Origin of the sequence: Bradyrhizobium sp. Arg816, assembly GCF_029989365.1 — a bacterium.
Lineage (GTDB): Bacteria > Pseudomonadota > Alphaproteobacteria > Rhizobiales > Xanthobacteraceae > Bradyrhizobium.
This window is the reverse complement of sequence record NZ_JAPRAQ010000010.1, coordinates 107,234-161,352: the sequence shown is the minus strand read 5'-3', so window position 1 is coordinate 161,352 and position 54,119 is coordinate 107,234. Positions and strand designations below refer to the sequence as shown.

General features: G+C 62.7%; 67 protein-coding genes and 1 pseudogene (2 of these 68 running past the window's edge). 23 read left to right on the top strand and 45 right to left on the bottom strand.

Annotated elements, in window-relative coordinates:
- From OWC48_RS24745 to OWC48_RS24730, 4 genes are all read left to right on the top strand, one after another.
- Positions 1–24 carry the 3' end of a hypothetical protein gene (locus OWC48_RS24745; protein WP_282522298.1) on the top strand. 120 nt of this gene lie to the left of the window's left edge, so 24 of the gene's 144 nt are visible here — the last part of the coding sequence; the start codon falls outside the window, past its left edge; the stop codon is at positions 22–24.
- Positions 25–111: 87 nt separating this feature from the next.
- A complete protein-coding gene (locus tag OWC48_RS24740; RefSeq protein ID WP_282522297.1) occupies positions 112–852 on the top strand; it encodes an SDR family NAD(P)-dependent oxidoreductase in 741 nt (246 codons plus the stop codon).
- Positions 853–930: 78 nt separating this feature from the next.
- Positions 931–2,109, top strand: coding sequence for a hypothetical protein (locus OWC48_RS24735; RefSeq protein ID WP_282522296.1), 1,179 nt, complete (start codon positions 931–933; stop codon positions 2,107–2,109).
- 167 nt (positions 2,110–2,276) lie between these two features.
- Entirely contained in the window at positions 2,277–3,503 is a 1,227-nt protein-coding gene (locus OWC48_RS24730; protein ID WP_282522295.1) for an ABC transporter substrate-binding protein, read from the top strand.
- A gap of 95 nt (positions 3,504–3,598) precedes the next feature.
- Here OWC48_RS24730 and OWC48_RS24725 read toward each other — a convergent pair whose 3' ends face one another.
- The 8 genes from OWC48_RS24725 to OWC48_RS24690 all read right to left on the bottom strand — a co-directional run bounded on the left by OWC48_RS24725 (position 3,599) and on the right by OWC48_RS24690 (position 12,532).
- Positions 3,599–4,855, bottom strand: coding sequence for a TCR/Tet family MFS transporter (locus OWC48_RS24725; protein WP_282522294.1), 1,257 nt, complete (start codon positions 4,853–4,855; stop codon positions 3,599–3,601).
- Positions 4,852–6,234 carry a ribosome biogenesis GTPase Der gene (der, locus tag OWC48_RS24720; RefSeq protein ID WP_282522293.1) on the bottom strand — a complete coding sequence of 461 codons (1,383 nt, stop codon included), beginning with the start codon at positions 6,232–6,234 and terminating at the stop codon, positions 4,852–4,854. The genes OWC48_RS24725 and der overlap by 4 nt, the downstream gene beginning before the upstream one ends.
- A 49-nt stretch (positions 6,235–6,283) precedes the next feature.
- Complete coding sequence (locus tag OWC48_RS24715; protein WP_282522292.1) at positions 6,284–6,838, bottom strand: hypothetical protein; 555 nt, start codon at positions 6,836–6,838, stop codon at positions 6,284–6,286.
- A gap of 44 nt (positions 6,839–6,882) precedes the next feature.
- Positions 6,883–7,536 (bottom strand): tetratricopeptide repeat protein, encoded by a 654-nt coding sequence (locus OWC48_RS24710; RefSeq protein ID WP_282522291.1) that lies wholly within the window; start codon positions 7,534–7,536, stop codon positions 6,883–6,885.
- Between the two features lie 166 nt (positions 7,537–7,702).
- The gene (locus OWC48_RS24705; RefSeq protein WP_282522419.1) at positions 7,703–9,295 is read right to left on the bottom strand and encodes a class I adenylate-forming enzyme family protein; all 1,593 of its coding nucleotides are present in this window, start codon (positions 9,293–9,295) and stop codon (positions 7,703–7,705) included.
- A 77-nt stretch (positions 9,296–9,372) separates the two neighbouring features.
- Positions 9,373–9,957, bottom strand: coding sequence for an NnrU family protein (locus OWC48_RS24700; protein WP_282522290.1), 585 nt, complete (start codon positions 9,955–9,957; stop codon positions 9,373–9,375).
- A 167-nt stretch (positions 9,958–10,124) separates the two neighbouring features.
- Positions 10,125–10,703 carry a hypothetical protein gene (locus tag OWC48_RS24695; RefSeq protein ID WP_282522289.1) on the bottom strand — a complete coding sequence of 193 codons (579 nt, stop codon included), beginning with the start codon at positions 10,701–10,703 and terminating at the stop codon, positions 10,125–10,127.
- Positions 10,704–10,912: 209 nt separating this feature from the next.
- The gene (locus OWC48_RS24690) at positions 10,913–12,532 is read right to left on the bottom strand and encodes a peptide chain release factor 3 (protein ID WP_282522288.1); all 1,620 of its coding nucleotides are present in this window, start codon (positions 12,530–12,532) and stop codon (positions 10,913–10,915) included.
- A gap of 158 nt (positions 12,533–12,690) precedes the next feature.
- Between OWC48_RS24690 and sugE the strand changes: the two genes are divergently transcribed.
- Positions 12,691–13,005, top strand: coding sequence for a quaternary ammonium compound efflux SMR transporter SugE (gene sugE / locus OWC48_RS24685; RefSeq protein ID WP_282522287.1), 315 nt, complete (start codon positions 12,691–12,693; stop codon positions 13,003–13,005).
- On the opposite strand, the gene OWC48_RS24680 is transcribed toward sugE, so the two are convergent.
- Both OWC48_RS24680 and OWC48_RS24675 read right to left on the bottom strand, forming a co-directional pair.
- Positions 12,998–14,005 (bottom strand): inorganic phosphate transporter, encoded by a 1,008-nt coding sequence (locus OWC48_RS24680; RefSeq protein ID WP_008143644.1) that lies wholly within the window; start codon positions 14,003–14,005, stop codon positions 12,998–13,000. The two genes, sugE and OWC48_RS24680, sit on opposite strands and share 8 nt — an antisense overlap.
- 15 nt (positions 14,006–14,020) lie before the next feature.
- The gene (locus tag OWC48_RS24675) at positions 14,021–14,665 is read right to left on the bottom strand and encodes a DUF47 domain-containing protein (RefSeq protein WP_282522286.1); all 645 of its coding nucleotides are present in this window, start codon (positions 14,663–14,665) and stop codon (positions 14,021–14,023) included.
- A gap of 32 nt (positions 14,666–14,697) precedes the next feature.
- Between OWC48_RS24675 and OWC48_RS24670 the strand changes: the two genes are divergently transcribed.
- From OWC48_RS24670 to OWC48_RS24635, 8 genes are all read left to right on the top strand, one after another.
- Positions 14,698–14,976 carry a hypothetical protein gene (locus OWC48_RS24670; protein WP_282522285.1) on the top strand — a complete coding sequence of 93 codons (279 nt, stop codon included), beginning with the start codon at positions 14,698–14,700 and terminating at the stop codon, positions 14,974–14,976.
- Positions 14,973–15,341, top strand: coding sequence for a hypothetical protein (locus OWC48_RS24665; RefSeq protein WP_282522284.1), 369 nt, complete (start codon positions 14,973–14,975; stop codon positions 15,339–15,341). The genes OWC48_RS24670 and OWC48_RS24665 overlap by 4 nt, the downstream gene beginning before the upstream one ends.
- Before the next feature lie 108 nt (positions 15,342–15,449).
- A complete protein-coding gene (locus tag OWC48_RS24660) occupies positions 15,450–15,701 on the top strand; it encodes a hypothetical protein (protein WP_282522283.1) in 252 nt (83 codons plus the stop codon).
- Between the two features lie 44 nt (positions 15,702–15,745).
- Positions 15,746–16,051 carry a hypothetical protein gene (locus tag OWC48_RS24655; protein ID WP_282522282.1) on the top strand — a complete coding sequence of 102 codons (306 nt, stop codon included), beginning with the start codon at positions 15,746–15,748 and terminating at the stop codon, positions 16,049–16,051.
- Positions 16,052–16,233: 182 nt separating this feature from the next.
- Complete coding sequence (locus OWC48_RS24650) at positions 16,234–16,554, top strand: hypothetical protein (RefSeq protein WP_282522281.1); 321 nt, start codon at positions 16,234–16,236, stop codon at positions 16,552–16,554.
- 27 nt (positions 16,555–16,581) lie between these two features.
- The gene (locus OWC48_RS24645) at positions 16,582–16,770 is read left to right on the top strand and encodes a hypothetical protein (RefSeq protein ID WP_282522280.1); all 189 of its coding nucleotides are present in this window, start codon (positions 16,582–16,584) and stop codon (positions 16,768–16,770) included.
- 249 nt (positions 16,771–17,019) lie between these two features.
- Complete coding sequence (locus tag OWC48_RS24640) at positions 17,020–17,220, top strand: hypothetical protein (RefSeq protein ID WP_282522279.1); 201 nt, start codon at positions 17,020–17,022, stop codon at positions 17,218–17,220.
- A gap of 767 nt (positions 17,221–17,987) precedes the next feature.
- Positions 17,988–18,182: a hypothetical protein gene (locus OWC48_RS24635; RefSeq protein ID WP_282522278.1), complete on the top strand. Its 195-nt coding sequence runs from the start codon at positions 17,988–17,990 to the stop codon at positions 18,180–18,182.
- Here OWC48_RS24635 and OWC48_RS24630 read toward each other — a convergent pair.
- From OWC48_RS24630 to OWC48_RS24580, 11 genes are all read right to left on the bottom strand, one after another.
- The gene (locus OWC48_RS24630; protein WP_282522277.1) at positions 18,163–19,641 is read right to left on the bottom strand and encodes an arabinofuranosidase catalytic domain-containing protein; all 1,479 of its coding nucleotides are present in this window, start codon (positions 19,639–19,641) and stop codon (positions 18,163–18,165) included. The two genes, OWC48_RS24635 and OWC48_RS24630, sit on opposite strands and share 20 nt — an antisense overlap.
- A gap of 1 nt (position 19,642) precedes the next feature.
- Complete coding sequence (locus OWC48_RS24625; protein ID WP_282522276.1) at positions 19,643–19,990, bottom strand: hypothetical protein; 348 nt, start codon at positions 19,988–19,990, stop codon at positions 19,643–19,645.
- Between the two features lie 73 nt (positions 19,991–20,063).
- Positions 20,064–20,405, bottom strand: coding sequence for a hypothetical protein (locus OWC48_RS24620; protein WP_282522275.1), 342 nt, complete (start codon positions 20,403–20,405; stop codon positions 20,064–20,066).
- Between the two features lie 116 nt (positions 20,406–20,521).
- Positions 20,522–20,923 carry a hypothetical protein gene (locus OWC48_RS24615; RefSeq protein ID WP_282522274.1) on the bottom strand — a complete coding sequence of 134 codons (402 nt, stop codon included), beginning with the start codon at positions 20,921–20,923 and terminating at the stop codon, positions 20,522–20,524.
- Positions 20,923–21,405, bottom strand: a complete 483-nt coding sequence (locus OWC48_RS24610) for a hypothetical protein (RefSeq protein ID WP_282522273.1) — start codon at positions 21,403–21,405, stop codon at positions 20,923–20,925. The genes OWC48_RS24615 and OWC48_RS24610 overlap by 1 nt, the downstream gene beginning before the upstream one ends.
- Positions 21,402–22,088 (bottom strand): hypothetical protein, encoded by a 687-nt coding sequence (locus OWC48_RS24605; protein ID WP_282522272.1) that lies wholly within the window; start codon positions 22,086–22,088, stop codon positions 21,402–21,404. The genes OWC48_RS24610 and OWC48_RS24605 overlap by 4 nt, the downstream gene beginning before the upstream one ends.
- A 55-nt stretch (positions 22,089–22,143) precedes the next feature.
- Positions 22,144–25,839: a hypothetical protein gene (locus OWC48_RS24600; RefSeq protein ID WP_282522271.1), complete on the bottom strand. Its 3,696-nt coding sequence runs from the start codon at positions 25,837–25,839 to the stop codon at positions 22,144–22,146.
- Positions 25,836–29,063 carry a hypothetical protein gene (locus tag OWC48_RS24595; RefSeq protein WP_282522270.1) on the bottom strand — a complete coding sequence of 1,076 codons (3,228 nt, stop codon included), beginning with the start codon at positions 29,061–29,063 and terminating at the stop codon, positions 25,836–25,838. Before OWC48_RS24595 ends, OWC48_RS24600 begins: the two co-directional genes overlap by 4 nt.
- Positions 29,064–29,447: a hypothetical protein gene (locus OWC48_RS24590; protein ID WP_282522269.1), complete on the bottom strand. Its 384-nt coding sequence runs from the start codon at positions 29,445–29,447 to the stop codon at positions 29,064–29,066. It abuts the gene before it with no gap.
- Between the two features lie 99 nt (positions 29,448–29,546).
- The gene (locus OWC48_RS24585) at positions 29,547–31,841 is read right to left on the bottom strand and encodes a hypothetical protein (RefSeq protein WP_282522268.1); all 2,295 of its coding nucleotides are present in this window, start codon (positions 31,839–31,841) and stop codon (positions 29,547–29,549) included.
- 3 nt (positions 31,842–31,844) lie between these two features.
- Positions 31,845–32,507, bottom strand: a complete 663-nt coding sequence (locus tag OWC48_RS24580; RefSeq protein ID WP_282522267.1) for a hypothetical protein — start codon at positions 32,505–32,507, stop codon at positions 31,845–31,847.
- A gap of 138 nt (positions 32,508–32,645) precedes the next feature.
- Between OWC48_RS24580 and OWC48_RS24575 the strand changes: the two genes are divergently transcribed.
- Positions 32,646–34,019, top strand: coding sequence for an MBOAT family protein (locus OWC48_RS24575; protein WP_282522266.1), 1,374 nt, complete (start codon positions 32,646–32,648; stop codon positions 34,017–34,019).
- Between the two features lie 215 nt (positions 34,020–34,234).
- Positions 34,235–34,921 carry a hypothetical protein gene (locus tag OWC48_RS24570; protein ID WP_282522265.1) on the top strand — a complete coding sequence of 229 codons (687 nt, stop codon included), beginning with the start codon at positions 34,235–34,237 and terminating at the stop codon, positions 34,919–34,921.
- Here the strand turns inward: OWC48_RS24570 and OWC48_RS24565 are convergent, their stop codons facing one another.
- From OWC48_RS24565 to OWC48_RS24510, 12 genes are all read right to left on the bottom strand, one after another.
- Positions 34,922–37,183, bottom strand: coding sequence for a hypothetical protein (locus OWC48_RS24565; protein ID WP_282522264.1), 2,262 nt, complete (start codon positions 37,181–37,183; stop codon positions 34,922–34,924).
- A 28-nt stretch (positions 37,184–37,211) separates the two neighbouring features.
- Entirely contained in the window at positions 37,212–38,333 is a 1,122-nt protein-coding gene (locus tag OWC48_RS24560; RefSeq protein WP_282522263.1) for a hypothetical protein, read from the bottom strand.
- Between the two features lie 5 nt (positions 38,334–38,338).
- Entirely contained in the window at positions 38,339–38,710 is a 372-nt protein-coding gene (locus tag OWC48_RS24555; protein ID WP_282522262.1) for a hypothetical protein, read from the bottom strand.
- Positions 38,711–38,830: 120 nt separating this feature from the next.
- Positions 38,831–39,349: a hypothetical protein gene (locus tag OWC48_RS24550; protein ID WP_282522261.1), complete on the bottom strand. Its 519-nt coding sequence runs from the start codon at positions 39,347–39,349 to the stop codon at positions 38,831–38,833.
- A 31-nt stretch (positions 39,350–39,380) separates the two neighbouring features.
- Complete coding sequence (locus OWC48_RS24545) at positions 39,381–39,908, bottom strand: hypothetical protein (protein WP_282522260.1); 528 nt, start codon at positions 39,906–39,908, stop codon at positions 39,381–39,383.
- Between the two features lie 30 nt (positions 39,909–39,938).
- A complete protein-coding gene (locus OWC48_RS24540; RefSeq protein ID WP_282522259.1) occupies positions 39,939–40,916 on the bottom strand; it encodes a major capsid protein in 978 nt (325 codons plus the stop codon).
- A gap of 14 nt (positions 40,917–40,930) precedes the next feature.
- Positions 40,931–41,677 carry a hypothetical protein gene (locus tag OWC48_RS24535; RefSeq protein WP_282522258.1) on the bottom strand — a complete coding sequence of 249 codons (747 nt, stop codon included), beginning with the start codon at positions 41,675–41,677 and terminating at the stop codon, positions 40,931–40,933.
- A complete protein-coding gene (locus tag OWC48_RS24530; protein ID WP_282522257.1) occupies positions 41,568–41,942 on the bottom strand; it encodes a hypothetical protein in 375 nt (124 codons plus the stop codon). The genes OWC48_RS24535 and OWC48_RS24530 overlap by 110 nt, the downstream gene beginning before the upstream one ends.
- The gene (locus tag OWC48_RS24525; protein WP_282522256.1) at positions 41,939–43,543 is read right to left on the bottom strand and encodes a portal protein; all 1,605 of its coding nucleotides are present in this window, start codon (positions 43,541–43,543) and stop codon (positions 41,939–41,941) included. Before OWC48_RS24525 ends, OWC48_RS24530 begins: the two co-directional genes overlap by 4 nt.
- A 137-nt stretch (positions 43,544–43,680) precedes the next feature.
- A complete protein-coding gene (locus OWC48_RS24520) occupies positions 43,681–44,172 on the bottom strand; it encodes a hypothetical protein (RefSeq protein WP_282522255.1) in 492 nt (163 codons plus the stop codon).
- Positions 44,172–45,740 (bottom strand): hypothetical protein, encoded by a 1,569-nt coding sequence (locus OWC48_RS24515; protein ID WP_282522254.1) that lies wholly within the window; start codon positions 45,738–45,740, stop codon positions 44,172–44,174. The genes OWC48_RS24520 and OWC48_RS24515 overlap by 1 nt, the downstream gene beginning before the upstream one ends.
- 273 nt (positions 45,741–46,013) lie before the next feature.
- Positions 46,014–46,508, bottom strand: a complete 495-nt coding sequence (locus tag OWC48_RS24510; protein WP_282522253.1) for a hypothetical protein — start codon at positions 46,506–46,508, stop codon at positions 46,014–46,016.
- Positions 46,509–46,749: 241 nt separating this feature from the next.
- Here OWC48_RS24510 and OWC48_RS24505 point away from each other — a divergent pair, with 241 nt between their 5' ends.
- Entirely contained in the window at positions 46,750–47,064 is a 315-nt protein-coding gene (locus OWC48_RS24505) for a hypothetical protein (RefSeq protein WP_282522252.1), read from the top strand.
- Between the two features lie 189 nt (positions 47,065–47,253).
- On the opposite strand, the gene OWC48_RS24500 is transcribed toward OWC48_RS24505, so the two are convergent.
- The 12 genes and pseudogenes from OWC48_RS24500 to OWC48_RS24445 all read right to left on the bottom strand — a co-directional run bounded on the left by OWC48_RS24500 (position 47,254) and on the right by OWC48_RS24445 (position 52,085).
- Positions 47,254–47,430: a hypothetical protein gene (locus OWC48_RS24500; protein ID WP_282522251.1), complete on the bottom strand. Its 177-nt coding sequence runs from the start codon at positions 47,428–47,430 to the stop codon at positions 47,254–47,256.
- Positions 47,430–47,810, bottom strand: a complete 381-nt coding sequence (locus OWC48_RS24495; RefSeq protein ID WP_282522250.1) for a helix-turn-helix domain-containing protein — start codon at positions 47,808–47,810, stop codon at positions 47,430–47,432. The genes OWC48_RS24500 and OWC48_RS24495 overlap by 1 nt, the downstream gene beginning before the upstream one ends.
- Entirely contained in the window at positions 47,807–48,370 is a 564-nt protein-coding gene (locus OWC48_RS24490) for a hypothetical protein (RefSeq protein ID WP_282522249.1), read from the bottom strand. Before OWC48_RS24490 ends, OWC48_RS24495 begins: the two co-directional genes overlap by 4 nt.
- The gene (locus OWC48_RS24485; protein WP_282522248.1) at positions 48,319–48,495 is read right to left on the bottom strand and encodes a hypothetical protein; all 177 of its coding nucleotides are present in this window, start codon (positions 48,493–48,495) and stop codon (positions 48,319–48,321) included. Before OWC48_RS24485 ends, OWC48_RS24490 begins: the two co-directional genes overlap by 52 nt.
- Positions 48,492–48,614 (bottom strand): hypothetical protein, encoded by a 123-nt coding sequence (locus OWC48_RS24480; RefSeq protein WP_282522247.1) that lies wholly within the window; start codon positions 48,612–48,614, stop codon positions 48,492–48,494. The genes OWC48_RS24485 and OWC48_RS24480 overlap by 4 nt, the downstream gene beginning before the upstream one ends.
- Positions 48,611–48,733, bottom strand: a complete 123-nt coding sequence (locus OWC48_RS24475) for a hypothetical protein (RefSeq protein WP_282522246.1) — start codon at positions 48,731–48,733, stop codon at positions 48,611–48,613. Before OWC48_RS24475 ends, OWC48_RS24480 begins: the two co-directional genes overlap by 4 nt.
- Positions 48,730–49,323: a hypothetical protein gene (locus tag OWC48_RS24470; protein ID WP_282522245.1), complete on the bottom strand. Its 594-nt coding sequence runs from the start codon at positions 49,321–49,323 to the stop codon at positions 48,730–48,732. The genes OWC48_RS24475 and OWC48_RS24470 overlap by 4 nt, the downstream gene beginning before the upstream one ends.
- Positions 49,259–50,047 (bottom strand): DUF1376 domain-containing protein, encoded by a 789-nt coding sequence (locus tag OWC48_RS24465; protein WP_282522244.1) that lies wholly within the window; start codon positions 50,045–50,047, stop codon positions 49,259–49,261. The genes OWC48_RS24470 and OWC48_RS24465 overlap by 65 nt, the downstream gene beginning before the upstream one ends.
- Positions 50,044–50,193, bottom strand: coding sequence for a hypothetical protein (locus tag OWC48_RS24460; protein ID WP_282522243.1), 150 nt, complete (start codon positions 50,191–50,193; stop codon positions 50,044–50,046). The genes OWC48_RS24465 and OWC48_RS24460 overlap by 4 nt, the downstream gene beginning before the upstream one ends.
- Positions 50,190–51,062: a DUF1064 domain-containing protein gene (locus OWC48_RS24455; RefSeq protein WP_282522242.1), complete on the bottom strand. Its 873-nt coding sequence runs from the start codon at positions 51,060–51,062 to the stop codon at positions 50,190–50,192. The genes OWC48_RS24460 and OWC48_RS24455 overlap by 4 nt, the downstream gene beginning before the upstream one ends.
- A gap of 80 nt (positions 51,063–51,142) precedes the next feature.
- A pseudogene (locus tag OWC48_RS24450) lies at positions 51,143–51,403 on the bottom strand (DUF2312 domain-containing protein); the annotation flags it as partial.
- An 82-nt stretch (positions 51,404–51,485) separates the two neighbouring features.
- The gene (locus OWC48_RS24445; protein WP_282522240.1) at positions 51,486–52,085 is read right to left on the bottom strand and encodes a hypothetical protein; all 600 of its coding nucleotides are present in this window, start codon (positions 52,083–52,085) and stop codon (positions 51,486–51,488) included.
- Here OWC48_RS24445 and OWC48_RS24440 point away from each other — a divergent pair.
- The 7 genes from OWC48_RS24440 to OWC48_RS24410 all read left to right on the top strand — a co-directional run.
- Positions 52,084–52,551 (top strand): hypothetical protein, encoded by a 468-nt coding sequence (locus OWC48_RS24440; protein WP_282522239.1) that lies wholly within the window; start codon positions 52,084–52,086, stop codon positions 52,549–52,551. The genes OWC48_RS24445 and OWC48_RS24440 overlap by 2 nt on opposite strands.
- 142 nt (positions 52,552–52,693) lie before the next feature.
- Positions 52,694–53,014 carry a helix-turn-helix domain-containing protein gene (locus OWC48_RS24435; protein ID WP_282522238.1) on the top strand — a complete coding sequence of 107 codons (321 nt, stop codon included), beginning with the start codon at positions 52,694–52,696 and terminating at the stop codon, positions 53,012–53,014.
- Positions 53,015–53,098: 84 nt separating this feature from the next.
- The gene (locus tag OWC48_RS24430) at positions 53,099–53,335 is read left to right on the top strand and encodes a hypothetical protein (protein ID WP_282522237.1); all 237 of its coding nucleotides are present in this window, start codon (positions 53,099–53,101) and stop codon (positions 53,333–53,335) included.
- Positions 53,332–53,502: a hypothetical protein gene (locus OWC48_RS24425; protein ID WP_282522236.1), complete on the top strand. Its 171-nt coding sequence runs from the start codon at positions 53,332–53,334 to the stop codon at positions 53,500–53,502. The genes OWC48_RS24430 and OWC48_RS24425 overlap by 4 nt, the downstream gene beginning before the upstream one ends.
- Positions 53,495–53,677, top strand: a complete 183-nt coding sequence (locus OWC48_RS24420; protein WP_282522235.1) for a hypothetical protein — start codon at positions 53,495–53,497, stop codon at positions 53,675–53,677. The genes OWC48_RS24425 and OWC48_RS24420 overlap by 8 nt, the downstream gene beginning before the upstream one ends.
- Positions 53,674–53,976 (top strand): hypothetical protein, encoded by a 303-nt coding sequence (locus tag OWC48_RS24415; protein WP_282522234.1) that lies wholly within the window; start codon positions 53,674–53,676, stop codon positions 53,974–53,976. The genes OWC48_RS24420 and OWC48_RS24415 overlap by 4 nt, the downstream gene beginning before the upstream one ends.
- Positions 53,973–54,119, top strand: the 5' portion of a protein-coding gene (locus tag OWC48_RS24410) for a hypothetical protein (RefSeq protein WP_282522233.1). Its footprint extends 72 nt past the window's final position; 147 of the gene's 219 nt are visible here — the first part of the coding sequence; the start codon lies at positions 53,973–53,975; its stop codon lies beyond the right edge, outside the window. Before OWC48_RS24415 ends, OWC48_RS24410 begins: the two co-directional genes overlap by 4 nt.

Sequence of the window (54,119 nt, the reverse complement as noted above, 5' to 3'; positions counted from 1 at the left end):
ATGCAGCTGGGCGGCGACAGCTAAAGCTCAAAGGCAATAATTCTGTCATGCCGGGCTTGTCCCGGTTATCCATGTCTGTAAAACCCGCCGCGAAGACGTGGATACACGGACATGACAAAACCCCTCGCCAATCGCATCGCTCTCGTCACCGGCGCCTCGCGCGGCATCGGCTTCGCCACGGCCAGGGCGCTGGCCAAAGCCGGCGCGCATATCGTCGCTGTCGCGCGCACGCAGGGCGGGCTGGAAGAGCTCGATGACGAGATCCGGAAAGACGGCGGCAGCGCCACGCTGGTGCCGCTCAACCTCACCGATTCCGACGGCATCGCGCGGCTTGGCGCCGGCCTGCACGAACGCTATGGCAAGCTCGACATCCTCGTCGGCAATGCCGGCGTGCTCGGCCCCTCCTCGCCGGTCGGCCACATCGAACTGAAAGCTTTCACCGACGTGATGGCGGTCAACGTCTCCGCGAACTTCCAGCTGATCCGCTGCATGGAACCACTGCTGAAGCAGTCCGATGCCGGCCGGGCCGTGTTCATCACCTCGGGCGCCGCCAACAAGGCCACCGCCTATGTCAGCCCCTACGCCGCCTCCAAGGCCGCGCTGGAAACGCTGGCCCGCGCCTGGGCGCAGGAAACCGCGAATACGCCGCTCCGTGTCAATCTGTTCAACCCGGGCCCGATCCGCACCCGCATGCGCGCCACGTTGATGCCGGGCGAAGATCCGGCGACGCTCGACACGCCCGAACAGGTCGCCGAATTCATCGTGCCGATGTGCGCGCCTGACTGGACCGAAACCGGCAAGTTCTACGACTACAAGACGCGCGCCTTGATGAGCTTCCGTTCGCCGGCCTGATTGACTCGCGTGCCTCCCCGCGATTGACTGCCCGCGCTCAAGCGGCAGCAAGCCGCAAGCCAAAAAAGGGAGGTTGCCATGGCGCCGTGGCATGATCGCGTAGGGCTTGTCTGTACAAGGCTTGGTCGTACAAGGCTCGGCCGTGCGCTCGTACGAGTCTCTCACGCCTTCTCCATCCTGATTGCAGCCATCGCGTTCGTGCTTCCAGGCAGGGCGACTGCGGGCGACGTCCCGACCTTCGCGGTCGATGCCTCCTGGCCAAAACAGCTGCCGAATAACTGGATCCTCGGTCAGGTCGGCGGCATCACCGTCGACTGGCAGGGCCATATCTGGGTGATCCATCGTCCGCGCTCGCTCACCGATGACGAGAAGGGCGCGAGCCTCAACCCACCGCGCTCGAAGTGCTGCGTGTCGGCGCCTCCCGTGCTCGAATTCGACACCGACGGCAATCTGCTGCGGTCCTGGGGCGGTCCCGGCGAAGGCTATGAATGGGTCGGCCGCGAGCACGGCATCGAGATCGACGAGCGCGGCTTCGTCTGGGTCGGCGGCAACGCCGACAACGACAACGCCATCTTGAAGTTCACGCTCGACGGCAAGTTCGTCGCCCAGATCGGCAAGATCGCGCCGAGCCTCGGCAGCAACGACACCACGCAGCTCGGCAAGCCCGCTGAAACCGCGATCGACAAGGAGGCGAACGAAATATACGTCGCCGACGGCTACGGCAACCGCCGCGTCATCGTGTTCGATGCGACGACGCTCGCCTACAAGCGGCACTGGGGCGCCTACGGCAACAAGCCCGACGACAGCAAGCAGGCGGCGTACGATCCCAAGGCGCCCGTCTCCCAGCAATTCGGAAATCCCGTCCACTGCGTGAAGCTCGCCAATGACGGTCTCGTCTACGTCTGCGACCGCATCAACAATCGCATCCAGGTGTTCAAAAAGGATGGCACCTTCGTGAAGGAGTTCTTCTTCGAGAGGAACACCCTTGGCAACGGCGCGGTGTGGGACCTCGCGATCTGGCCCGATCCGAAGCAGACCTATTTGCTCAGCGCCGACGGCGAAAACAACGAGATCCGGATAATCAAGCGCGACGACGGCAGCGTGGTCGGCGGCTTCGGCCACAACGGCCGCAATGCCGGGCAGTTCCACTGGGTGCATGCGATGGCGGTCGACGCCAAGGGTAACGTCTATACCGCCGAGGTCGATACCGGTAAGCGCATCCAGAAATTCAAGCTGACCTCGGACGCGCTGAAATAGCGTCTCGACGCATTTTACCCAAAAGTTAACCGACGGATGACGCTACGCCGCAGCGTCATCCGGCTTTAGGCGCATTGCCGCAGACCGTGGGACACGGTAGAGCGATCAGCCGGAACAAGGCTCCGCAAGAGAGCCGTCCGCATATTTGACAATGGAGGAAACCCTTTATGACGACGACGTTCGCGCGCCGCTCCGCGGCTCTTCTTGCCTGCGCTGCTTTCGGTTTCGCATCATCCGCCTACGCCCAGGACAAGACCGTCACGATCGGCGTGCTCAACGACATGTCCAGCCTCTACGCCGACATCGGCGGGCCCAACGCCGTGGTGGCCGTCAAGATGGCGGTCGAGGATTCCGGTCTGGCCGCCAAGGGCTGGAAGATCGAGGTCATCAGCGGCGACCACCAGAACAAGCCTGACGTCGGCGTCAACATCGCGCGGCAGTGGATCGATACCCAGAAAGTCGACGTGATCGCCGACACGCCGAACTCCGGCGTCGCGCTGGCCGTCAGCAACGTCGCCAAGGAAAAGAACGCAGTCCTGCTCAACAATGGCGGCGCCAGCGCCGACCTCACCGGCAAGGCCTGCAACGCCAACACCATCTCCTACACCTACGACACCTACATGCTCGCCAACGGCACCGGCAAGGCGCTGACCAAGGCCGGCGGCGACAGCTGGTTCTTCCTGACCGCGGATTATGCTTTCGGTGCCGCGCTCGAACGTGACACCAGCGCGGTCGTCACCGCGAACGGCGGCAAGGTGCTCGGCGGCGTCAAGCATCCGCTCAACACGTCCGACTTCTCGTCCTTCCTGCTGCAGGCGCAAAACTCAAAGGCCAAGATCGTCGGTCTTGCCAATGCGGGCGGCGATACCACCAACTCGATCAAGCAGGCGGCCGAGTTCGGCATCGTCGAGGGCGGCCAGAAACTCGCCGCGCTCCTGCTCTTCATCAACGACGTCCACTCGCTTGGCCTCAAGACCGCGCACGGCCTCACCTTCACCGAATCCTTCTACTGGGACCTTAACGAAGGCACCCGCGCCTTCTCGAAGCGCTTCCAGGAGAAGGTGACCAACAAGGCGATGCCGTCGATGACTCAGGCCGGCAACTACGCGGCCATCCTGCATTACCTGAAGGCACTCGAGGCTCTCGGCGGCAATCCGCATGACGGCGCCAAGGTCGTCGCCAAGATGAAGGAAATCCCGACCGACGATCCGCTGTTCGGCAAGGGCCCGCTCCGCGAGGACGGCCGCCGCATCATTCCGGCCTATCTGTTCGAGGTGAAGAAGCCCGAGGAGTCGAAGGGACCGTGGGACTATTACAAGCTGGTCTCGACCATTTCGGCCGAAGACGCGGCCAAGCCGCTCAAGGACAGCGAGTGCCCGCTGGTGAAGAAATAAGCGCGATATCGTAGGGTGGGCAAAGGCGCGTGAGCGCCGTGCCCACCATCTCTCCGCGATTGAAAGAAACGGTGGGCAGGCTCGCTTTGCCCACCCTACGAGACCGTCTTCGTCGCAGCCAGCGTCCGCATCGCGATCGCCACGCATAGCACCATCAGCACCGCCGCGAGCAGGAATGGCGCGCCGGGCAGATGCCACGGCGCGCTGGCGCCGATGAAATAGGAAAACGTCAGCGTGAACAGGAACGGCCCGACGAGCTGCGACACGCTCTGCACGCTCGCGGTCGCGCCCTGCAACTGGCCCTGCTGATCCGGCGCGACCAGCCGCGTCATCAAGGATTGCATGGCGGCCCCCGAGATGCCCCACAGCGACATCACGGGAATGCCGATCCAGAACAGCGGCCCGGTCGGCGCGGCGCCGAAGATCACGAAGCCGATCGCGCCACAGCACAGACCGAGCACCAGCGTATTCTTCTCGCCGAGCACGCGCACGATCGGGCCGATCGCGAGCCCCTGCACCACCATGGCGCAGATGCCGACCATCGCGAGCGTCAGACCCACGGTCTTGGAATCCCAGCCGTAGCGATAGGTCGCATAGAGCACGAAGGTCGAGGGCAGCACGACATGCGCGACTTGTGCGATAAAGTTGACGATGGATAACGCGGCCAGCGCCGCGTTGGACCGCAGCAAGTGCAGCGCTCCGACCGGATTGGCGCTGGTCCAGCGGAACGGCGCGCGCCGCTCCGGCGCCAGCGATTCCGGCAGGACGAAGAGCCCATACAGCGCATTGGCGAAGCTCAAAGCCGCCGACGCCCAGAACGGCAGATGCGGATCGATATCGCCGAGCAAACCACCGAGCGCCGGGCCCAGGACGAAGCCGGCCCCGAAGGCAGCACCGATCCGGCCGAAAATCGCCGCGCGCCGCTCCGGCGGCGTGATGTCGGCGATATAGGCAAAGGCGGTGGAAATGCTCGCCGAAGTGATGCCCGAGATCACCCGGCCGATGAACAACCAGAGCAGCGACGGCGCGAGCGCCATCAGCACATAGTCGGCGGCGAGCCCGAAATTCGACAGCAGCACCACCGGCCGCCGTCCGAAGCGATCCGACAACGCGCCGAGCACCGGCGAGAACACGAACTGCATCAGCGCCCAGGCGGTGCCGAACAGGCCGAAGATGCGGGCCGCATGCGCGGTGTCGTTGTCGACGAAGCTCTCGATCAGCTTCGGCAGGATCGGCATGATCACGCCGAGCGCGAGCATGTCGAGCAGGATGGTGACGAAGATGAAGGCGACCGCGCCGCGCCGGACTGGCGCCGTGCCCTGCGCCATCGCCTCGCCGGCGCCGTCGCTCACGACGGCCGCTTGCGCTTGTGCGCGAAGGGATTGGCCTTCTCGCGCAGGGTGATGCGCACCGGCGTGCCCGGCAGCTCAAAGGTCTCGCGCATGGAATTGGTCAGGTAGCGCAGATAGGACTGCGGCACCGCGTCAGCGCGCGAGCAGAACAGCACGAAGCTCGGCGGGCGCGCCTTGTTCTGCGTGATGTAATTCAGCTTGAGCCGTCGGCCGGACACCGCCGGCGGCGGATTGGCTTGCACGGCCTGCTCGAACCAGCGATTGAGCGCGGAGGTCGGCACGCGCCTGTTCCAGACGGCGTAGGCGTCCTGGATCGCCTGCATCAGCCGATCGATGCCCTCGCCCATCAGACCTGATACGGCGACGATCGGAACGCCCTTGATCTGCGGCAGCCAATGGTCGGCATCCCGGCGCAGGCCCGAGATGGCACCGCCGCCCTTGGTCTCCATCAAATCCCATTTGTTGACGGCGAGCACGACCGCGCGGCCCTCGCGCTCGATCAGATCGGCGATGCGCAGATCCTGCTCCTCGAAGCGGTTCTGCGTATCCATCATCATCACGACGACTTCGGCAAAGCGGACCGCGCGCAACGCGTCGGCGACCGAGAGCTTCTCCAGCTTTTCCTCGATGCGCGAGCGACGGCGCAGACCTGCGGTATCGAACACGCGAAAATCGCGGCCCTTCCAGTTGATCTCGACCGCGATGGAATCGCGCGTGGTGCCGGCCTCCGGGCTCGTCAGCAGGCGCTCCTCGCCGAGCAGATGATTGATCAGCGTCGACTTGCCGGCATTGGGCCGGCCGACGATGGCGACGCGGATCGGACGCGTCGCTGCCTCCTCCTCGGTCAGCGGCTCGTCGTCCTCGGCTTCATCTTCGTCGACAGGCTCCGGCATCAACTCGCGGAGCGCGTCATACAGCTCGCCCATGCCTTCGCCGTGCTCGGCCGAGACCTGAATGGGATCGCCGAGGCCGAGCGCAAACGCCTCCATCGCGCCGGCATCGCCGTGCTTGCCTTCGCTCTTGTTGGCGACCAGCAGCACCGGCTTGTCGGCCTTGCGGGCGAAATCGGCGAAGGCGCGATCGGTGGGCGTCAGGCCGATGCGGGCGTCGATGACGAAGAACAGCGCGTCGGCCTGTGCGATCGCGGCCTCGGTCTGCTCCTGCATGCGCGCGGTCAGCGAGCCCTTGGCGCCCTCGTCGAGGCCGGCGGTATCGATGATGGTGAATTCGAGATCGCCGAGCCTGGCCTCGCCCTCGCGGCGGTCGCGGGTGACGCCCGGCAGGTCATCGACGAGCGCGAGCTTCTGCCCAACCAGGCGGTTGAACAGCGTCGATTTGCCGACATTTGGCCGGCCGATAATAGCAATCGTGAAGGACATCGGTCATTCGTGCGCTGCGAAGGCCGCGCCTGTCAATGTAATGAAGTGATCAGCGCGAAAAGCTGCCGCTCGGCATCGGTGCCGGGAAAGCTCCCTGCGATTGCTGCTGGGTGGTCTGGGTCGGTTGCGCCTGCTGGACGGGTTGATCCGGCGGCGGGGCGGTGGTGCGCTTGCGCACGATCTTCTGCTTGGGCTGCGGAGCGGCCGCGGGCGGCGCGGCCTCCGGCTGGGCCTCGCCGTCGACCTCGGCCGCCGGCGCCTCAGCGGGCGCGGCCGCGGTGCTGGCAGGCTGTTTGGTCTTCTTCGCCTTGGCACCCTTTGCCGGCTTGGCCTCGGGCGGCGGCTCGGCGGGCAGAGCCGCGACGGCTGGTGCGTTCGGATCAGGCTGCGGCTGCTGTGCTGCGCCCTTGTACATCTCCCGCGGCACGCCCTGCTCGAGGCCCGGAACGCCCTCCGGGAAGACCGGCTTGCGGTCGCCCGGCAGCTTCTTCTTGGTGTCGAGGAAGTCGAGCATGTCGCTTGGATCGAAGCTGGAGCAGCCGCCCAGGATGCCCGTGAAGGCGATCAGGACGGCGGCTGCGATCAAGCGGGGCGTGCGGCGCATCTTGTGTCTCGTCTACGTCAGAGAGCCCGAAGGTCAGCTCTTGGTCAGCTTTTGGCGACGGGCGGCAACAGGGCCTGGAGCGCCTCGGCGCGTGAGCGCAAACCGGGCGGCGTTTCGCCGTCCTCGGCAATCGCGTCGAGCCATTTGCGGGCCGCGGTCATGTCGTTGTTGCGCCAGGCCGATAGCGCCAGCAACTCGCGAGCGCTGTGGCGGAACGTGGATTTGGGCGCGGCGGAGGACTCCAGCCGCTGCTGCATGTCGGCATAGGACGCGCTGTCGACCAGCAAGCCGGCGGCGCGGATCTTCGCCAGATCCTGCCACTCACCACCGATGCTGCGATCGGCGGCGATGTCGTCAAACATCTTGGCGGCCGCCTTGGGATCGCGGGGCGCTGCCTCGGCCGCGGCACGCAGCCGCGCCAGGGTGCGATAGCCCGAGGGAGCCTTGGCGGCGAGCTCGGTGAAGGCGGCCTCGGCCTCCGCGTGCTTGTCCTGGTCGGACAGCTCAGCGGCCTTCTCGAAGGCGGCGCCGGCCTCGGCGGCCTTCTTGCCCTCCAGATACTGGTAGCCGCGCCAGCCGCCGACGGCGGCCACGATCAGCACCATCAGGGCGATGAAGACGATCGAATACTTGTCCCACAGCTTCTTGAGCTGTTCGCGACGTACTTCCTCGTCGACTTCGTCAAATAATTCAGACACTTATGCTAATCCCATACCCGTCCGGGTGCGCGCGCCAATGCGTTCGCGTCAGGAATCCCGTCCCCCACGTGGCGGCGGGGTACCCTAACGATATGGCGCTGGCAAGGCAAAGCGAGCCCAATCAAGGCGTTAACCACCCGGGATAGCCCGGAGCCGCCTGCCCGGCTCAGGTTCCCAGGAGCTCCCGCAGCTGCCGCTTCAGCACCTTGCCATTGGCATTGCGCGGCAGCGGATCGGACGTGATCGCCATGGTTTCGGGGACCTTGTAGTCGGACAGCCGCTCCGCGCACCAGGCGCGCAAGGCTTCGCTGGCCACCGGCGCGCGCGTCACCACCACGGCGTGGACGCGCTCACCCAGCACCGGGCAAGCCTTGGCAATGATCGCGCTCTCGACCACGGCGGGGTGGCCCGCCAGCACGGACTCGACCTCGGCCGAATAGATCTTCAGCCCGCCGCGATTGATCATGTCCTTCTGCCGGTCGAACACGCGGACAAACCCCTCCGCATCGACCGAGCCGAGATCGCCGGAATGCCAGAATCCGCCCGTGAAGCTTTCGGCGGTGGCCTTCGGGTTGTTCCAGTAGCCCTTGATGACGGAGGCGCTCTGGATCCAGAGCTCGCCGATCTCGCCAGGCGGTAGCTCGCGTCCATCCGCTCCCATCGCGACGATGCGGGCACCGGGACACGGCAAGCCGACACTGTCGATGTGGCTCGCGGTCAGCTCGCCCGGCATGATCGTCGAGGGCGACGTCGTCTCGGTCGAGCCGTAGCAGTTCGCGAGCTTCAGGCCGGGAATCGTCGTCTTGAGCTTCTCGATGGTCGCGACCGGCATCGGCGCGCCGCCAAAGCCGCCGATGCGCCAGCTCGAGAGATCGTAGCTGTCGAAATCGGGCTGGAGCAGGCAGAGATTGTACATCGCCGGCACCATCACCGTGTAGGTGACGCGCTCGCGCGCGGCGAGCTTGAGATAATCGGCGGCCTTGAATTCCGGCATGATGATCAGCGCGCCGCCGCAGCGGATCATGGTCGTGATGTTGGCGACGACGCCGGTGACGTGGCCGAGCGGCACCGCAGCGATCGAGCGGTCCGCTTCCGTCAATTGCAGGCAGGAGACGAACACCATCGAGGAATGAACGATGTTGCAATGGGCGAGCATCGCGCCCTTCGGCTTGCCCGTCGTGCCCGAGGTGTAGAGGATCATCGCGGTGTCCTCCTCGCCGATCTCGACCGGCGCCGGTGCCGGGACGTTGTCGGCGAGCACGGCGAAACGCGACAGGGCCTGATCGCTGTCGACGGCGATGCGGTGGATGACATCGGGGACGTCACGCGCATCGGGCAGCCGCCCGGTGAGCCCTGCTTCATGGATCAGGACCCTGGCGCCGCAATCGGCGAGGACGTAGCCGATCTCGGGCTTCTGCTGGCGCGTGCCGAGCAGCACCGTCACCAGCCCCTCATGCGCGGCGGCAAACAGCAGCAGCGGAAATTCGATGCGATTGCCGAGCAGGATCGCGACGCGGTCGCCACGCTGCAGGCCGAGCTTGCGAAAGCCGGCCGCGATCCGCGCGGCCTGCTCCACCGCCTGCCGCCAGCTCAACCGGACATCGCCTGCGATCAGCGCTTCGCCATCCGGATTGCGGGCGCAGGCGTCCGCGATCATCGCCCACAGGCTCGCCGGCCGATCGCTGAAGGCCGGCACCACCCGATCGCCAAAGCGCGCCTCGAAGCGCATCGGCGGGATCTGAGATTGCGACCAGTCCATCGGAATGCCCTCGGCTTGTTGCTTTGTCACGTTCCGCGCATGGCTGCGCGAAACGGTCTTGCGCTGATCGGCTGTCGTCAGCCTCCCATGACGGGAACGCCGATCACTACCGGGTGGAACGCGAAGGCCAGCGCGAGATAAGCGACGACACCGACTGCAACGGCGATCAGATCATTGGTGACCCCACCCACCGGAATAGGCGGGCCGCCGCCATCGGTGCGATGCTTCAGCGAGATGCGGTCATACACGGCCCAGCCCAGGAATGAGCCAAACAGGATGATGGAGCCGAGATCGCCATTGGCGAGCAGATGCACGGCCGCCCACAATTTGATGCCCGCCAGCATCGGATGCTTCAGCGTCGCATAGATGCGCCCGCGCAAGTAGGACGCCACCACCAGGATGACCGCGGGCAGCATCAGCGCGACTGTAATGTGCTTGAATGCGACCGGCGGCTCCCAAACCGGGATCATTCCGGCAGCGCGATAATGGGCAAAGCCCCAGATGATCAGCGCGAGTCCCGCAAGCGAGACCGCGGCATAGAGGATCTTGTAGGTCCCCTCGCCCAGTCTCGCGATCGCTTGCGCGCGCGCCTCGCGTTTCGTTGTGAAAACATGGGCCGCAAAAAACAGCATCAGCCCCAGGATCATGACCAGCAGACCCACGACATCCTCCCCTCAACCAGCGCCCCGCCTATGGCGTATCATCGATTGGGCGCGGGTCGCAACTCTCACGCCTCATGCTGAGGCGTGCAGGCCCGGCTGTCGCAACAGCCGCGACCTTCATCCTTCGAGACGCGCGCAAGCGCGCTCCTCAGGATGAGGCGATGGAGCTATTTTCCAAGCTCGCGATTATCGACATAGCGGATCGCGATCGGACGCCCAGCCAGCGCGCCCCCGAGGCCGCTGGTGAATTTGAGTGGCAGGCAGGCTTTCAGCGATGAATTGATCGCGTTGAGATAGGTCGTTCGGGTGTCGGCCGGGACGCCCGCGGTCGCATAGGTCAGCTGCGGCGGACCGATCATGCCGCCCGCCTTGTTGAAGCTGAAGCGCACCGCCATCTGCATGCCCGCGCGCGCATTGTCCGGTGGTGGCGACCAGCAGGTGCGCAGCTCGGCAAAGAGATCGCCGATCGTATCGAGATCGTGATCCGGCTTCCGGTATTTGGCGCGATCAGCCTCCGCCGGCACACTCTGAATCGTGAGCTGGAGGTTCTGACCATAGGGATAATCGATCTCGGGAATGCAGGGGCCGGGCTCGAGCGGGCTGCAGTAGTACGGCGTGCAGGGCCGGCCGTCGAGCACGCTGCACGGCTCATGCGAAAACGGGATCGGATTGATCTGGCGACGCTGCGCATCGGCGGCAACCGTCGATATCGCCAGCAGGAGGAAAACCAGGATGCCGCGCCACATGATGCGAGCTCACAATGCTACACGAACCAACGTGGCATCGACAACGAACGCGTCAAGCCCGCGGCCGTTCACATGCTTGCGTTTGGCTCCGGTGTCGTCGCCCGGCTCGACCGGGCGACCCAGTACTCCGAGACGGCGGTGATGGAATCGAAAGGCTGCGGCGTACTGGATTCCCCGCCTTCGCGGGGAATGACAGCGGAGTGTGGCCCCTACCCCTTCTTCTTGACGTCCTTGACGTTCGTGAACTCGATCCCCTCGGCGCGTTCCCTGGCGTAGCCGAGATAGAACTCGTTTCTCGCCAGATACACGGGATCGCCGTCGACATCGTCGGCGATGCTCGAGGTGTTAGCGGCGATGAAAGTGTCGAGCTTCTTGCGATCTTCGGATGAGACCCAGCGCGCGAGCTGGAACTCGCTGACCTCGAACTCGACCGGCAACGAATATTCCGCGTCGAGCCGTGCCTTCAGCACGTCAAGCTGCAGCGCGCCGACCACGCCGACCAGCGCCGGTGCGCCGTCGCGCGGGCGGAACACCTGCACCACGCCCTCTTCGGACATCTGCTGAAGCGCTTCCTTCAGCTTCTTCGCCTTCATCGCGTCGGTGAGACGCACGCGGCGGACGATTTCCGGCGCGAAGCTAGGCACGCCGACGAAGGTGAAATCCTCGCCCTCGGTCAGGGTATCGCCGATGCGCAGCGTGCCATGATTGGGAATACCGACGACGTCGCCGGCGAAGGCTTCGTCCGCGACCGAACGGTCCTGTGCGAAGAAGAATTGCGGGCTCGACAGCGGCATGCTCTTGCCGGTGCGTACCAGCTTGGCCTTCATGCCGCGGCTGAGCTTGCCGGAGCACAGGCGCGCGAAGGCGATGCGGTCGCGGTGGTTCGGATCCATGTTCGCCTGGATCTTGAACACGAAGGCGCTCATGCGCGGATCAGTGGCCTCGATCTTGCGCTGGTCGCTCTCCTGCGCGCGCGGCTCCGGCGCAAACTTGCCGAGGCCTTCGAGAAGGTCGCCGACGCCGAAATTGCGCAGCGCGCTGCCAAAATAGACCGGCGTCAGATGGCCCTCGCGAAACGCGGCGAGTTCGAACGGTTTTGAGGCCTCGGTGACGAGTTCGAGCTCGTCCTTGACCGCGCCGACATCGAGGTTGGCGTTGAGCTTGCCGAGCTCGGCGATCTCGATCTGCTGCGCCGCGCCGGTCTTGGCGCCGCCGCCTTCGAGCAGGCGAACGCCACCGTTGACAACATCATAGGTGCCGAGGAAATCGCGGCCGCGGCCGACCGGCCAGGTCATCGGCGTGGTGTCGAGCGCCAGCGTCTTCTCGATCTCGTCGAGCAGCTCGAACACGTCGCGGCTCTCGCGGTCCATCTTGTTGATGAAGGTGATGATCGGGATATCCCGAAGACGACACACCTCGAACAGCTTTCGGGTGCGCGCCTCGATGCCCTTGGCGGCGTCGATCACCATGACAGCGGAGTCGACCGCCGTGAGCGTACGGTAGGTGTCCTCCGAAAAGTCCTCATGGCCCGGCGTGTCCAGCAGATTGAACACGAGACCCTCGAACTCGAAGGTCATGACCGAGGTCACGACCGAGATGCCGCGCTCGCGTTCGATCTTCATCCAGTCCGAACGCGTGTTGCGCCGCTCGCCCTTGGCCTTGACCTGGCCGGCGAGATTGATGGCGCCGCCGAACAACAGCAGCTTCTCGGTCAGCGTGGTCTTGCCCGCGTCCGGGTGGGAGATGATCGCGAAGGTGCGCCGCCGCGCCACTTCGGTGGCAAGCGGGGAACGGGCCGGCGAGTCGGCTGATATGGCGATGTCGGACATGGCGGGAGCGTTTGGCAGGGAAAATGGGCCTGATCAAGCCTCATGTGGTGATTGCGGAGCCCTTCGGCCAGCCCCATATCCGTTCCCGGGGAGGACGGCCTCCCCCCTCATCAGCATATCCGCCGCGGGGACGACCCTGCCTTGAATGGAGGGTCGTCATGGCCTGGAGCATCCTGTTCGTCGCCGGTCTTCTCGAGATCACCTGGGCGATCGGCCTGAAATACACCGAGGGTTTTACCAAGCTTGTTCCGTCCGTCATCACGCTCGCGGCGATGGCCGGCAGCGTCATCCTGCTTGGAATCGCCCTCAAATCGCTGCCCGTCGGAACCGCCTATGCGGTCTGGACCGGCATCGGCGCGGTCGGTACCGCCACGCTTGGCATCATTCTGTTCGGCGAGCCGGCCACGGCGTTCCGCCTCGCCAGCATCGGGCTGATCGTCGCCGGCATTGCTGGGCTGAAATTCGTCACCTGACGAAAATCTGGACCGCCCACCAGGTCAGCGCCGCGACAATGGCCGAGGCCGGGATCGTGATCACCCAGGCATAGACGATCGAGCTCGCGACGTTCCAACGCACCGCCGAGACGCGGCGGGCCGCACCGACGCCCACGATCGCGCCGGTAATGGTGTGGGTGGTCGAGACGGGAACGCCGAGGAAGGTCGCCATGAACAGCGTCGCGGCGCCGCCGGTCTCGGCGCAAAAGCCCTGCATCGGCGTCAGCTTGGTGATGCGCAGGCCCATGGTGCGGACGATGCGCCAGCCGCCCATCAGCGTGCCCAGCGCCATCGCAGCCTGGCAGGACAGCACCACCCAGAACGGCACCGAGAATTCGCCGCCGAGATGCCCCTGCGAATACAGCAGCACGGCGATGATGCCCATGGTCTTCTGGGCGTCATTGCCGCCATGACCGAGCGAATAGAGCGAGGCGGAAGCGAATTGCAGGATACGGAAAGCGCGATCGACCGCGAACGGCGTCGAGCGCACCGAGAGCCAGGACACGATCGCGACCAGCATCATCGCGAGCAGGAAACCCACCAGCGGCGACAGCACGATCGCAAGCACCGCCTTGGACAGACCACTCCACACCGCCGCCGAGATCCCAGCCTTGGCCATGCCGCCGCCGACGAGGCCGCCGATCAGCGCATGCGAGGAGGAGGACGGGATGCCGAGCCCCCAGGTCACGAGGTTCCAGACGATCGCACCGACCAGGGCCGCGAAGATCACCTGGGCATCGACCACCGCGGGATCGATGATGCCGGTGCCGATGGTCTGGGCAACATGCAGCCCGAACACCATGAAGGCGATGAAATTGAAGAATGCGGCCCACAACACCGCGAATTGCGGCCGCAGCACGCGGGTGGACACGATGGTCGCGATCGAATTGGCGGCGTCGTGCAGGCCGTTCAGGAAATCGAACAGCAGCGCGACGGCGATCAAGCCGACGAGGACAGGAAGTCCGAGCGCAGCATCCACGGCGCGACCCCTGCCCTAAACCTGCTCGATGACGATGCTGTTGATCTCGTTCGCGACGTCGTCGAAACGGTCGGCCACCTTTTCGAGATGGTCATAGATCTCGACGCCGACGATGAAATCCATCGCGCTGCCATCGCGGTGCTTGAGAAACAGCTCCTTCAGCCCGATGTCATGGAGATCGTCGACCCGGCCCTCCAGCTTGCCCAGCTCTTCCGTGATCGCGGTCAGCATCGCGACGTTCGGGCCGATCGACTGCATCAGCGGCAACGCGCGTCCCACGAGATTGGCGCATTCGATCAGCAGCCCGCCAATCTCCCGCATCGGCGGCTCGAAGGTGCGGACCTCGAATAGCATCACGGCCTTGGCCGTCTGCTGCATCTGGTCGATGGCGTCGTCCATCGAGGTGATGAGATTTTTGATGTCGCCACGGTCGAAGGGGGTGATGAAGGTGCGGCGCACAGCCGTCAGCACCTCACGGGTGATGTTGTCGGCGTCGTTCTCGAACTGGTTGACGCGCTGGCAGTAGACCGGCGTCTCCTCGCCCCCGTTGAGCATGCCCTGGAGCGCGATCGAGCCCTGGATCACGGTCTGTGCATGGCGGTCGAACAGGTCGAAGAACCGTTCTTCCTTGGGAAGGAAAGCGCGAAACCAACCAAGCAACGAAATTCTCCTTACTTTCAAGGGACTAACACATGACAGATTCACGACAGGGTGCAAGCGAATGCATGAACGATGAGCGAACATGCACACAAAGTGGTGCAAAACTGACGCACAATGTTCGCGGGCTGTTCTACGAACTCGACTGCCGATCCCGCCGCGTCAAAGACGCGACCAAGCGGATGGCGATTGAGCTACTGATGCGGCACCACAAGGACGGGGCGCCGCCGGCCAACCTCGCCCGGCAGACCGCCATCGTGGACCCTCCCAAGCCCCGCTACCGGGTGGCCGCCAACCGGGAGGTGACGCTGTGAGCGAGCTGGTGGAGCGGGTGGCGCTAGCCATCTGGCGGATGCGGGAAAAGCAATTCCCTGAGCGGACCCAGCGGAAGGAGCCGGATGGAATTGACCACGCAACAGGAGCTTGGCAACTCATCGAGAGCTTTGCCCGCGCCGCCATCCAGGCAATGCAGGTGCGGCAGCCGATAGCGACCGCGCCCAAGGACGGCACCCCGATCATCGGCTATTCGCCAGAGGGCGTCGCCTATGTGTGCTGGGCCCATGGTTATCATTGGGTGTTTCTCGAATATCCCAACGGCAACCGCTGGATGTTCGAGCCGACCGAATGGCTCCCCCTCCCCGCCCCTCCCGTCGAGGCCAAGAGCGAGGTGGGGGGATGATGGAGCTGTTCTGGGCCGCATCGATCATCGCCGCATTCTACGTCGGCTACCTCGTGGGCGGCTCACCGTCGCGCAACTGAAACACCGCACTAAACCGGAGATGAGACGATGACTGAGAAGCGATGGCTGACCAAGGATCAGAGACGGGTCCTGACTCCCCATTCCGAGCACTTCGAGAATATGGCCCTGTTCATCAGGGAGTCGACCGATGATGAGCTTATGGAACTGCGGGACGCCTGCTGCGCCTGCACGCAGATCAACTGCGGCTGGTCGCTATATGCGGCCGCGCAATACCTGCTTGTGGAGATCGCAACTGAAGTCGGCGTTCGGGCCAGGCGCGCCAAAGAAACTGCCGCCTGACACCCGCATCTGGAATGTGTCCACAGTCCTGAAGGGGAAAGCAGATGGGAATGTTCGACTACGTGAAGTGCGAGTTGCCGCTGCCGGATGGCTGGAAGGGTGAACTCCAGACCAAGGACTTCGAAGATCCATATCTGGAGACCTACACCATTCGCGCCGATGGCCGTCTGATCCGCCGGCGGCCGAAATACGACATCGACCCGCCCGGCACAGCCTATGGCGAGATCGACACCAACTTCCACGGCATCCTGAATTTCTACGGCCTGGAGGACGGCGAGTGGCACGAGTACGACGCCAAGTTCACTGACGGCCAACTTGTCGAGATAACCGGCAGCGCGTCGTACCTATAGGAAGTGCATCCGCCTGAAAAACGTTCGCTGACTGTGAAAAAGGTTCACCAATGAGCAAGTGCAATAGCTGCGGCCAACGTCTTCCTTTGCTCTATCCCTGCTTAGAACAGGCTTGTCCAGCAACGCGCGAGGCAGAGCTATGCGGAGCGCTCCAATCCCAAATGGCCGCGACTACGCGTCTAATGCAGTTGGCCGGGTTCACGGCACAAGACATCTTGGATTGCACCTCGCAGGCACGGCGCGTTCTTGAGCACTGCGGCATTCGCTTTATCAATTGCGAGGTCTGCCAAACCGAGGGGCGCATCTACACGAGCAACGGCGGCCCCGATGAGATCGACAACGGGCCGTGTCCGGCGTGCAACGGCGAGTGCGTGGTGGAGGTCGAGACGAAGCCGTGTGGTCTCCTCACCGAGTGCCCGTCATGCAAGCAGATGTTCGAAAACGGCGGCCAGTGCGCCGCTCCCGTTATGCGCGGCGGCTGCCCGATGGGTGGCGACTTTTAGGCCCGCTCACATTGGAAGGAACCGGCAATGAGCAATGAAGCTTACGAGCGTGAGGGCGAGGTGTACGACCTATCCACCCAAAACCTCGCGTCAAAGGTCACGGAGATGGACAGGTTGATTGCTCAGGCCGTCCTCAAGAACAAACAGTATCTTGGGACACTCGGGATGATCGAATGTGCTCTCGTGATCGCCCGCGAACTAGCCCCTAGCACCTGACAAGGAACCGAAGATGAGCAAGCCGAGACCGGGAAAGACAGCGCCAAAGGGGCAAAAGATTTTGGTTTGGGGCAAACCCAAGAATACGAAGCTCGTCTCCTTCTTCACGGAGGGATGGCATACGGCCAATTGGGACGAGATCGACCAAGCGTTTTGTTTGACCGGCGGGACTTGGGAGGGGCCGTTCATCAAGCCCAAGTTCTGGATGCCGTGCCCGCCAGCCCCCCGTACCTGAAAGAGATGAGAACCATGCAAACCGGCGACCTGGACGACCAACTCACAAAGGCCAAGATCAGCCTTAGCCAACTCTCGACCTACGCGAGGTCGGTCGGCGACCTGCCCACGATGTATGCCGCCAATCGCGCCTGGCATGAACTGGATGCAGCCGACCGGGACCTGAGCGCCCGCAGGGCGACTCAGTCGAATGGTGTGCGAAATGGCGATGCGTGACGAACTGATCCGGCTTGATCATCTGTTGACCAAGTACGGAATCATCGCAGCGAGCAATACAGGCAGCATCTTCCACCTTGAGACTGCGCTGCCTCGCATCCGCAAATGCAAGCAGTGCGGCGATGAGTTCTACAGCCCCTCGGCAAGGAAGACGTGCTCCGACGAGTGCCGCCGAATTCGGTACAATCGGCGGCAAATAGCCCGCCGCACATGAGCAGAATGAGAACGCGCAATGAAACGATACTTCAAAATTTACGGCTGGCGAACGTTACTGAGCTGGGCAATGGTGGACAGCCGAAACATGGCTTGTCACCAACTATGGGCCTCGCACGGCTGGGAACGGCGAACATAAGCCATGGGTGACAAGGTGACCAAGAACGAAGAACGCGAGCGAATGGCCCGGATGATGGGGCTGATGCCTAACTGCCCCGAGAACTGGCCCGTAGAGACAATTGACCGCCTTATCGACGGCGAACGAGAACGCGGCCGAGAGTGGCTTTTCAGAGAGATGGAGGCAATGTTCACGCCACCTCGACGCCCCCCTGAGATAAGCCATGGGTGAAAAGCATGTTTACGAAGGTTGACCCGTCAAATAGGCCGGACGGTCTGTGCTGGTCGGTAGTTCGGACCTGGGGCGGCGAAGAGGTTTCGCGGGAACGATTTGCGGACGAACAAAGCGCCCGCGATCATGCCCACACGCTCGTTGGGCGATCTGGATGCTTGGTCCACATTGAAGGGCCAGCCCCGCTCACTCCCTGAGGAAACGAATGACTGTCCGCATCATCCGCCATTCGATCGTGCCCGACACCGGCAGCTTTGAGGTCCGGACGCCCTCAGGAAGCACCTATTTCTATTGGGACGATATCCCCTCTCGCCGTCTACGCCCCGAGCAGGTCGACCAGGAGACCGCCAAGAAGCAGGCGCAGGAGTTCGCGAGGAAGGCTAAGCCGCCAGAATCTTAGCCTGATCGATCGCGGCAAGAATGCTGGTGCCCAGGTTGGTGAGATGCGTGCCGTCAGCAGCAAAATACGTGGTGTCTGCCGGGTTTGAGAGCCGAGCGTCCGCAGCTCGATCCGAGACCGCATGGCTGTTCGTGACACCGCCGGCAATCACCGCGGCATTGTAGGCAAGCCGCGCGTCTTCCCTGAAGTTGCCAGTCCCGGACTGGAAGCCGGTGCGAGCAATGCAGGTAGGCACGATCGGGATGATGGTATTGGTCTTGAGATTGTTCTGAAACGGCACCGTCGTTCCAGTGTAGAGGGTCTGTCCCGCGGCGATGGCCGTGGCTTGATCGGCATATGTTGCAACAGCGATGTCATTCGACGGCGCGTCGATGACCATCACCACCTTGGACTTGGTGGCGTCCTTCAGGGTATCGAAATCGCCACGGAGGCCGAACTCCTGCACCAGCGTGCGACCATGAACGGCCGTCTGGAACAACTCCCAGTCCGAGCTGTAGGTGAACCCGCCAAAGTAAGCCGGGTTCTGAAGCAGGGTCGTAAACGCCCCAGTGATCAGGCTCGATCCGCCATAGATCAGGCGCTTCGTGAAGCCGCTCGGCGGCTGGAACGAGGCGTTTAGGACGGCCTCGATCGCCTGCATGTTCGCGGAAGTGTGCGTCGCGTTATAGAACGCAAAGGCCCAGAGGTTGTGATCGCCGTTGAAGGTCGAGCCGGCGAGAGACTTGCCGATCTGGAGACCGCCAAGGGCCTGTGAGGCCGCGTTCGTGGCGTTGGTGAACTCGGCCCCGTGGTGGCGTGCAATGATTCCGGTTGAGCCCGAAACCGAGACGCTGATCACGCCGGGGTTGGTCCGGCCGATCATCAAGGTGTTCACCGCCGAGCCGTAGTTCACGCCGAAGGGCGCCGCGTTCGTATAGGCCTTGGCGTATTCGGTCGTGAAGCCGCTGTCTGTGAAGGAATACTGGACGTCGTTGCCATAGGACGATGGCGTGAGGAATTGATAGACGGTCAGGGCGTTGCGGTTCGCCGTCAGCGTGGCGTTCTGAAGCCACTTCTGCACCGTCGTGCTGGTCGAGACGCCATCGATGCTGATGCCGCGAATGCCGCGCCACTCGCCAGGCTGGCCGAACGAAGGCTGGTTCGCTTGTGTCGCTTGGACCAGATCCAACCCGTTGCCGCTCTGGTCATACCATTTCGTGATGAACAGGAGCGAGCCGGCGGCAAAAGCGTCGGCCGCTGCCTTGTCCACAGCATTGCCTCGGAAGCCGATGTCCTGCTCTGTGTTGTCGGAGGCGCGGCGGACGCGGAGACAGGAGCCAGTCCACGTGGAGAGCCGGACGACCGAATAGAAGGCGCCGAGGTTCGCGGTGATCGGGAGAACTATGGGCTGGGCTGCCGCTCCCCCAAGGGGAACGACACCCTGATGGCCGAAGCCTGCGCCTTGACCGCCGAACGACATCTCACGGCCTCAGGATGAAAGCGGCCTTCTGGCCTGGCTGCACGCGGAAGTATTCGGGGACGCCGGCGGACAGCGGCATGTTGTTCGTGGTGGCCGTGGGATTGGCGCCGACCGCCACCGCGGACTGCGTGTCGCACCAGAAGCGGGCCATCTTCGTGTCACCACTAAAGGCTGAGGACTGCGCGGACGTTCCCGAGGTGGTCACCGGCGCCTGGTCGACGAGCGGCGGCGCTTGCGCAACCTGCACGCCCGCCTCGGCGAGCAGCGGAAACTCCGAGACGTTGCAGGAGGATGCGAAAGCCTGCGCCGGCAGCAGCAGGATGGCAGAGGCAAGTAGAAGGCGCTTCATTGGCAGATCCCCTTGAGTTCGGGGACATCCTGCCGGGGCGGCTACCTGCCGCAACGCACCCCTTAGGAGGGCATTAGCGCTTGTATTCGCCGTCGATGTTGGAGCGACGAGGATTCTGGATGAACCCCTCCCCCTTCCGCAAGCCTTCAACGGTCGCGTGCAACGTTGAGTAATCCACCTGGAGAGCGGACACCTCTTGTTTTAGAAGAGCAACCTCCCGCTCGTTGGCGGAAAACTTATCGAGGACTGCTGCAATTTTTCCTAAGGCATCCTCTACCAGACCCACCCTAAATTCGAGCATGTCCATACGCCCGCCAAATTTGGTCCACGCGACGGCAAGGGTAACTGTCCAGATGACTACACCTAGAACTATGGTGATCAGGTTGCCGGCGTTGATGGTTGGATCGAAAGTCATTTCGTCGTTAATCTCCTAGAGACCGCCGTCCGCTAGGGTAGCCCCAGCCTGTGTCGAGGTTCGCGCCTCGCATGGGTTAGGCTCGGCCTGCCGTGCTCGCGGACAGGCCGGGCCGCCTACTTTCTCAAAGCCCCTATGATTGTCGTCACGTTCTCCGCGCCTCGCTTGGCAAAATAGAACGACATGATCAGGCTAGCCCACACCGCGATGGGACCGGCGACAACATCGGTCGAGCCCCAGCCTAAAACCTTGTCCCAGAGGATGCACTTCGCGTAGTAGATGAGCGTTATGTACATCGCGAGTTTCTCGGGCTCGAACGGGTGCCCGATCTGCGCGATTTTTAGTTGGGTAATCGCCTGAGTTTCAGCCACCCCCGCGGCAATGTCTTGACCTGCAAGAGTGGCCGCCGTCTGCTTGTCAGTTGTCGTAGCCGTCAAGTGCGCCTGATAGGCCGCCACCATCGCCTTGGCGACGGGACCGCCAAGGAATTGAAAGATGAGTGATGCAAAGGCGAACATCAGGCCTTCGCCTCTGCGACCGCCTGCACCGCTTCCTGCTTGGCCTCTTCGGCCGCTGCCATGGTCTGGGCGACCTCTGGCGTGACAGCCGCCGCAGGAACTGCCACAAGCTCCAGGGGTTTGGTGGTGGTCTTGCGCAGCCGGTTGATGAGCAGGCCGACAACGCCGATGAACGCGGTCGCTGAGAGGTTGCGCATGTCGGGCGGGATCTGAAGCCAGTCAAAAATCCGCGTCGTCAAGGGCGTGATGTCGAGGCTGTGAACGAAGACGGCGAGGCCATCGTAAAACGTGACGAGCAAGCCGCCTATCCAGAGAAGACGGCCAACCAGAATTGTTTCGCTCTTCTTGAACAGCGCCAGCTCGAGGCTATCGACGCTGGCAAAGAAGCCCTGAGCCCACGGCTGCTTTTTCAGCCACGGACGCAAAGCGAGAGCATAAACGAGAACGAGAACGACGATGGCGGTAAGAATGCCCCAGATCATTTGGATTTCCCCGAAAAGATTGAGAGAATGGCAGCGATGAGCGCGCCCAAGCCGGACGATGATGTGTCGGGCGTTTGAGCAGGCTTGGCAGGAACAACCGGAGCCGGAGGCGCAAGCGTGCTGCTGAATGAAATCGACGGATCGAGCATCATCATCGACTTCAGGAGCGCGCAGCAACCGAGCTGCGCGTCGACCTTGCTCGGGTCATACTTGCCGTCTGCGACGTACTTGCCGGCCTTGTACTGATCGGTTCCAGACCAAAGGTAGGGCGAAGGAACGCCCTTCGTCGCGTAGCCAAGGCCGTTATAGAGTTCGAGCCCGATCAGGATGCCCGCCAGAGACCAATCCTTGCGCTTGGCAAGGTAGGGATGGCAATTGACCAGCGCATCGATCGCGGCAGCCTCCCACGAGGCGAACGGTCCTCGCCCCGCTGGGACATTCACCGAGACCCGATCCCACGGGTCTCCTTGGGCCAGGGAGCCCTTCCAATTCTGGGATGACTCCCGCTCATGGATGACCGCAATCACGAACCACGGGACGCCTGTGGCCTGCTCTACGACCTGGTAGCGGGCCTTGGCCGCGACCAAGCGCTTTGCGACACCGTCACTCTCGGAGCGACGCGTCAGTTTGGCATTCTGCCAACGCTTCAAGCCGATAGCGGTCAGTGCGGTGAAGTCTACCATGGCGGGCTCCGTTTGGTGCCCTACCATCTCCGACTGTGGCCTCGCCGCAACGCACTCAGCGGTTTTCGGGCTTGGCCTTCATCTCGATGCCGAATGCATTGTTTCCGGCCTCCTCGACCTGATTGAACAGACCGCGCAGGTAGAACGTGTTCTGGCCTGCCACGAGCCGCCGCAGCGCCTTGGAATCCGCTTCGCTCCACTCCGACGGTTTCGAGATCGCGGAGCCGACGGAAAGGATGCCGCCGATCTTGCCGGCCGTGGGACCCAGGATCTGATCCATCGCCGACCGTGAGGCGAAGCGGGACAGGGGCTTGTCGGCGCCGATCAGGCGGTAGACGTCAACGCCGCCGCGCGTGACCTTGGAGGCCAGGGCATTGCCCTCCTCGAACCATCCGAGGACGCCGCCCTTGCTGATGGCCTCCTTGATCCAGTCCTGCGGCTTGTCGCTGGTCGGGGTGCCCCCGGTCAGGCTGCCAAGCTTGTAGGAGAGCATCCCGAGCCCCATGGAGAACATCAGGCCCTGGAGCACCTGCGCGTCGCGGCGCTGGAGGTTCGAGATCAGGATGCGCTCGGTCGCGGCCGCGGTGAAGCTCTTGAACTGGCCGATCACCGACAGGATCGGATGGGACATCCAGAGCGGCTTTTCCTGTCCGGGTGTGATGACGGAGATGTCGACGTCGCGTGCGACCGCGCCCTCGAACACCCGGCGCGCCTCGGCGTCGGCCCACTCGGCGGTGTTCGGCAGATGCACCCCGTCCCGGACTTCTCCGCCCGCCTGGAAGGCCTGGTCGATCCTGGCGGCCATGTGCGGCTCGATCCCACTCTCACCCAGCGTTCGCAGCTGGCGGGCGCTGGCGGTGCCTTCCGCTGCGGCTTTGGTCGCGCGCAGGATCTCCGACCCGGCCACCAGCGAAGCATTGACCTTTGCGAAGTCCGTCCACGGCGCCAGCATGTTGACGAACTGGAACTTGCCGGTCGCCCATTGCATGGTTCGCTCGACACGCGATTGCGGGTGATAGGTGTCCAACGTGTCCATCAAAGCGTGGTGGCGCGCGGCCAGCGTCGACTCCACGGCGATGCCCATGGCGCGATACTGGCGCCCCGCTTCCTTCCAGACGTCCGACTGCTGGGTCAGCATCTTGAAGAACGGCGCCCAGGCATCGTTGAACGTGTTCACCATGCCGTGCCGCATCACGACGCCGGCCATGTCAGGCAGCGACGAAAGCGCGGCCGAGCCCATCGAGGTCAGGACATTGTAGTTTTTCAGCACCGCGGCGGCGCGCGCGGCGTTCCGCAGGGGCTGTTCGGGCGAGATGCCATAGGTGCCGCGGATGCGATCGCGCACTGCGGCGAGGTCGTCGATCACGCCCTGCCGTTCCTTCTCCAGCCGGGTCCGCTCCTTCTCGGATTTGGCGGCATCGGTCAGGGCGGCATATTCATCGTTGATCTTTCGGAACGCCTCGGTCATCCGGACGTCGCCGAACTTCTCCGTCAGCAGCACGTCAGGAACCATCGTTCGCAGGTGCGCGCCGACGATGTGCTCGATGTCGTTCTCGAGGAAATCGGCGATCGTGGCGTCCGGGATGTTGAATTCGCGGGCTGCCAGCGCGCCGCGGGGCGGTTCGCCGCTGCCGCCGTGGCCGTTCCCGTGCTCCATGCCGAGGTCATAGGGCAGTCGGCCGTCGGGCGAGCCGATGATCCGGTCGGTGATCTCGTGCGCGCGGCTGCGGAGCTCATCGCGGGAGAGCGTGCGGTCGGATTCGAGGATGCGCGCCACGGCCCGATCCACGGCCGTGTCGGCGGACGACAGCCGCTCGCCCTTGCTCTTGGACTCGCCGGCGTCGATCTTGGCCTGCCTGGCCTTCTCAGCGTCCCCGCGCGCCTTCAGCGCCGCCTTGGCCTCCGTCGTCGACTTACCTTCCCACTGCGCGATCTGCTCCTCGATCTTCGCCCGCATGCTGTCGCGGCTCGCCGTCTCGGCTGCCAGCTTTTGCTCGAGCCCCTCGATCTCCGATAGTTTAGCCGAGGCGCGGTCGGCTAGCAGGTTGCCGCGATTGCGCGCCAGCGTCTCGAATACGGCCCCGCCGCGCGCGTTCTGAAGCGGCAACGTGTCCTGGTCGGCGCCCTCCCGCAGCTTGCGCGCGCGCTGGTTCGCCGCCTTGTTGAGCCGGGTGGTCTCTTCCTGCCGCGCCGCGATGACATCGGCGTCGGCCTCTAGCTTGGCGATCCGGCCCTGCAGCTTCTCGATTGTCGCGTCGTGCGACGTCATCGCGCCGTGGTAGAGACCGATTTTCGTCTGCGCCTCGGCCTTGGCCTGCTGGTCAGCCGCCAGCCAGTCGGTCACGCGGTCGACAAACTCCGGCCGCTTCGCCGCGATCGCCTGCTTGTTGTAGAGCCGCTGCACGTAGCTGTCGGCGGTCTTGACGTCCACGTCCTCGCCGAGCAGACCGATGTCGATGGCCCGCTTCTTCCACGGCTCGAACACCTTGTTCCGGATGAACTGCGCGGCCATCTGAACCTGCGGATTGTCGGACTTGTCGCCGTTGCGCGCCGCCTCCGTCACCGCCTCCTTGAACTGGTCGTAGGACATTTTCCCTTCCGGGTTCTGCCCCAGCATGTCGCGGACGAACCCCTGCGCCCGCGGCGCGGCGACCAGGTCGCCGAACCGATAGTCCGAATAGAGCTTCGACAGCTCGTCGCCGACGGCGACCTGCCCCTGGTTGATGTGCAGCCGGGCCTCGCGGTCGACGGCCGGGCCCGCCGTGGTGACGCCGCCCTCCAGGTTCTCCCTCATGAGCAACGACGTCTCGGCGGCATCCGCCGCGGTGCGTCTCGCCGTCGGGCTGGCGGAGCCAAACAGTCGCTGCATCGGCGAGGTCTTTTCCACCACGGTCCGGACGCCGGGCACCTCGCTCAGCCCGAACGGTACGAGCTCCAGCTGGCGCGTGTCGGATGCCGCGGCGCCGGCGGCCACGGCCTGGCCGGTTCCGGCTGGCAAGTTCTCATTGCCCGGCTCCGGGGCGGCCATGGTCGGCGCCATTTCCCCGGTCTGCGGGTTTCCGGCGTGCGTGTTCATCTCGGCGCGGTCGGCGTACAGCTTGGTCTCGATTGCCGCGCGCTCCGCCCGTCCGAGATATGACGCCGCCGCCCCGCCGAGCAGCGCGGTCAGCATCGTGCCGGTCGCCACGTTGATCGCCGACTCCTCATAGGATCGGGTGTCCTGCGATGCGTGCAGTAGCGCCTCCTGCGCCACCGTCTGCATCAGACCGGCCTTGCCGAGGTTCACCGCCGCCTTGGTGAAAGATAGGCCGCCGCGCGTGGCGTCCACGGCCACTCCGCCCGGCAGCAGCAGCGTCGGATCCAGGAGCCCGGCGCCCATCTGCGCGATGAAGCCGATCTTGCCGCCGGCGGCCAGCGTCCTCCGGTCGGTCTCCTCCTGGTCGATCTGGCTCTTGATCGCCTGCGTCTCAGCCGGTGACTGCGAACCGACGAACGAATGGCCGTGGTCGAGGAAATAGCGCGGGTCACCCCAGCCCTTGATCTCTGTCACCGGGTTGTAGCCCGGCACCGGCGCATAGGACCCGGAATTGCGCATGTATTGCAGCGCGGAAACGACGCTGTTCGTCTGTCGGAAGGCCGCGCCCCAGACCGCCTCGCCACCGTCGGTGACCTCGTCCGGGCGCGCCGGCGGGCCGCCCTGCTCCGTGCGCAGGCCGAAACTGGCATCCGGGGCAACGTCGATCGCGCTCATGGCTGTTCAATCCTCGGCGCGGTGTTCGCCAGCTCCCTCATCTGTTGAGCGCCGGACCGGCCAACATCCACGGCGCGCTGCCGCTCAAGAAGCTTTGCGCCGTACTTGTCGATGTGGTCAGCCGGATCGAAGCCAATGCGGCCCGGGAGAATGTCCAGCGTGCCGTCCTTGCGCTTGATCGCGACCTGATAGGACGGCGGCTTGCCCTGGGCGATCTCAGCCTGAGTCTGCCCGTCGGTGATCATGCCGGCGATGTCCCAGTTCCGATCCTGCGACACGCCAGCAAATCCGACTTCCAGCGACCGCGGCCCGGCGCTGAACTGTTCGCCGGCGCGCTTCGCCACCCATGCGGACAAGTCCTTCGCCATCCAGTCGTGAGAGCCGTCGACCTGTGGATAAGACCGCTCCGGCGGGTTTTTCATGACCTGATTGCCCGCCGTCTGCGACACGCCCCATGTGGATTGCAGGCGCTGCACCGCGAGATCGGAGGCCTTGTCGGGGTCCACGCCATAGGTCCGAAGGGCGGTATAGGTGGCGTTGAAGTCGGCCACCATCTCGCCGCCCTTGATGCTGTCGAAGGGCGCCGCCGGCGTCGATCCGGTCAGCCGGCCGATGCCGTACCAGCCGGTCCCGAGCTTGTAGGCCATGTCGGACGGGGTCAGGCTCTTGACCTCGTTCACGGCGGCTTCCTTGGCAACCTCGCGCGATTTGACCGTTGCCGGGTCGTCGGCCGCGTTGAGCCGCTCGGCGAGCTCCGCCGCGTTGAAGGAACCGCGCAGGCCCTGCCATGCCTGCAACTTGGTGACCGCGGGCTTGCCAAGCGTCTCCTCGGCCTGGGCCGGGTTGTCCCGCCAGATCCGATCGACCACCGACATCGCCGTGGACATCTTCACCGGGTCCTTGCTCGACATCATGCTGGTCACGGCGTTGGCAAAGCCCTTCTCGCCCAGCAGGGTGTTCATCTCCTCCGGCTTCAGCACAGTCGCGATCTGTCCCAGCACGTTGGCACCGGCCGGCCCCTCAAGGGCGGCCTGCATCTGCGGCAGCTCGTCCTTGCCGATGACCGGCGGCGCGGGGGTGTGGTTCATGCTGGCGATGCGCTGGGAGGCCGCCACGCGCTCGCCCAGCGCCCCGGCGATGCTGTCGGGCCGCCCCGGGTCGATCGGCGACACCGGCGCGATCCAGCCCCTTGTGGCGGCTTCCTGGTAGGGATGGTCCGCGAGGTTCTTTTCGGCCTTCTGGTACTGGTCGAGCGCGGCCGCGGCCACGTTCATGTGGTGCTGGTCCTGCCCGTTCGTCGCCTCGCGGTACTGCGCGATCACGGCATCCCGCTGCGGCTTCTCCATCTGCGCCAGCGCGCCGCCGAGAATTTGGCCGTTCATCTTCTCAGCGACTGGCCCGAACTTCTCCGGATATTGCGCTGCGGTCTGGTTCACCAGCGCGACGTCCTCCGGGCGCGGCAAGAGGCCGAGGTCGATCGACTTCCCAACGCCAGCCGCGGCCTGCGTCGCGGCCTGCACGCGCAGGCTCTCGTCGGCCGCCAGCGTCCGGACATAGGCCGAGCCGAGGAACGGGTTGCGCTGCAGGTCCTCGGCCGTGAAGCCGGGCCCGCCGTTCGCCGCCGGCGCAAGCGCGCGCCCGCCGCCAGCTGGTTGACGCCCGCCCGGCAGCGATGACCACTGGCCGGACAGTTGGCGCGGCACATCGGAGATCGCGGCCTGGTCGCCGGATTTCAGGACCGTCAGCAGGTCCTTACCGGTCTTGGACTTGTATTCGGTCTGCGCCAGGTCCCACGCCGCGGTGTCCTGGTTCGCCGGCGAGAAGTCCTTGAGGCCCAGCTTCTTCGCCTGCTGGTCCCAGGTCGAGCCGATGAACTGATAGCGGCCGGCCGCCGAGCTCGTCTTGCCGACGTCGGGCCCGGAGGTGATCGGCTCAGCGATCCGGGGATGGTCGGCGAACCCCTGAAAGGTCTTGTCCCCATTGCCGCCATAGCGGACGTCGTACCGGCCGGCGGATTCCCCGACCGCAATGTGGTCGAGCAGCGCACGGCCCTCAATGGGAATGCTTTCGTTCACCGCGCCGGAGCGTTTGACGCCCAGCACTTCGGCCTGGATCGCCTGCGGCAGGGTCGAGATGCCGTTGAAGCTGGTGCGCACCTGAGCGGCCGCGAGGATGCGGTTTGCCGCCTCGGCGTCGCCACGGTCCCGCGCCTGCTTGATCTCCATGCCGATGATCGGATCGGTCGGCTTGATGGTTCCGTTTGCGATGTTCGTCTCGAGCTCGCTCACGGCCTTGCGGCCGGCGTCGATCTTCTCCTTGGCGTCGCCGGTAAGATAGGCCAATCGGGCCATGCCGTGCGTGTAGAGCCGGGAGCGGTCGGCCTCGCTCAGGTTCGGGTTCTGCAGGATCTCCTTGTTGAGGACCTGCGACGCTTCGCCCTTGCCCTTCTTGGTGAAGGTCTCGTCGACATGCGCGACCAGCGCCTCGCCTTGCAGCAGGCCCGTGAAGTTCTTCAGCTCAAGATCGATCTGATCCTGCGGCATCTTGAACAGCGGGTTGGTGCCGAGCGCCGCATACGACGCTTTCAGCCGCTCCAGCGCTTCCTTGAACTCCGGCGCGTCGGTGCCACCCGGCTGCCGGGCCAAGCCCTGCAGCGTGTTTTTCTGATCGGTGATCGTCGCATTGATCGACTTCTGCTGATTGCTGACGTCGAGATTTGCGGAGGTGGTGACGATGGAGTCGAAGTGCTGCGTCTGCGCACGCTCGGCCTGCTGCTGGATCGCCTCGCCGGCAATGCCGCCACCATGCTGCGAACGGTAATTGTCCAGCCATGCGGTGCTCGCGGCCTTGAAGCCGGCGGGATCAGTCGGGTATTTCGTGTGCAGGTCGGTCATCTCCTGCGAGATGACATTCGAGTGCTGCGCGATCGTGCCGGCCTTCACCGCCTCGTTGTAAGCGTCTCCAGCGCGGCCGAAGATGACCGAGCTCGCGGGATTGATCGTGGAGACCGAGCCGTCCGCATTGCGCACCACCTTCTGCTGCGACAGGTCCTCTGCGGCCTGCTCTTTCGCCTGCCTCGTCGCGATGTCCATTTGCGCATCGGCAACCTGGCCGAGCGCCTTCGCCATCTGATCGTTGCTCGAAATGATGTCGGACCGCGAAACCGATGAGGTCGGTGCGGTCGAGGTAACGACGCGATCTGGCAGCAGCGGGAGATCAACCACCTAATGTCCCAATCCGGCGATGCCCTTGGCAATGCCTGCCGCTGCGGATATTTCGCCGGCAAACAATGCGTGGTCGGCCGCGGACTTGTAATAGGCTGCGTCCGATTTATCCTGATTGGCCTGAGCGAGGATACTGTTGACTGTCGTCAGCCGTTGCTCGGTTCCGATCCCTTCTTGATCATCAAGGATCGCGGCGCCGGTCGGCGAATTGGGGTCAGCGTGGGCTGCGGCGCGAACGGCCTCGATATTCCCGAGCGTGTTATTGAGGCTGCGCGCCATCTGACCGCCCGTCTGAACGGCTTTCAGCTCACCGTACTTCGCGGCGTTCTCCAACTTTGCGGCCTGGTACTCGTCGGCAGTGGCCGTGCCCTCCGCCGATAGCATCGTGGCATATGCCGAAAGTCCGATCGAAGCCAGCGAGTTGCCGCCGGCCGCGCCTCCGCCGCCGCCGCCGCCTCCGCTACTTGCCATGGTGCGCTCCGATCATACTGTAACCTCGATGCCAATTTCGAGAAGTTGTAGCGGTCCCGGCGTGTCCTTGATGATCACGGCGCGTGGATCAAAAGAACTGCCTGGAGGCGGATGGCTCTCAACAGTCTCGCGCTGCGGCGGTGGCAATGTTGCGTCGTCATCTTGATTCCATGCCGGGAAGCGGCGGAAGTTCATCAGCGTACCAAGCGCCGGCGAGGTCCGCGTCTGCCTTCCAGAAAATAGACCGCCCATAACGAAGCCCGTCGAGTGAATGACGTAAGCGACGAAATTGGATATCTGCCGCAATTTCATTCGTTGTCCGACATCAGCCCCGGGATTAGCATCTGGGGCAAACGGCTCGACAACCGATGTCCATGGCTGCCCTGCTACCAACGTAGCAACGGCGAGGTTCTCACCACCATTGTTCTGCGGAACGATAAAGCCATTTGCGTCGACCTGATAGACGCCCATCGAGCGCGTGCCCTGGTCCATCAGCGAGACAGTTTGATTGGGTATCCACCACAGCGGTCCCTTGCCAGCCGGCGCGCCGAATGCGGCCGGCAGCGCATTCACGAACAGGGCGGCGTCCAGGTATCGATTGTCATCAAGGATTTCGCAAATTGTTGCTCCGAAATAGCTGGTGGTGAACAGCACGTCAGCGTCGGTCGCAGCGACCCACTTGACGACGCCGACACCAGACCATGGACCCCAACCGATGGTGGGCACGATCTGGCCGTCCTGCAGCGTGTATTTGCCCACGGCCATTGTGCCATCACCGTTGAGCACATAGGCGTAGCGCTCATTGAACGTTCCGTCGGCGGTCGGGACCGCGATGGCCTGGATGTTATTGAAGAGATGACTATGGAAGTCACAGAGGTTTTTTGTGTTGAAAGGCCGGTAGTAGGCGCCAGGCGCGATGATCGCAATGACGCTATTGCGGCCGGCGTTCACGTAGAGGATAATCTCTTGCGTGACGCGAGGTTGCACGTGCGCGCAGCCGTCTCCCGAAAGCGTTTGAAAGCCAACGCTGCCAGGCCTTAGCGGGTTCGAGGCATCGATCTTGATGTAGTACAGCTTCTTGTCGCAGAAAACGAACTCAGAACTTTCTGGTCCGGGCACCACATAGAAGACCCGAACCTTGTCTGGAGCAACTTCAAAGATCGCGCCGTTCGGCACCGTGGGGCCGCCGACGTACAGATCGGTCGGAGAGTTAATGGCAGACCAGCCGATGCCGCCTGGCACCGCTGGGAAGTCACAGAAGCCAAGCCTAAATTGATCAACGAACACCGAGGCCGGATACCCGCGCATCGGGTTCATCACCTCCTCGTCCCAAAAAGTGATGCCAACATTCGGGGGGAATATAGCCGAAGCGCTGCCGACCTTTAGGCCGCCGCCGGGACCAACGGCAACATCATCCACAGTGAATGCAACAACTCGCTGCTCGAAATAGGAAACATTCACGACCGAAGAATTGGTGGAAATGAGTTGCACGCGGACAGTGGCTGGCGAAGCCACAATCTGCGTGACGATCCCCTTTGACCCGGACACGGATCCGGTTACAACGTCGCCCACAGAGAACGTGGATGAAGGATCCACTGAGAAGCCGAGGTCTTCTGCGCCCGGCAAGGGCTCCTCAACGGTCGCGGAAACTTGGGTCGGGCTCAAGTAATTCGTGATCAACATCTGACGATTCACGAATCGAATGCGGGTCCCGATGTGCCCCACCGTGAAAACAGGGTCCGATGCGGTTACCACAATCGAGCCAGTCTGCCCCGAAGGCAATATGGTGACGTTTTGCGGGCTGATGCGATAGAAAAACGTCCGCTTCTGATTGCCGACAGTCAGCTCGGTATAGTCGCCTATCGCCCAGCCAGACACACCATCCCATGACAGAACTTGCGGGGGCATGCTGGGAAACGTGATGTAGACCGACAATCTAAGCTGAGCATAGTTGACTTGACCGACTGTTGCCTCAGTCCAAGGCAGTGCAGCGCCATTGCCTTGAAAGTTGAAGGCGGCAACGGTGACGCCAGTCGAATTGATAACTCCGAGAAAGCCCGCGCCGATAGCCAGCTTGAACGTGTTGCCAGGAGACATCGTGATTTCTTCGATGCGGCTGCTTCCGGTCGCCGGAAAAAGAGCAGCGCGACCGGGACGATTCTGCACACTCCCTGAATTGAGGATGCGCATGTTAGACATCTGCCGCAGCCCGGCCTTGCGCGCCGGATGCTCGTCAGACCGTTTGAGCGCGACGTCGATCTCGCCGAAGGAAAAGTCGCGCATGGCGCCTTGGATTTTCTGGGCCATAGATCATAGCCCCCAGGGCCCATTGTCTCCGCCACTCGGGATCGGCCAGTCAGGACGCCGGGTATAGCGGGCGCGCCGCGTGCGCGAGATGAACAGTGCTCGTTTCGGCTTCTGCATGTCGTGGCGCGACTTCGCCGCCTCCAGGATCTGCAGCGCCTCAGCAAACATCTTGCCGGCCTCCGCATTATCCTTCTTGATGCCACGATAGATGCCCGCCATCACGAACCGTTCAAGCGCCAGCACAACCGTCGGCGTTCCGTTCGCCGGGTCCGATTTAGTCGAGAAGATACCTTTGATGGTCACCGGATACGGTGTCGTCGGCGGGTTCGGCGGGGGCGGCCCACCTTGCGCGTTGACAATCATCTGGCCGTCTTGGATGTCCCAGATGCACTTCCGATCGTTCAGACGCACGAGGATCAGGTGGACGAGGTCCGGCGGTAGGTTATAGGCGGTGTCATAGCGGACATCGGCGGGCGCATTGCCCGCTGGCTGCAGCGTCCGGAAGGTTGTCACCCACGACCAGGGATGCGCCTCAGTGACCACAGCCAGAGCGCGTTCGTAGGCCGGCGAGCAAACTGTCCACTCCACGGACCCATCATCCGCAGCATTCACGAGGTTATCCCCCGTCTGCGCTAGAGCGGAATTGATCAGTTCAAGCTTGCCCAAGGGCCATTCGAAAGCTGCCATATCCGGACGGTCGGCCAGCCTACTTTCAGGCGCAACGCACCACCGCTTGTTCCCGTCCGTTTAACCTAGGGTTGCCCTATCGGGGATTGTAGGGTATGGGCACTCCCGCAGAGGGGGATGATGTCGTTTACGTCCTGGCAGTTTGCCATTTTTTCTGCCGTGGTCTTTGGCCTATATTACCTGCCGATCATGAGGGGTTGGCAGGTTCAAATCCTCGTTGTCTCCAGCCTGATCTTTTACGGCTCTGACCAGGCCAAACTGCTGGCACTTCTGGCCGCGGCAGTGTTTGGAACCTATGGGTTTCTCATCCTCGCTTTCAAAAACCGGCGCCTTTGGTTGCCGTTCGGGATTGCCTTCAATCTCGGGCTGCTCGCATTCTTCAAGTATAAGTTCCTATTCATAGATCCAGCGGCCGCCCCTCTCTCAAACACTGCCGCGGTCGACTTCCTCCTGCGGCTCCCTCTGCCGATAGGCATTTCGTTTTTTGTTTTTCACAACATCAGCCTGCTCGTCGACCTCACGAAACGTGGTGGCACAGCGCCGCCTCTGCGAGAGGTATTCCTCTACATTATCTTTTTCCCGCAATTGGTCTCCGGTCCCATCACTCGAGCTGCGAATTTTCTGCCGCAGATCAAGCCGAAGTTCATTGCCGATGTCGATTATGTAGAGGCCGCAAAGTGGATCGTGTCCGGCTATTTTTTCAAACTCTTCGTCGCGAACAATCTCAATGAGATCACGACGAATATGGATTATCCGCTCTTCGAAAATCTGTCGATCACCAACCGGTGGATTTGCCTATTCCTGTACAGCTGTCAGATCTATGCAGATTTCTTCGGGTACTCGGCCGTAGCCGTCGGCCTTGGGCTTCTCTTCGGTTATCGCCTGCCCATCAATTTTAACCTCCCCTACATCTCTGCATCGTTCTCGGAATTTTGGACACGGTGGCATATCTCGCTGTCACAATGGCTACGGACGTATCTTTACATTCCACTTGGCGGTAACCGATTTGGCGCGACCCGAACCTACGTGAACCTGATGATCGTAATGGGCTTAGGGGGCCTGTGGCATGGAGCGGCCATCAGTTACTTGGTGTGGGGACTACTTCACGGCCTTTTCCTGGTCGCGGAGCGACCGATCCTACAGCGGATCGAAACACTGTCCGCCAATCAAAACCTTCTGCACGCCGTCCGTGTTGGCGTCGTCTTCTTCTGCGTCTCAATGGCATGGGTGCTTTTCAAGCTGCCTAATTTTGAGCACGCCGTCGCGTACGTCCACGGAATGTTCGTAAAGCCGGAAATCGCGAATCCATATCCGCTTTATCGCGGATTGGCGCTGTTCTATTCGCTTCCGGTGATGATCCAGCATCTGGCACCGCCGAATTGGTTGGAGCGTCCGCGGGCAGCTTTAGAGCCCTATCTTTACGGGACGATGGCCGCCCTCATGCTGGTCGAGGCCGGTCCCAGCACTTCATTCATCTACTTCCAGTTCTAGGGGGCATGGTGTCTAAACGACAGAACATATCATGGTTCGTGCGGGCCAGCACTGTCCTCATGCTGATCCTCGTAACGTGCTGGGCGGTTCCGCGGCTGGTAGATAATGTTCCAGACCTGCCATCGACGACCACCGATCGCGAGCAACGGTCTGTGTTCGACGCTTACTTTAGACAGCCTCCCCCGCTTGTTGCGATCGTCGGGAGCTCTTTGGCCATGAGGCTGAAGGAGGAGTATTTTTCTCATATCAACATCGAGAATCTTGCGATCCCAGGTGGATCGCCCCTTACCGGCTTAGAGATTGTCGAGCGGGCGATCAAACGAAAGCCTCGGATCATAGTGGTTGAGATCAATATTCTATCCAGAGGCGTCGATAGCGACTTGGTGGCGCGATATCGCGGGACAACTCTACCGGCTGAAATGCTCCGCCCCGTCCGCGCATTCGCGGCGTTCTTACAACCTAAGCCCCCAGCTATTCAAAAGATGGACATGCTAACGCGGGAGGCGATCCTTCATTCAGAGCCGATCCCGACGGCGTCGGCTCTTCAAAAGATATGGATCGAGACCGTTCCCGAGTACAACAAACCAATCTACGACGCGGTCATAAAGCAGGATGCGACGACGCTGGAAAGTTTGGTAAATAAGCTTCGGGCCAATCGCGTGACGGTATACCTGTTCGAAATGCCGGTATCTCCTGAACATTCTCACACCCGTTACTATCGCACGATGCGCGAGGAAATATCCCGACGTTTCCAGCCGGACGACATGCTCCAATTGAAATACGCACTTTCCGAACTTCATTGGTCGGACGGATCGCACCTCGATGAGCGATCAGCCCTTATCGTGAGCGATGCGCTCGAGAATGCAATCGCGAAGAAACTCGGCTTGGAAGCGATGCGCTGATCAGTATGTATAGACCGCAACACCAACAAACTTCGTCAAAGGCATATCAATGGCACCGCCGGTTGGATTTGTAATGCGGAATGTGATTACGCCGGCCGAGCTTACGTAGCAACTCACAATCATGGCGCCCACATCGCCGACGGCGGACCCTAGGCATGACATCGTAGTCGTTGCACCTGCCGCGGAAGCAGTGCCAATCGTGGAGGATCCGCCACCGGAAACGCTGCCCGGATTGATTGTGGCCTGACCTTGCGCTCGGTCCATGACTGCAAGAGAGATTGCGTTCGGGTTGTTGATATACCCGTTGACGCCGATCAGCATGTTGGGGCCGATGAACAGAGGAAAAGTGCTCTGCTGAGTGACGTGAGAAATATCCAGGAAGCTGGCCGAGATGTTCTCGGCGCGATTGCCGTAGATATACCAGGAGGCGATCGCCGTCAGCGACGGCACGGTCGATTCGAAATCGATCCCGATAGCGATGTTTTCCCAATCATTTTGAGTGACAATCACTCCATTCGCCTGCGCCGCGCAGTCGGACGTCAGCGACGAACACGCATTGTTCGCCCGCAGACCGTATGTCGCCTCATTGCATGTGTTATGCTCGATATGTAGCGCATTCACCTGCCCATCAACTCGGATACAGACCGGGATCGTACTTGCTCCGGTTCCTGTACCCTTGATTACGTTGCCAATCACCCTGCTCCAAAACGGCCCCGTAGCGGAATCATTGGCATCGGCCTGGTGGAGAAAGATGCCTGCAAAATTCACTTGATTGTGGGTGGTGCCGTCGTCTCCGCCGAATATCTGGTTTCGGAGAAGAATTGTGTGCGGCATCGTCACCTCGATGCCCCATTGAATATTCGGATTGTTGCGGGCGTTAATCGTGAGACCTTCGACGGTCACGCCTGTTTGCACCGCAGGATAAGGGAAGGTTGAAAGGTTTCCCCGCTTGATCCAAAGCCCGTCGATCAACTGTGTAGGATCCGGCGAGATTGTCGTGCCATATCCGATCAGATGATACTGTTGAACTGCAGGCGCTGCATCTACCGTCAAAGTTGGCGTGCCGCTGACAAAACAGTTCCCCGTTGCAAATACTCCAGTGATCGACTTTTGAACCCCTGTCCCATTCGCGATGAGCGTCGTCAGGAATGCCTGCATGTTGGCAAACTGATCGGTGCCGCTTTGCATGGAAGGAGTGCTCGCAACAGTCTGCGAGGTGCTAACCGTGTATGTACCAGTCCCGCCGGTCCCCGTGCCAAGACCGGTGATAGTGGTGCCCGCTGTGACGCCGGCGCCACCGAGGCGATGACCGACCGCGAGCGTACCGTATGTGACCGCGGTTACGCTTAGCGTAGTCCCACTGATTGAGCCGGTGAACGCAGTTGCATCGCAGGTAGTCGCCCCCATGAAATCCGTCATGTAGACGACATTGCTATTTAGCGACGCCTGAGAATATGTCTGAGCTCCGGACCACGCCGGTGTATATTGAGATGAGGCGGCCGTCTGCGTGGTGGTGTTGGTGATAACGAGGGGATGTGTCCCCGCGATGGATATGCCGGTTCCTGCCGCGATGTCTGTGCTGACAGTTGTCGGACTAGTGCCAGAAAGCGCGATGCCGGCACCCGCCGCAATCGTTCCGCTCGGGACGCTCACGCAAGGCGAAAGATTGCCCCCATTGTCAAAGCATGCGCCTTGGTTCGCTCGCGATGCCAATTTGGGCAGTACCGCAATCGTTTCTCCAGGAGGAGCCAGAACCGACCTACCCGTGACGTCGTTCGTTTTGTCCCAGGTTTCTCGGTTCTGTGCGATGATGTCGGTGATAACTTGATTGAGATCGCGCGCGGAAACCCCGCGGCTTTCTGAAAACTGCGACGCTCGGCGCGGCCGTCGGGCTCCGACGATCTGCACTGTGCCCGTCTGCGCTGCAGAGAACGTCAGCACGGCGTCGGTGATTGGCCGCGGAATAGTAGCAAGGGGGCCGGTCGGACTGGTGATCGTCCAGTTGCCGGCCTGAGAGATCATTTGGCCGTTGATCCAAACCTCCAGCCAGTTAGCGAAATCCGTCGAATCCCCATAGAGAGCAAAGCCGACGGCGCAATTGCAGCTTGATGCTGATATCGTATACGTAGTCCTGCGCTCGGTATCCGGGAGTGCCGGCACAGGCGGAGGGACTTGCGCTACGGCCGGGGCAATCGTGGCCATTAGGGCAAGAGCGATGATCAGTCGGCGGGTCAGTGTCATGCCCGGGATGAGGCCCGGCATCGAGATTCATGCGCAACGCACCATGACCCTACTGGCTTTCGTAGACTCCCGAGAGAAAAAATACATCGTTAACGGCGATGGCAGCGCCAGAAATAGTGCAGATCATATTTGAAGATGCCGCCCCAGCGGCGCAGGAAAACGGAGCACCTGCTACTGCGGTTTCACGTCCGGCAGCCCCTGCCGCGGATTGCGTAGTAGTTGGCAGCGAAAATTGGAATGCTGCGCCAGAACACGTTCCGATTGCGGTAATTGTCGCATTCAACTGGAAAAACACTGTTTTACCCAGCTGCTTGAAGCGCGCCGAGGTCGTTGACCATGTGCCGGCACCGGCTACGCATGTGGGTGATGCCGTATAGGTCCCCCAGGCCGTGCCTGTATCACCTGTTCCGCCGTTGGCAATCGGCAACGTGCCGGTCACGCCGGTTGCCAGTGGCAGTCCTGTGAGGTTTGTAGCCGTTCCTGATGCCGGCGTACCGAGCGCCCCGCCAACGAAGTATGCCGCTCCGGTGCCGACCTCGTCGGTCAAGGCTGAGCGGAGGTTTGCACTGCTTGGCGTTGCCAGGAACGTCGCAACCCCAGCCCCGAGGCCGGACACACCGGTCGATACCGGAAGGCCAGTTGCGTTCGTTAGCGTTCCGCTTGATGGCGTTCCCAGCACGCCACCATTGACGAGAAAAGCGCCGGCACTGCCGACGTTCACGCCAAGCGCGGTCGAAACACCGGTGCCAAGGCCGGTGACGCTTCCGATCGCCGGCGTACAGGTGGCGCCCGATGCTGCTGTGATCAGACCCTTGGCGTTGACCGTAATGGTCGCACATTGGGTGGTTGATCCGAAGCTTCCGACATTGGCATTGACCGTGGCCAGCGTAAACGCTCCACCAACGGAAACCGAGAGATCGCCGGAGGGCGTTTGCGCGGTAGCCTGATTGCCGACCGATCCGATGTATATTTTTCCCGAGGCGAGTGGCAGGCCCCCGAGCAAGACATTCTGGACGTAGGCCGTGGTCGCGACGCGGTTGCTGCTGTCCGACGACACAGCGGTCGGAGCCGTTAGCGCCAAACTCGATTGATTGGTCGGGCCGGCGGGATACTGCGCCAACGCCGGGCCGGCGAATGGCACAAGGGCCAAAGCGAGGAGCAAACGACGCATTGTGCTCACTCCCATTCGAATACCGTCAGCGAAGAGCCGCCCGCGCTCGCAATCGCATTCCACGCGGAATTGACTTGCGGCGTCCCGCCGACGCCATCGACGCGGTAGGACTGATAGGGCAGCAGCGTGATCGACCCAGGGCCGTTCACTGTGCAAGTAATGGTCTGCGTCACCGTTCGGCTGATAGTCGGGCAGACCGCGATCTTGGCAGTGTCGCTCGAGTTGTAGAACTCGATGCGCCGGCGCGCGGCGTTCGTTCCGATGGCTTGGGATGAAGACGTGCCGACGGTGACCGGATAGGTGTAAGGCAGCCCCGGCGACTGAGCATACGCCGCGCCTGGGAATAGTAGGCTCAGGGCGAGGACAAGACGGCGCATCGGTGCATCTCCGGTTGATGCCGCGACCGTGTCGTGGGGCCTGCCGTCCGGCAACGCACCCAAAGAAAAAGCCCCGGACGATGCCGGGGCTTTCAGTTTGGGAGGCACCTTGGCTAAGGTTCAGGAAGTCATCGTGGCTCCGCCGGACTTGTCCGCATCGGCCTTTTCCTTCTGGATCCGCTCGCGGTCGGCCTTGTCAGCCGCTTGCTTTTCCATCTGCTTGACCTCGGCCGGCGTGGGCTCGCCCTTGCGGCCGAACGGGCGGCGCGCGGGGTCGGGACGCGGCGGGGCCGATGCGACAATTGCTTCGTCCATCGCGACCTGATCGGCATCGGCCTTCTCTGCCGCCTTCTTGGCATTGTATGCCGCCAACCGCTCGGCTGCTTCCGCCACGGCCTTGTTGTAGGCGTCGAGCTCTGCCTGATCTTCCGGACTCAGCGGCTCGGGCTCGGGGACCGGCCGACCGTCATCCGCGAGTTTCTCGCGCGCGGCCGCAGCATCTTCCTGCGACCAGGGCGAGGAACTCCATTCGTTCGGGTGCGACGACACCGCATGCTGGGCGTCGACGGGATAGGCGAAAGTCACGGGGCCGTCGACGATGTGGTAGGCGACGACCGCCTGGTTGGTATCGATCTTCATGTCAAAACCTCAAGAGAGACTGCGCTACTAACTAGAAGTTGACGTTGGCCCGGCTGATCCATGACGTCAGCGTGATCGACGGCGTGGTGCCGGCGGCGACCAGATACATGCGCAGATAGCGGTAGTAGATGCGCTGCATCAGATTGGTGGCCGGCAGCTGGATGATCGTGCCGCCGAGATTGGTCGGCGGGATCGTCGGGCTTGCGCCGAGGATGGTCGCGACCTGGCGGCCGGCGGTGACCGCGGCGAGATCGTGGAAGGCGAGCAATTCGACGTTGCCGTTGCCGAAGGCGACATCGTTCGAGCCGAACAGATGCAGCTTGTAGCTCTCGTCGGCCGAGGAGAAGTCGCAGGCCGTGATATCCATCGACCAGATGAAGTCGGTGCGGCCAGCTGCCGACACCGGCGCACTGCCGCCGAGATCGATCTGGCCCGAGTTCAGGTTGTTGAAGTAGCCGGTCGCGGTAAGCGTCTGCGCGCTGCAGAAGGCCAGCATCGCATCGTAGGGGCACGGGAAGGTCGTGATCTGCGACGGGATCGTATTTGCGGTCAAGGCCATGGAAGTTCTCCTGTTCGGTCGTCCTTGGCGTTAGGCCACGATCGCCGCGTTGGTGACGGAGGTCAGGCGAGCAATCGCCTTCGGGTGCTCGCGGGCGAAGCCGTAATCCCACTTGATGTGCGTGGAATCGAACGGCTGGCCGACGGTCGGGCCTTCCGGCATGACCGAAAGCGGCGTCTGCTCGATGGCATAGAAGCCACCGGGCCGGAACGAAACACAGTAGATCGACGCGGTGACCGCGCCGCCACCGCCGGCCGCGACCTCGTTGAAGGGCAGCAGGTCCGGCGAGTCATCCGGCTCGTAGCCGAACAGGATCGGCAGACCCTTGAAGCGGATGATCCGGCGACCGAAGTCGTCCTCGGAATAACCCACGGTCTGGTTGACCAGGGTGTTGTTGCGGGCAGCGGCATCCCACTGGGGCATCAGGCCGCGGGGCATGATCCAGTGGGTCGGCTTGTTCACGCGCCAGTAGAGCGCGTCCATATTAGCGAGCGACAGCGCGGCGCCGCCGGCGGACGCCGAGTTGTTGATGAGGTTGCCGGTGACTGCGGTCGAATCCGTGCAGCGCACCTGCATGCCGTTCGGCGTGCGGACGTTCGCGGAATTGTCCGACTTGATGATGTTCTGCGAGAAGAACTGGCCGAGCGCGGTCGACTTCAGTTTCTCCTGCTTGTACTTGCCCTCGGGTCCGAGCCGATCGATCATGGCGCGGTCGGCGAAGATGTAGTCGTCGATGAAGAAGGTGTCTTCTTCGCGGAGGTTGAAGGAGCCGGTGGCTTGGTTCGCCGCTTCGTTGAACCCGCGGAAGCCGACGGCGGGCAGCGAAGCGATGTCCATGTAGGCTCGCTTGCCGCGTTCCGCCGGGAGGATCGGGATCGCCCGCATGACGTCGGACGTGTCGATCATGTTCTCGACGAACGTGCGGGTCGGATCATTCTCGTCGATCGACTTCGCGTACTCGACAAAGTTCGTGGGGGTCGAGATCGTGGTAGTGAGCGAGACAGCCATCTATTTTCTCCTGCCTAAGCTGTGCGCCGTGCGCGCTGTTCTTGAGCGTGACGGCGCTGCTCAAAACTCATGGTCTCGTAGCCGGGGATCTTGTTGTCGTCCGGCGCGACCCGATGTGACTGGCTGAAGGAAGCGGTCCCCTGCGAGGTCAGCTTCGTGATGTGGGCTTCCCACGCCTGGACCTGCGCGGCGGTGACCATCGTGCTTTTCAGCACGCCGAGTCCCTGCGCATCCATCCATTGCGTGACGGCGTCGACCCGCTGCGGGCCGGTTGCGCCGAGCTTGCCGACCTCGGCGGTGCGGGCGGCATTGATGGTGGCCTGCTCGCTGATCTTGGCGGCGGCGAAGATTCCGAGCGCCTCGGAGAAATCCTGCTGCGTCCAGCCCTTGGCGTGCGCCATCGCGCGGGCCTGGGCGAGCTCGGGCGCCTTCTCATCGAACTTGAACTCGACGCCTGCAGGCATCGTGAACTCTTTTGGCAGTTCGATCTTGTAGGCATCGGCCGTGGCCGGCAGCGAATTCTTGCGGACCGCGTCGGCGGCGTCCTTGGTCGAGAGCTCGTTGAAGCGCTTGACGAGATCGCCGGTCTTGACCTCGTTCTTCTCGGCATCCCAGAAGCTGTCGGGCAGGCCGTCGGGGCGCGCCGGGGCGCTACTCGCCGCGGGGGCGGTCCCATCCGGGGACGTGGGTGTCGGCGGTGATGCGGCGGCCGGCGCCGCGGGCGCGGGTGACGGCGACGGGCTCGGCGACGGGGAGGACAACGGGCTGTTCGGCTCCGTTACTGCTGCCGGTGCTGTTACTGGTTCGTCCGCCACTGTCCGCGATCCCCTTGGCCATCAGGCCGATTAGTTTCGCGGCGAAACTGCGTTCCCCTTCGTCCTGTCGCAACGCACCGTCTGTCGGAGCATGGGTCACCGTCATGACGCGCCGCTGCAAGAAAATGTAGAGATTTTGCCCGTCGAGCGTCATCGCAATGCGCTCGAGAGAGTCTTCGATCTCTTTCTGTGTCGGGCGAATATCGGTCACGCGGCGGGGCCCGGGGTTGAGGATTCGTCGACGCCACCGACATGCTTGGCGCCGGCGAGCTGTGCCATCTGGCCGACCGCCTGCTTCACCTGCTCAAGCGGCCGCTGCGCGATCAGCGTGACGCGCGCCTTGTCGAGCCATTGCTGGATCGTCTTGCGGCCGTCGATGTTGATCTTCCATTCCTCCGGGAACATTGCCCCGAGGATCTGCGCGGTGCGGGCGGCTTCGGCCAGTTCCTGCTGCTCGGCCGCGGCCTGGGCCGGGTTGCGCGCAAGCGTCGCCACCTTGGTGCCCTTGACCTCGACCGGCGGGATCGCGCCGGACTTCTCCAGCAGATACTTGTAGCGGATGAAGATCTGGCTCAGATCGCGCCAGAACGGCAGGCCCGGCGTACCGATCCGGCGCTGCGCGCGCGCCATCTCATCGAGCCATTGCCCTAGCGTCGGCGGCGTGTCGCCGGTCTGCTCGGGCATGTCGACATAAAACAGCTTGCGCAGCTTGTGCAGCTTGTCCTCGTACTTGTAGGCGCCCTCTTGCGCCGGCGGGACGTCGTAGATTTTCTTGACCGCGCCTTCGTGGCCGGGCTGGATCGGATAGGCGAAGCCGGACTCGAGGCCCTGCTCGACGTTCGTGAAGCTGTCGGACGGATAGGTGATCGGCGGGCGCAGCGACAGGTCGAAGTGCTCGTCCAGCGCCATTTCCATCTCGTCGATCTGGCGCAGCGACGGCAGGCCCTGGATCAGCGGGCCGAGCCCGAACGGCGAATCCGACGTCGGGTTGAAGCGGCCGACCCACAGCGGGCAGCAGCCCTCGCCCTTGATTACGACGTCATGCACCAGATTGTTGCCGGTCTTGCCGACCATGACGACGTGCTGCCAGCACTCGTCGCTCTTGTCATGCCAGATGCGCCAGAAGCCCCACACCACCTGGCTGTGCGCCTTCGGCTTGTTCGTGATTTCCTTCTTCAGGTCGGCGCCGATCTTCCCCCAAATCTCCTCGCCGACGAGCTCGCGCACATGGACGTTGCGGGTGAAGCGGACCGCGAAGCGATCGTCGATCTCGCCATAGGGTCCGATGTTGATCTCAAGCTCACGCAGCGGGATCGCCGAGTTGACGATCGGCGCCGAGGAATGCGGTCGCTCGATCCACAGCCCGACTGTGCCGATCGACAGGTCGGGGTAGAACGCCTTGGCCACCTCCGGGTAAAGGTTCGAGGCCTTCATCGCGCTGAAGATCGCCTGATCGCCCTTGCGGACGTCTTCCTTGACCTTGTCCCAGACACCGTCCGGCAAGTCCATGCCGGGCCCGCGCTCGCACCAAGGCTTGGCCTCCGGCATGAAGGCGTTGACGATCTCGGTGACGAAGTCGCCGCACAGGATGAACGCCTCGTCGGTGTTGAGTTCGGCCGCGTCCTGGATGCGGGCCTGCGGCGACGAGATCGTGGTCGAGTTCAGAAAGCGCTGGCGGTGCGGCGAGGCGAAGAAATAGCACTCCCGGAAATCCATGTCCCATTGCGCTTTCCACAAGCGCGCCGCCGCTAGCCGGTCCTTGGCCTCCGCTTCGAGCGGATTGGTCTCGGCTTCCTTCGGGGATTTTGCCATGTCAGCCCCGACCGAACAGCATGGGGCCTGCTGCTGCCGCCGGCGCGACACTGGACATGCCGGCAGACTTCAACGCCACCGAGGTGCCAAACCGCGCCATGATGTTCGCGGTATCCATCTGCGCCTGGGTCTGCAGGCTATCGATGAGCGTCCGCTGTGCCCGCGCCTGCTCGGCAGCCAGGTTCGGATCCTCTGCGATCTGCGGCTTCTCGGCTTCCATCGTCACGAACCACTCCACCTTGTGCCACGAGGTGACGGAACAGGCGGTCAGGCCGCAACGCACGCGAGCGCGCCCCGATCAGGTGCTTGATGGCCGTGGTGCAGAACAGGCCGGCGCGCATCAGCGGCAGACATCCGGCGCCGGTCTCGACCGTGACCGTGCAGTTGCCCTTCACGATGTTGCCCAGGATCGTCTTCGCGTGGTCGGTTTCGGCCAGGTGGATCAGACGCGTGCGCCGGAAGCCGACGTCGTAGATCGTCCAGATGCCGAGCTCGGGGATGAAGGCGAAGGCGGACACATGCTTGAACTCGCCCATCGCGATCGCGGCAAAGAACCAGTTCTCGGCGCGCCGGTGAAAAACCACGGTCCAGCGCCGCGCCTCGATGCCAAAGGCCGGCACCTCGTGCATCAGCTCACCCGCCGCATCGATTTACCGCGGCGGTTCCACGCATTCACAGGCTTGCCGGGGTGGCTGCCCATCGTCACCGCCCTGCCCTCGCCGCCGCCGAGCAGCTGGTTTTCGAAGGCCTCGCAGACGTGCGAATACTGGTTCTTGTCTGGCTCCTCCGCATAGCGCTCGCCCGAGATCCGAAGCCGCCGCATGAAGTAGCCGCCCGACAGGCCGGTGATCAGCGTGACGCAGCCCGGGTCGATCAGCAGCGAAGACGGCCGCCCGGTCTGCGATCGCCGCATCAGCACGCCGTTGACCGCCTCCCAGCGGATCGACCGCATGTTCTGGGGATTCGGCGCCGGCAGCACCGTCATGCCGTTCTCCGCGAACACCTGAAACGGCGTCTTGTCCGCCGCCTGTCCGCGGTGCTGGCCGGCCGGATCGCCCCAGAAATTGAACGTGAACCCCGGATATTGCTGCGCGAGATAGGTCTTGAGCAGCGGCGCAAACTCCACCGCGCTCATGTCGCGGCCGATATACTCGCGCTGGATGAACCAGTCGTTCCGCAGCATCTGCCCGATCGATGCCGCCGGCTGGCGGCCGAAGTCGAGGCCGACCGTCACCGGCACGCCCGGCACGATATCGAGCGGCCGCAGCGAAACGTTCACCTCCCGCCGGAACTGCGGGTACACCGGCTTGCCATCGGTCACCACCGACGACCGGTTCATGATGTTCGAGTCGATCCACGACTTGGTCTTGCCGGCGATCTTCTCCTCGTAGAAGCCGGGCGGCAGGTTCTTCAGGTTCTCGGCGTCCGGGTTCGGCAAATAGCCGACCAACCGCCGCGAGGTCTGCCCCTCGCCGTCCGTGTATTCCTCAAAATTCTCGATCAGCCCCGGCGGCTGCATGTAGAAGCCCCAGTTCGCCGGCTTCTTCAGCGCGTTCCGCTTCTCCTCCGTCATCCAGTCCGGCGGCGGCACATCGCCCCGCATGATCGGCAGCCAGTGATCCGCCGGCGGCGCGTTCGTGTCCGCGATCAACCCGCCCCACGCACACCCGCCATCCTTCACCGCCGGAAAGCGCGGCGGCGACACGCGCCCGACCGCCTCACTGAAAACCTCGTACTGCGCGAACTGCACCTCGTTGAACCAGATCAGCGACGTCTCCAGCGACATGAAGAACGACTTCGCGTCCCGGATGTCCTCCATCGCCACGAAGGTCACGTCGAGCTCCAGCGCCCCCACCCTGATCTCGTGCCGGTACGGCCGCGTCTCGTAGAAAATCCCGAACTGCCCCGGGCCCGTCCCCGGCTTGAACCAGTCCTTCCACGTCGGGATCGTGGTCTCCTCCAGCTTCGAATACGTCTCGCGAAGGATGTGCACCCGAAACCGCTGCCGACCATCCGCCTGCGGCTGCTGCGCCAGCGCCCGCTGAAAAATGTGCATGCAGCACGCCGACGATGTCCCCGACCCCTGCGGCCCCTGGATGATCTTCACACGCGACGTCCGGTCCCGCATGAACGCGCGAAGCACGGCTCCGTCCGGATAGTAGATCGGGAAGCCCGTCGCAGGATCGCGCTCGATCATGTGCCGAACCTATTTGAGAAAAAACAAAAATCAGGCACAGTGGTCAGGGAGAAAATCGTGAGGGGCGAATACCAGCGCTCAGTTCGGCCGCCGATTTTTCCCCCCGGGTGCCGGCCGCGCGGGTCCTGGGTGAGCGAGGGCCACCCCCTCCCCGCGTTATGGAATGCGACTAGGGCCGCCAGGCAGCCCCTCCCATCGTAACCCATTGATATTGCTACAGGTGATGCGAGTTCCGTGAATTCGCATAACATGTAATCTGGAACATTCCGCGGATTATTCAGCATTATCAATGACTTGGGTTTTGCCCATTGGGCCAGCCATGCGCTGTGCGGGTGACTGGGCCCGCTCCTCAGGCTCTCGCAGGTCGATGACGTAGCCGGCCTTTATGTCAATGTTCACAGAGACTTGCGCGTCAGCCTTGGGCTTGATGCCGGCCAGGCCGAGTACGAACGCCGATGCGCTGTCCCGCACGTGCTCGCTGGCTGCGTCGAGCAACTCGAGCTTCACGGCGGCGGCCCTGGACGCTCCAATCGCGAGCGCACGACACGCCTTCTGATGCAGATACGCGGCAATGTGAGGTTTCGAGAGTTCGCGAGAAAGATGCTCTCTGCTGAGGTTTGCCTTTGCTGCGGCTTCGGTGACGGTTTTGACGTCGCCGTGGACGAGGGCATCACAGGCGGCCTTGATCCGGCGTGAAATTGGCCGGTGGTTGACCGGTTTTGGTTCGGTTGGTGCTGATGCTTGTTCGCCGATCGCGGGCACTGACATGGCGGCTGGTACGTCCTCGGCTATTCGCCTTCGTCGTGGTCCTCGCTCGCAAGTCTCGCTGTGGAAGGAACGCGGGCGCGATGCGGGACGCGCGATGGGAATGCCCTCGATGGGAGGTTCGGCGCAACGCACCACCTGATTGTTGAATCATTTCAATGGGGGTGATGGGCCAGGTCGTTGGTGTGCGAACGATGGTGGTGCGTGGCGTGCTGGAAACGATGGTTTACACCTTGTGGCAACCATGGCCGCGCCGCGTCACCCTCTCCGCTCCTACATCATTGCGCTGTTTCAGCGTGGGGATCTGGTGTCGGTGCGGGAGGCGACCCTGATCTGCGACGCGTCACGGCAGGCTGTGACGAAGTGGCTGAAGGCCGAAGGGATCAATATCGAGGCTCGCCGGCTGGCTCATCTGGCCAAGTTGCGCACCAGGGGGCAGCGGCAGGTTGAGGGCCTGCCACCCGTGCGGCGACCGACAAAGGCGGAGATGAGGCGCGATCTCGAGAAGGCGATGAGGCGGTTCAATGCTGCGAATGCGGGGAAGGCCGAGCCTGGATGAGCGGGAGCGGGCTGCGGCCCGTCATCGCAAATGGAATGAGGAACGCCTGTGGTTCCTGCGCTGCCCCGCGTGCGAGCATGAGGGGGAGGTGCGCACCACCTTGAAGCGGCTCCGCGCGGCCAATCTCAAGTGCTCGGAGTGTGGGGCCTATCTGTGGCGGGCATCGTGACGGCTCATTTGTGAGCCCCCCTATATGCGCCGGCAATACTCGGTGATTGCGGCGGCCGCCCGACCTTGGTAGCTCGCGCCAGTTCCAGCAATTTCTTCGTATTCGATTATGGCCATGGCCACGCGCTCGATCAGTTGAGTGGCGGGGTGATCAGGGTGCAGTTCTCGCCATAGTTCCTCATTGCGGAGCTTGTCCATCAGAAGCGCGCCTCTTGTTGGGAGACCAGCGCGACAATCCATCCGGGATGGCGAGCGCACCAATCTGCGAATACATCCTGAGCGTCTTCCTTGCGCGAATACCACCCATCGAAGTGGCACTTATCCTCCTCGGGAGTTCTGCCGGTTCCAGGAGCGTAACGCACGATACCCCATCCGCCGGATTCTGCTCTGGGCTGACTCGACAGGGCGGCCATGAAATTCTCAAGCGCGCTGCGGCGCCAGAGGAGCTTTCCGTTTATGCGGGTTGGCTGGGGCACTTTGCCTAGCCGGACGAGCTGACGAAAGTGGCTTTCGGAATAATTGCAGTGTGCGGCGGCGTCTGCCGTGCCGAGATAAGGGTCTACTATTGAGTGTTTCATGCTTGCTCCTGTGCCGCCTTGAACGCCTTGTGCTCGGCCAGCCGCTCTTTCAGGGTTCTGCGCCGTGTTCGCCAGCCCTGCTTCGCAATCTTGCGCATGATCTCGCTGCCTTGCGAACCGGTTCGCATCGCCCCGCTGGCCTTGCCCCCAGCCTTCGCGAAATCCTTTAAAACATGGGGTTTCGCTCGTTCCAGCAGTGATTTGCTGACGCGGCCTTTTTCGAGCCGGACGTTGCTGGTGTCGCGCCCTTCCCACTTCGCCTCCATCTTGTTGGCCTGGTCCGGGTCAAACACCATCTCGAGTTTTACGGCGAGCAGCGAGCACAGCATCTGGAAGACGAATGGGCTCATCCCCTTCTCGCGCCTGGGGCCGATCACGCGCTCCATGTGGCCTTCGGTGAAGTCGCCGAGGGCGTCCAGGGTCTTGAACGAGAGATTGCGCATCTCCTTGGCGGCGCGCAGGGCCTCGATCAGGTCGTCCTGGCTGCGGATCGTGGCGATAGGCACGTTCATTCCTCGACGCTCCCCTGCCCTTGCGCGGCCTGCTGGACCAGCTTCCAAACACGCTCCTGCTCCATGAACTTGGCGATGCAGTCGAGATCGATCTCCGGCGGCGCTGGTGCTGGCTGCGGCCGTGCCCCGATCTCGATGCGCCTGAGCGGCGGCCGGTGGTCGACCACGATCATGCCCGCACCTTGCTGATGAGCCAGATTCCGCCGAGGAACAGCACGCCGAACCCGATGTATGGCAGCATCTCGAACAGCTGCTCGAACGCTAGCGGCCCCACGCCCCATGCCCCGTTCATCCTCCGACCTCCGCCTCGTCGAGGATCTTCTGCACCTGGGCCTTGCCAAGCACGATGATCGCCTGCTGCACGAGCATGCGGAAATGGCGGATGTAGAACTCCTTGGGGACGTCGATCATACGAAGTGCTCCTCTGGTTGGTCTGCTGGAAGTTGGCCGTTGCGCTCTGCATCGAGGTCGCGCATCGTTTTCAGCGCGGCGTCGCTGAGCTCGAATGAGACCGGGCGGGCGGCGGGCGCCGGGCCCTGAGGCGTCCCCGAATCCCAGATGTTCCACGGCACCCAAATGCCGTCGCGGCCGTCGGTCGACTTGCCAAAGCGCCAGAAGATCGGCTCGGCGGTCTTGCTCCACTCGACAAGGCGAGCGTAGCGTTCATTGCTGTGCGGGATGAACGTGTTCGCCAGCGCACCTGCGGGCCGCTCCGCAAAACTCGGCGCCGACAGCGCGGGCAGCTTGGGCCGCTGTGGCTTGCGCATCCGGGTTAGATAGTCCTGGTGGTCCTCGCAGGCCTCGACCACTTCGCTGATTGTCGGGGGCCATTTCGATCGCCGCTGGATCCCCGTTCGCGGATCGGTGACGTAGACGATCACCTCAGCCGGGAATTGCTCGAGCACAGCGCCGAGCGAGGTCATGAAGCCCTCGGGATCAGCGTATTGATCCGCCCGATAGGCGGAGAACAGGATTTTCTGGCAGCGCAGGATCAGCGCCACCCTCTGCTTCGAGGCTTGCGAGCTGCCGGTCGATTGCCGCGATGAGGCTTCCATTCCCGGATTGAATCTTACCTGCTCCATAGGTTTTCTCCTGCGGCTTCAGCCGCGCTGCGATCCATGCGGCTGGATCGACCACCTGATTTCTTTCCGCGTCTTCGATGAGGCCGAGCACCACGATTGCGCTGTCGCCAGCGGCGCTGAGACATTTGCCGACGAATGACCGGCAGGCATCGGGGCCCTTGCCGGTGAGCTTGGCGAGCTTGGTCAAGCCCTCGTTGAACAGGCGCTTGCGCGGGTCGTCGGACGCGCCAGCGTCAGAAGCGTTAGCTTCTGAATCTTTCTTACCTTGGTTAAAGGTTAAAGGTTGCTCTAGCTGGGCTGTAGCAATGCTAGAGCTTTGCTTGGCTGTGGCTTTAGCTTTGCCACCCTTCTCGCCCGCCTTTGCTCTCTTCTCGTAGCTCTCGACCGCGCTCGCCAGGTCTTTCTCGACACGCCCATGGCGCCATCCTTCGCCGAAGAATTTGCTGATGATCGGCTTCGCCTTCTTCCACTCCGCCGGCGTCATGCACGCGATCGCCGAGAGCTGGCGGTCGTCATCCGGCAGCGATCCTGTCGACCAATGGTGAAACAGCAGCAGCAAATAGGCACCGTGCTCGGCCGCGCGCAGGTGCCCGGTGTCGCGCTTGTAGTCGCCGATATGGATCGGCATCTTCGGAGGGTTCATTGCTGGGCCTCCTGGTCCAGCCGCTGAGCATTCTCGCGCCGGCGCTGCTCGATGACCCGATCAGCATTGATCTGCTCTGCCCTGATGGCTGCTTGGAGCAGAATCTGATTGAGCCGGGTTGTTGGCGTCGACAGTGGGTTTTTCATGCGAGCGAGCCCGCCGCCACGCGGGTGGATTCCCAGTTCGGAATAGACGAGGCCCATTGAGCGGTGATGGTCCGATATTCGACGGACCCCACGATCTCAATGCGATGTTGCGGGTAGTATTTTTTGAAGCGCTTTATCTTCGTCTTCGACTTAGCGTCCATCCACCCCTTCACTTCGATGAAGGTGGGGACGTCGTCTCCCGTGTAATAAACCTTGAAATCAGGGAGATAGCTTCTCACCCCGCGCTTGATTTTCTCAAACCAGAACGTTTCTGGTTCGAACTCCCAGCTTTGCACTACGCCCAACTTGATCATCAAGTTCAGATACCGCGCATAGTTTGCTTCCCATGCGGAGCGAAAGAAGATAGCTCCCAGGTCGGAGCGATACCCGGACTTCGACCTGCTATACCTCTTCGGCATCAGGCCTGAAGCATGGCGCGCCGCGGTCAGATCGCTCTGTCGGTTGCGAGAGGCATCGGACATCTGCCCAATCTTTTCCTCAGCCCACTTTTCCCACATCTTCCGCGATTTCACCGACAGCGACCTTTTGGTTTCGGGGGAATGAGTGAGACCGGCGGCCCCACGCGGATGCGGCGGCCTGCCTGGAGCGTTCCAAAGAACTGCCCCCTTTAGGCGGGATGGCTTTGATCTATTCTTGTCGGTCAGGCCGAGATCGCGAGCCTTGCGACAAAGGAAATGCTTCGTCCGCCCCATAGATTTGGCGAGCTCGGCGAGCTTTCCGGCGTTCGCGGCGGCTTCATACGCACCAGCGAGGGCGGCCGCATCCGCATCGGTGAAACGGCGCCAAGACCGCTGCTGCGGGTCGTCGAGCGGGCACCCGAACGGCCGGTCTATGGTCGATGCATCCATCACGAGGCCGCAATCGCCTCTTCGAGGTCGACCTGGGCGCCGGCCTTCTTAAGCGCGGCCTGGCCCAGCGGCAGGTCAGCCAGCATGCCGAGGGCGTGCATGTAGGTTTCGAGGATGGTTTCCTGCTCGGCGCGCTCGTTCGGGTCCTGCTTGCGCATGCGGACAATGGCCCGCAGCGCCTTGACGTCGTAGCCGTTGCCCTTGGACTCCGCGTAGATGTCGCGGATATCGTCCGAGATCGCCTTCTTCTCCTCCTCGAGCCGCTCGATGCGCTCGATGATGGATTTGAGCTGATCCTTGGCGAACTTGGTCGCCGCGCTGTTGTGCCCGATGTTGGACATGAATGCCTCTGAATGCCGCGCCGGAAACTCTCCGGCTTGAGACGCAACAGTTACTGTTGGTTATCGAAACGATTACTGGTCGTTATCGGCGTCGGGCTTGGGCTTGAGCCACGGCGCGATGCGGTGCGCCAGCGCCTGCGCGCGCCGCATCAGCGTCTCGGCGATCCGCGTCCGGACGTCGAAGGCCCAGGGAAGTTTCGGCCCGGTCGATGCTTGCTTTGAGATTTCGGTTGGCATCGAGAGCACCCTTGATCCGGCGGCGCGCTCCGACCTCGGCCGGCGCACTTGTTTCCAATTTGAGGATTTCTTGTTCATCCTCGGCGCGGCGCCGCTTGATCGCCGCGACCGCCATCACCTGCTTTGCCCACCACCACCACTTCGGTTCGGCGTCGGCCATGAGGGCTGCGAGATAGTCGAGACCATCTTCAGACTGGAGCAGCGCCTGCAATTCCTCGATGGTGTAAACGCGCGAGTTCGCCAGGCGGTGCTTTGCCGAGCGCTCTTTAAGTCCGAACAGATCAGCGACGAATGCCCACGTTTTATAGGGGTTTTTCGCGCGGATGATGCTGGTGATGCTCGCCTGCAGTTCCGAAACAGTGGTGCACGATCCTGAAAAATCGGTGCACGTTCCGGCACCCCCTGAATTTGCACAATGCGCCGTCGTCGCTGATGATCGCGACATGTTCAGCCCCTCACGCGATGGATGGAAGATGATCTCGATAGAACTTGAAGCAAAGTTGCGCGATGTGAGCGCGCTGTTTTGCGCCGAGCCACCGCAAATTTGCTATCGCTACCAGCCGAAAATTTCAGTTGCAGAGATTTCCCGCGCGACGCACTGTGCCGGAAATAAGAATGCGGCGTTGTCGGGAGGAAGTGAGGGCAACGACGCCAAGCCGCGGCGTCAATTTTCGCGTGAGGAATTGTGGGATGGGGATTGTGGTTCGTTTCGCGCGACGTCATGCGCGCAACTCGGCAGGCTCACGCGCGGCGAGCTCGGTCAGCAAATCAGCAGAAACTCCGGCGTCTCGAGCGCGGGGTGTGGAGAGCAAGCCGGACCAATACTCTGCCGGGATACTGTCCCTCTGCCACCACTTGGAAACCTGCGTTGCGGACACGCCGGACACATCGGCGGCCATGGCGATGCGTGACCCGTGTGAGGTTCCCCACAGTTCGATAATTGCGCGGAACGATGTCAAATCGGTCATGCCGATACGCTTAGGACAATCAGTCCTTAAAAGCAAGGCCGCAGTGTCCTTGGACTGTGGATCGCGTCTAGGACAGAATGTCCGTATGGCCGATTCAGAGACAGAAACTCAGTACAAACAGTCGTTTACGCGGCGGGTTGCCGAGGCGCGCGTGGCGCTCGGCTGGAAGCAGTGGCAAATGGCCGAGGCGCTCGGCATGCCTCAGGACAAATACAAGCAATACGAAGGTCGCAGCCTCCTGCCGCATCACCTCATCCGGCGGTTCTGTCTGATCGCTCGGGTCGACATGGAGTGGTTGATGACCGGCCAGGGCAAGATGACGCTGGCGCCGCTTCCACCCGTAGTTCCAGACATTCAGCCCGCACCGGCCACTAAAGTCCGCCGTACAAGGCGGAAAGTGGCCTAAATCGTTTTCAACCGTTAAGGACAAATAGTCCTTGACACGAAGGACAGATCGTCCTTAAGGTTCGCTTCTCAACGGAGCGAACCGATGTCCTATCACACCCGCCGCTACACCGCCGAGTACTGGGACCACCGACGCGACGAGCGCAAGCACGATAGCTTGCCCCACCGCCTCGACCGCAACATCAGCACCGCAATCGATATCGTCTTGCTTGTCCGCCTCATGGACAACATCGAGAACGCGGCCGCGCTGATCGACCTCTATGCCGACAGCAAGGCTGAGCAGCGCCGCCTCGAGGCCGTCGCCGCGGGAGCCGGCGCATGAAGGTCTCCCTCTCGAAAGCACCCACCGATGCCGCCGAGATGGCGCGTGTGGTCCGTCAGGCTGATGACGTCACCGCTGTGCGGCTCCTTCAGGTATGGGGCCTGAAGCAGCGCGAGATCGGCGCCCGCAACGAGATCAACTCGCAGCTGGAGCGGATCAATGCGTGATGCGCTGCGTCATTGTATGGATCGAATCCGGACAATCCGGAAACCGGACCCTGTCGAGATCGTCAAGGTCGGCATGCCCGTCCTGTGCGAGGCGGTGGCTGTCTCCCTCTTCATCGCGTTCTGGATGGTCGTCCTGATCATTCGCGCCACGCCGATCCCGGACGTGCTGCAATGAGCACCCGTCCGGACGATTGGGAAAAGCCGCGCGGCCGTCAGAACCACCTGACTGCCGACGAGATCCAACAGCTCGAGCGACGCTTTAAGGCTGGCTGGACGCCTCGCGATGCAGCGAAGGAGATCAAGTGCGCCTCGCGCACCGCCTATCGCTACTTCGACATCTTCAAGGGCCAGGCGCGCGAGCGGAAGCGAAAAGTCCGCATGGCGATTGCGTCCACGCAGCACACCATGCGCGTGCCGGCGAAGTCCCCGTCGCCGATGGTCGGGCGCTTCTATCGAGGGAATTTCGACCTATGAGAATCCGCGGCAAACGCCAGCGCGTGATCACCGCCGTGATGTCCGGCCTCTGCAATACGTCACACGACGTTGCGGACGAAACCGGGCTGACCGTGCGCGAATGCTCCAAGGTTGTCTCCGCGTTGCTCGGAGACGGCGTGCTC

Bases quoted from the DNA above. Each gene is read 5' to 3' on its own strand.
- OWC48_RS24740 (WP_282522297.1), top strand. From the start codon at position 112: ATGACAAAACCCCTCGCCAATCGCATCGCTCTCGTCACCGGCGCCTCG.
- OWC48_RS24735 (WP_282522296.1), top strand. From the start codon at position 931: ATGGCGCCGTGGCATGATCGCGTAGGGCTTGTCTGTACAAGGCTTGGT.
- OWC48_RS24730 (WP_282522295.1), top strand. From the start codon at position 2,277: ATGACGACGACGTTCGCGCGCCGCTCCGCGGCTCTTCTTGCCTGCGCT.
- der (WP_282522293.1), bottom strand. From the start codon at position 6,234: ATGTCCTTCACGATTGCTATTATCGGCCGGCCAAATGTCGGCAAATCG.
- OWC48_RS24715 (WP_282522292.1), bottom strand. From the start codon at position 6,838: ATGCGCCGCACGCCCCGCTTGATCGCAGCCGCCGTCCTGATCGCCTTC.
- OWC48_RS24705 (WP_282522419.1), bottom strand. From the start codon at position 9,295: ATGGACTGGTCGCAATCTCAGATCCCGCCGATGCGCTTCGAGGCGCGC.
- OWC48_RS24695 (WP_282522289.1), bottom strand. From the start codon at position 10,703: ATGTGGCGCGGCATCCTGGTTTTCCTCCTGCTGGCGATATCGACGGTT.
- OWC48_RS24690 (WP_282522288.1), bottom strand. From the start codon at position 12,532: ATGTCCGACATCGCCATATCAGCCGACTCGCCGGCCCGTTCCCCGCTT.
- sugE (WP_282522287.1), top strand. From the start codon at position 12,691: ATGGCCTGGAGCATCCTGTTCGTCGCCGGTCTTCTCGAGATCACCTGG.
- OWC48_RS24670 (WP_282522285.1), top strand. From the start codon at position 14,698: ATGACAGATTCACGACAGGGTGCAAGCGAATGCATGAACGATGAGCGA.
- OWC48_RS24660 (WP_282522283.1), top strand. From the start codon at position 15,450: ATGACTGAGAAGCGATGGCTGACCAAGGATCAGAGACGGGTCCTGACT.
- OWC48_RS24655 (WP_282522282.1), top strand. From the start codon at position 15,746: ATGGGAATGTTCGACTACGTGAAGTGCGAGTTGCCGCTGCCGGATGGC.
- OWC48_RS24650 (WP_282522281.1), top strand. From the start codon at position 16,234: ATGCAGTTGGCCGGGTTCACGGCACAAGACATCTTGGATTGCACCTCG.
- OWC48_RS24645 (WP_282522280.1), top strand. From the start codon at position 16,582: ATGAGCAATGAAGCTTACGAGCGTGAGGGCGAGGTGTACGACCTATCC.
- OWC48_RS24640 (WP_282522279.1), top strand. From the start codon at position 17,020: ATGCAAACCGGCGACCTGGACGACCAACTCACAAAGGCCAAGATCAGC.
- OWC48_RS24635 (WP_282522278.1), top strand. From the start codon at position 17,988: ATGACTGTCCGCATCATCCGCCATTCGATCGTGCCCGACACCGGCAGC.
- OWC48_RS24630 (WP_282522277.1), bottom strand. From the start codon at position 19,641: ATGTCGTTCGGCGGTCAAGGCGCAGGCTTCGGCCATCAGGGTGTCGTT.
- OWC48_RS24625 (WP_282522276.1), bottom strand. From the start codon at position 19,990: ATGAAGCGCCTTCTACTTGCCTCTGCCATCCTGCTGCTGCCGGCGCAG.
- OWC48_RS24620 (WP_282522275.1), bottom strand. From the start codon at position 20,405: ATGACTTTCGATCCAACCATCAACGCCGGCAACCTGATCACCATAGTT.
- OWC48_RS24615 (WP_282522274.1), bottom strand. From the start codon at position 20,923: ATGTTCGCCTTTGCATCACTCATCTTTCAATTCCTTGGCGGTCCCGTC.
- OWC48_RS24610 (WP_282522273.1), bottom strand. From the start codon at position 21,405: ATGATCTGGGGCATTCTTACCGCCATCGTCGTTCTCGTTCTCGTTTAT.
- OWC48_RS24605 (WP_282522272.1), bottom strand. From the start codon at position 22,088: ATGGTAGACTTCACCGCACTGACCGCTATCGGCTTGAAGCGTTGGCAG.
- OWC48_RS24600 (WP_282522271.1), bottom strand. From the start codon at position 25,839: ATGAGCGCGATCGACGTTGCCCCGGATGCCAGTTTCGGCCTGCGCACG.
- OWC48_RS24590 (WP_282522269.1), bottom strand. From the start codon at position 29,447: ATGCTATCGGCGGAGGGCACGGCCACTGCCGACGAGTACCAGGCCGCA.
- OWC48_RS24585 (WP_282522268.1), bottom strand. From the start codon at position 31,841: ATGGCCCAGAAAATCCAAGGCGCCATGCGCGACTTTTCCTTCGGCGAG.
- OWC48_RS24575 (WP_282522266.1), top strand. From the start codon at position 32,646: ATGATGTCGTTTACGTCCTGGCAGTTTGCCATTTTTTCTGCCGTGGTC.
- OWC48_RS24570 (WP_282522265.1), top strand. From the start codon at position 34,235: ATGAGGCTGAAGGAGGAGTATTTTTCTCATATCAACATCGAGAATCTT.
- OWC48_RS24565 (WP_282522264.1), bottom strand. From the start codon at position 37,183: ATGCCGGGCCTCATCCCGGGCATGACACTGACCCGCCGACTGATCATC.
- OWC48_RS24560 (WP_282522263.1), bottom strand. From the start codon at position 38,333: ATGCGTCGTTTGCTCCTCGCTTTGGCCCTTGTGCCATTCGCCGGCCCG.
- OWC48_RS24555 (WP_282522262.1), bottom strand. From the start codon at position 38,710: ATGCGCCGTCTTGTCCTCGCCCTGAGCCTACTATTCCCAGGCGCGGCG.
- OWC48_RS24550 (WP_282522261.1), bottom strand. From the start codon at position 39,349: ATGAAGATCGATACCAACCAGGCGGTCGTCGCCTACCACATCGTCGAC.
- OWC48_RS24545 (WP_282522260.1), bottom strand. From the start codon at position 39,908: ATGGCCTTGACCGCAAATACGATCCCGTCGCAGATCACGACCTTCCCG.
- OWC48_RS24540 (WP_282522259.1), bottom strand. From the start codon at position 40,916: ATGGCTGTCTCGCTCACTACCACGATCTCGACCCCCACGAACTTTGTC.
- OWC48_RS24525 (WP_282522256.1), bottom strand. From the start codon at position 43,543: ATGGCAAAATCCCCGAAGGAAGCCGAGACCAATCCGCTCGAAGCGGAG.
- OWC48_RS24520 (WP_282522255.1), bottom strand. From the start codon at position 44,172: ATGCACGAGGTGCCGGCCTTTGGCATCGAGGCGCGGCGCTGGACCGTG.
- OWC48_RS24515 (WP_282522254.1), bottom strand. From the start codon at position 45,740: ATGATCGAGCGCGATCCTGCGACGGGCTTCCCGATCTACTATCCGGAC.
- OWC48_RS24510 (WP_282522253.1), bottom strand. From the start codon at position 46,508: ATGTCAGTGCCCGCGATCGGCGAACAAGCATCAGCACCAACCGAACCA.
- OWC48_RS24505 (WP_282522252.1), top strand. From the start codon at position 46,750: ATGGCCGCGCCGCGTCACCCTCTCCGCTCCTACATCATTGCGCTGTTT.
- OWC48_RS24500 (WP_282522251.1), bottom strand. From the start codon at position 47,430: ATGGACAAGCTCCGCAATGAGGAACTATGGCGAGAACTGCACCCTGAT.
- OWC48_RS24495 (WP_282522250.1), bottom strand. From the start codon at position 47,810: ATGAAACACTCAATAGTAGACCCTTATCTCGGCACGGCAGACGCCGCC.
- OWC48_RS24485 (WP_282522248.1), bottom strand. From the start codon at position 48,495: ATGATCGTGGTCGACCACCGGCCGCCGCTCAGGCGCATCGAGATCGGG.
- OWC48_RS24480 (WP_282522247.1), bottom strand. From the start codon at position 48,614: ATGAACGGGGCATGGGGCGTGGGGCCGCTAGCGTTCGAGCAGCTGTTC.
- OWC48_RS24475 (WP_282522246.1), bottom strand. From the start codon at position 48,733: ATGATCGACGTCCCCAAGGAGTTCTACATCCGCCATTTCCGCATGCTC.
- OWC48_RS24465 (WP_282522244.1), bottom strand. From the start codon at position 50,047: ATGAACCCTCCGAAGATGCCGATCCATATCGGCGACTACAAGCGCGAC.
- OWC48_RS24460 (WP_282522243.1), bottom strand. From the start codon at position 50,193: ATGAAAAACCCACTGTCGACGCCAACAACCCGGCTCAATCAGATTCTG.
- OWC48_RS24455 (WP_282522242.1), bottom strand. From the start codon at position 51,062: ATGGATGCATCGACCATAGACCGGCCGTTCGGGTGCCCGCTCGACGAC.
- OWC48_RS24440 (WP_282522239.1), top strand. From the start codon at position 52,084: ATGTTCAGCCCCTCACGCGATGGATGGAAGATGATCTCGATAGAACTT.
- OWC48_RS24445 (WP_282522240.1), bottom strand. From the start codon at position 52,085: ATGTCGCGATCATCAGCGACGACGGCGCATTGTGCAAATTCAGGGGGT.
- OWC48_RS24435 (WP_282522238.1), top strand. From the start codon at position 52,694: ATGGCCGATTCAGAGACAGAAACTCAGTACAAACAGTCGTTTACGCGG.
- OWC48_RS24430 (WP_282522237.1), top strand. From the start codon at position 53,099: ATGTCCTATCACACCCGCCGCTACACCGCCGAGTACTGGGACCACCGA.
- OWC48_RS24425 (WP_282522236.1), top strand. From the start codon at position 53,332: ATGAAGGTCTCCCTCTCGAAAGCACCCACCGATGCCGCCGAGATGGCG.
- OWC48_RS24420 (WP_282522235.1), top strand. From the start codon at position 53,495: ATGCGTGATGCGCTGCGTCATTGTATGGATCGAATCCGGACAATCCGG.
- OWC48_RS24415 (WP_282522234.1), top strand. From the start codon at position 53,674: ATGAGCACCCGTCCGGACGATTGGGAAAAGCCGCGCGGCCGTCAGAAC.